This window comes from Streptomyces sp. NPDC001450, from assembly GCF_053597295.1.
Window position 1 is genome coordinate 1 of the sequence record NZ_JBSFHY010000030.1, and the last position, 57,671, is coordinate 57,671.

The 57,671-nt window shown below is 71.6% G+C and carries 47 protein-coding genes and 2 pseudogenes (1 of these 49 running past the window's edge); 28 read left to right on the forward strand and 21 right to left on the reverse strand.

The features are described 5' to 3' along the window. The first annotated feature begins 414 nt into the window (after window positions 1-414). From ACWC5O_RS28885 to ACWC5O_RS28910, 6 genes are all read left to right on the forward strand, one after another. A complete protein-coding gene (locus ACWC5O_RS28885) occupies window positions 415-2,997 on the forward strand; it encodes a Pls/PosA family non-ribosomal peptide synthetase (protein WP_450581410.1) in 2,583 nt (860 codons plus the stop codon). A 13-nt stretch (window positions 2,998-3,010) separates the two neighbouring features. Next, the gene (locus tag ACWC5O_RS28890; RefSeq protein ID WP_450581412.1) at window positions 3,011-6,265 is read left to right on the forward strand and encodes a non-ribosomal peptide synthetase; all 3,255 of its coding nucleotides are present in this window, start codon (window positions 3,011-3,013) and stop codon (window positions 6,263-6,265) included. Window positions 6,266-6,307: 42 nt separating this feature from the next. Then, on the forward strand, window positions 6,308-7,312 hold the full coding sequence (locus ACWC5O_RS28895; RefSeq protein ID WP_450581414.1) for a TauD/TfdA family dioxygenase: 1,005 nt from the start codon (window positions 6,308-6,310) through the stop codon (window positions 7,310-7,312). Then, entirely contained in the window at window positions 7,309-8,379 is a 1,071-nt protein-coding gene (gene sbnB / locus ACWC5O_RS28900; protein ID WP_450581416.1) for a 2,3-diaminopropionate biosynthesis protein SbnB, read from the forward strand. Before ACWC5O_RS28895 ends, sbnB begins: the two co-directional genes overlap by 4 nt. Window positions 8,380-8,415: 36 nt before the next feature. Beyond that, a complete protein-coding gene (gene sbnA, locus ACWC5O_RS28905) occupies window positions 8,416-9,441 on the forward strand; it encodes a 2,3-diaminopropionate biosynthesis protein SbnA (RefSeq protein ID WP_450581418.1) in 1,026 nt (341 codons plus the stop codon). Between the two features lie 147 nt (window positions 9,442-9,588). After that, entirely contained in the window at window positions 9,589-11,547 is a 1,959-nt protein-coding gene (locus ACWC5O_RS28910; protein ID WP_450581420.1) for a protein-arginine deiminase domain-containing protein, read from the forward strand. A gap of 274 nt (window positions 11,548-11,821) precedes the next feature. On the opposite strand, the gene ACWC5O_RS28915 is transcribed toward ACWC5O_RS28910, so the two are convergent. The 4 genes from ACWC5O_RS28915 to ACWC5O_RS28930 all read right to left on the reverse strand — a co-directional run bounded on the left by ACWC5O_RS28915 (window position 11,822) and on the right by ACWC5O_RS28930 (window position 18,541). Next, window positions 11,822-12,988: a substrate-binding domain-containing protein gene (locus tag ACWC5O_RS28915; protein WP_450581422.1), complete on the reverse strand. Its 1,167-nt coding sequence runs from the start codon at window positions 12,986-12,988 to the stop codon at window positions 11,822-11,824. Window positions 12,989-13,014: 26 nt separating this feature from the next. After that, complete coding sequence (locus ACWC5O_RS28920) at window positions 13,015-14,061, reverse strand: ABC transporter permease (RefSeq protein WP_450581424.1); 1,047 nt, start codon at window positions 14,059-14,061, stop codon at window positions 13,015-13,017. After that, window positions 14,058-15,572, reverse strand: coding sequence for a sugar ABC transporter ATP-binding protein (locus tag ACWC5O_RS28925; protein ID WP_450581426.1), 1,515 nt, complete (start codon window positions 15,570-15,572; stop codon window positions 14,058-14,060). Before ACWC5O_RS28925 ends, ACWC5O_RS28920 begins: the two co-directional genes overlap by 4 nt. Window positions 15,573-15,658: 86 nt before the next feature. Beyond that, complete coding sequence (locus ACWC5O_RS28930) at window positions 15,659-18,541, reverse strand: SpoIIE family protein phosphatase (protein WP_450581428.1); 2,883 nt, start codon at window positions 18,539-18,541, stop codon at window positions 15,659-15,661. A gap of 329 nt (window positions 18,542-18,870) precedes the next feature. Between ACWC5O_RS28930 and ligD the strand changes: the two genes are divergently transcribed. Further along, window positions 18,871-19,818: a non-homologous end-joining DNA ligase gene (gene ligD, locus ACWC5O_RS28935; RefSeq protein ID WP_450581429.1), complete on the forward strand. Its 948-nt coding sequence runs from the start codon at window positions 18,871-18,873 to the stop codon at window positions 19,816-19,818. Here the strand turns inward: ligD and ACWC5O_RS28940 are convergent. Further along, window positions 19,796-20,134, reverse strand: a complete 339-nt coding sequence (locus ACWC5O_RS28940) for a hypothetical protein (RefSeq protein ID WP_450581431.1) — start codon at window positions 20,132-20,134, stop codon at window positions 19,796-19,798. The genes ligD and ACWC5O_RS28940 overlap by 23 nt on opposite strands. Window positions 20,135-20,184: 50 nt before the next feature. On the opposite strand from ACWC5O_RS28940, the gene ACWC5O_RS28945 reads away from it, so the two are divergent. The 9 genes and pseudogenes from ACWC5O_RS28945 (at window position 20,185) to ACWC5O_RS28985 (ending at window position 26,740) form a co-directional block, all read left to right on the forward strand. Then, the gene (locus ACWC5O_RS28945; protein WP_450581432.1) at window positions 20,185-21,225 is read left to right on the forward strand and encodes an SDR family oxidoreductase; all 1,041 of its coding nucleotides are present in this window, start codon (window positions 20,185-20,187) and stop codon (window positions 21,223-21,225) included. 80 nt (window positions 21,226-21,305) lie between these two features. After that, window positions 21,306-21,563 carry a hypothetical protein gene (locus ACWC5O_RS28950; protein ID WP_450581434.1) on the forward strand — a complete coding sequence of 86 codons (258 nt, stop codon included), beginning with the start codon at window positions 21,306-21,308 and terminating at the stop codon, window positions 21,561-21,563. A gap of 104 nt (window positions 21,564-21,667) precedes the next feature. Then, window positions 21,668-22,555 (forward strand): annotated as a pseudogene (locus ACWC5O_RS28955) (DUF6424 family protein); the annotation flags it as partial. A 276-nt stretch (window positions 22,556-22,831) separates the two neighbouring features. Next, a complete protein-coding gene (locus ACWC5O_RS28960; RefSeq protein ID WP_450581436.1) occupies window positions 22,832-23,437 on the forward strand; it encodes a maleylpyruvate isomerase family mycothiol-dependent enzyme in 606 nt (201 codons plus the stop codon). 79 nt (window positions 23,438-23,516) lie between these two features. Then, window positions 23,517-23,894: a DoxX-like family protein gene (locus ACWC5O_RS28965; protein ID WP_450581438.1), complete on the forward strand. Its 378-nt coding sequence runs from the start codon at window positions 23,517-23,519 to the stop codon at window positions 23,892-23,894. Continuing rightward, window positions 23,891-24,814, forward strand: a complete 924-nt coding sequence (locus ACWC5O_RS28970) for a hypothetical protein (RefSeq protein ID WP_450581439.1) — start codon at window positions 23,891-23,893, stop codon at window positions 24,812-24,814. Before ACWC5O_RS28965 ends, ACWC5O_RS28970 begins: the two co-directional genes overlap by 4 nt. A gap of 23 nt (window positions 24,815-24,837) precedes the next feature. Further along, window positions 24,838-25,575 (forward strand): DUF2071 domain-containing protein, encoded by a 738-nt coding sequence (locus tag ACWC5O_RS28975; protein ID WP_450581440.1) that lies wholly within the window; start codon window positions 24,838-24,840, stop codon window positions 25,573-25,575. Next, window positions 25,572-26,318: a class I SAM-dependent methyltransferase gene (locus ACWC5O_RS28980; RefSeq protein ID WP_450581442.1), complete on the forward strand. Its 747-nt coding sequence runs from the start codon at window positions 25,572-25,574 to the stop codon at window positions 26,316-26,318. Before ACWC5O_RS28975 ends, ACWC5O_RS28980 begins: the two co-directional genes overlap by 4 nt. Then, entirely contained in the window at window positions 26,315-26,740 is a 426-nt protein-coding gene (locus ACWC5O_RS28985) for a hypothetical protein (RefSeq protein ID WP_450581444.1), read from the forward strand. Before ACWC5O_RS28980 ends, ACWC5O_RS28985 begins: the two co-directional genes overlap by 4 nt. 78 nt (window positions 26,741-26,818) lie before the next feature. On the opposite strand, the pseudogene ACWC5O_RS28990 reads toward ACWC5O_RS28985, so the two are convergent. Together ACWC5O_RS28990 and ACWC5O_RS28995 are read right to left on the reverse strand one after the other, a co-directional pair. Then, window positions 26,819-27,472: pseudogene (locus ACWC5O_RS28990) on the reverse strand (alpha/beta hydrolase); the annotation flags it as partial. Between the two features lie 197 nt (window positions 27,473-27,669). Then, window positions 27,670-28,455, reverse strand: a complete 786-nt coding sequence (locus ACWC5O_RS28995) for a TetR/AcrR family transcriptional regulator (protein ID WP_450581446.1) — start codon at window positions 28,453-28,455, stop codon at window positions 27,670-27,672. A gap of 229 nt (window positions 28,456-28,684) precedes the next feature. Here ACWC5O_RS28995 and ACWC5O_RS29000 point away from each other — a divergent pair, with 229 nt between their 5' ends. The 3 genes from ACWC5O_RS29000 to ACWC5O_RS29010 all read left to right on the forward strand — a co-directional run bounded on the left by ACWC5O_RS29000 (window position 28,685) and on the right by ACWC5O_RS29010 (window position 33,154). Then, on the forward strand, window positions 28,685-30,397 hold the full coding sequence (locus tag ACWC5O_RS29000; protein WP_450581447.1) for an MFS transporter: 1,713 nt from the start codon (window positions 28,685-28,687) through the stop codon (window positions 30,395-30,397). A gap of 183 nt (window positions 30,398-30,580) precedes the next feature. After that, window positions 30,581-31,912 (forward strand): cytochrome P450, encoded by a 1,332-nt coding sequence (locus ACWC5O_RS29005; RefSeq protein WP_450581449.1) that lies wholly within the window; start codon window positions 30,581-30,583, stop codon window positions 31,910-31,912. Window positions 31,913-32,041: 129 nt separating this feature from the next. Then, window positions 32,042-33,154: an aminotransferase class V-fold PLP-dependent enzyme gene (locus tag ACWC5O_RS29010; RefSeq protein WP_450581451.1), complete on the forward strand. Its 1,113-nt coding sequence runs from the start codon at window positions 32,042-32,044 to the stop codon at window positions 33,152-33,154. 214 nt (window positions 33,155-33,368) lie between these two features. Here ACWC5O_RS29010 and ACWC5O_RS29015 read toward each other — a convergent pair whose 3' ends face one another. The 4 genes from ACWC5O_RS29015 to ACWC5O_RS29030 form a co-directional block, all read right to left on the reverse strand. Continuing rightward, on the reverse strand, window positions 33,369-33,788 hold the full coding sequence (locus ACWC5O_RS29015; protein ID WP_390854233.1) for a roadblock/LC7 domain-containing protein: 420 nt from the start codon (window positions 33,786-33,788) through the stop codon (window positions 33,369-33,371). Next, a complete protein-coding gene (locus ACWC5O_RS29020; RefSeq protein ID WP_450581453.1) occupies window positions 33,785-35,752 on the reverse strand; it encodes a sensor histidine kinase in 1,968 nt (655 codons plus the stop codon). Before ACWC5O_RS29020 ends, ACWC5O_RS29015 begins: the two co-directional genes overlap by 4 nt. Window positions 35,753-36,089: 337 nt before the next feature. Next, a complete protein-coding gene (locus ACWC5O_RS29025) occupies window positions 36,090-36,809 on the reverse strand; it encodes an LmeA family phospholipid-binding protein (RefSeq protein WP_450581454.1) in 720 nt (239 codons plus the stop codon). 46 nt (window positions 36,810-36,855) lie between these two features. Further along, window positions 36,856-39,060, reverse strand: a complete 2,205-nt coding sequence (locus ACWC5O_RS29030) for an MMPL family transporter (protein WP_450581455.1) — start codon at window positions 39,058-39,060, stop codon at window positions 36,856-36,858. A gap of 157 nt (window positions 39,061-39,217) precedes the next feature. On the opposite strand from ACWC5O_RS29030, the gene ACWC5O_RS29035 reads away from it, so the two are divergent. Next, window positions 39,218-39,841, forward strand: coding sequence for a TetR/AcrR family transcriptional regulator (locus ACWC5O_RS29035; protein ID WP_450581457.1), 624 nt, complete (start codon window positions 39,218-39,220; stop codon window positions 39,839-39,841). A 182-nt stretch (window positions 39,842-40,023) separates the two neighbouring features. Here the strand turns inward: ACWC5O_RS29035 and ACWC5O_RS29040 are convergent, their stop codons facing one another. Beyond that, a complete protein-coding gene (locus ACWC5O_RS29040) occupies window positions 40,024-42,093 on the reverse strand; it encodes a SpoIIE family protein phosphatase (RefSeq protein ID WP_450581459.1) in 2,070 nt (689 codons plus the stop codon). Window positions 42,094-42,310: 217 nt separating this feature from the next. On the opposite strand from ACWC5O_RS29040, the gene ACWC5O_RS29045 reads away from it, so the two are divergent. The 7 genes from ACWC5O_RS29045 to ACWC5O_RS29075 all read left to right on the forward strand — a co-directional run bounded on the left by ACWC5O_RS29045 (window position 42,311) and on the right by ACWC5O_RS29075 (window position 46,550). Beyond that, a complete protein-coding gene (locus tag ACWC5O_RS29045) occupies window positions 42,311-42,652 on the forward strand; it encodes an ArsR/SmtB family transcription factor (RefSeq protein ID WP_450581460.1) in 342 nt (113 codons plus the stop codon). Next, complete coding sequence (locus tag ACWC5O_RS29050) at window positions 42,649-44,376, forward strand: SulP family inorganic anion transporter (RefSeq protein WP_450581461.1); 1,728 nt, start codon at window positions 42,649-42,651, stop codon at window positions 44,374-44,376. The genes ACWC5O_RS29045 and ACWC5O_RS29050 overlap by 4 nt, the downstream gene beginning before the upstream one ends. Further along, a complete protein-coding gene (locus ACWC5O_RS29055; protein WP_450581463.1) occupies window positions 44,373-44,768 on the forward strand; it encodes a pyridoxamine 5'-phosphate oxidase family protein in 396 nt (131 codons plus the stop codon). Before ACWC5O_RS29050 ends, ACWC5O_RS29055 begins: the two co-directional genes overlap by 4 nt. Beyond that, window positions 44,768-45,193, forward strand: a complete 426-nt coding sequence (locus tag ACWC5O_RS29060) for an ATP-binding protein (RefSeq protein WP_450581465.1) — start codon at window positions 44,768-44,770, stop codon at window positions 45,191-45,193. The genes ACWC5O_RS29055 and ACWC5O_RS29060 overlap by 1 nt, the downstream gene beginning before the upstream one ends. A gap of 49 nt (window positions 45,194-45,242) precedes the next feature. Continuing rightward, complete coding sequence (locus ACWC5O_RS29065) at window positions 45,243-45,638, forward strand: anti-sigma factor antagonist (RefSeq protein WP_450581467.1); 396 nt, start codon at window positions 45,243-45,245, stop codon at window positions 45,636-45,638. A gap of 49 nt (window positions 45,639-45,687) precedes the next feature. Continuing rightward, on the forward strand, window positions 45,688-46,038 hold the full coding sequence (locus tag ACWC5O_RS29070) for a zinc ribbon domain-containing protein YjdM (RefSeq protein WP_450581468.1): 351 nt from the start codon (window positions 45,688-45,690) through the stop codon (window positions 46,036-46,038). 164 nt (window positions 46,039-46,202) lie between these two features. After that, the gene (locus ACWC5O_RS29075) at window positions 46,203-46,550 is read left to right on the forward strand and encodes an ArsR/SmtB family transcription factor (protein ID WP_450581469.1); all 348 of its coding nucleotides are present in this window, start codon (window positions 46,203-46,205) and stop codon (window positions 46,548-46,550) included. 219 nt (window positions 46,551-46,769) lie between these two features. Here ACWC5O_RS29075 and ACWC5O_RS29080 read toward each other — a convergent pair whose 3' ends face one another. Continuing rightward, window positions 46,770-46,934: a hypothetical protein gene (locus ACWC5O_RS29080; protein WP_450581611.1), complete on the reverse strand. Its 165-nt coding sequence runs from the start codon at window positions 46,932-46,934 to the stop codon at window positions 46,770-46,772. 30 nt (window positions 46,935-46,964) lie between these two features. Beyond that, entirely contained in the window at window positions 46,965-48,410 is a 1,446-nt protein-coding gene (locus tag ACWC5O_RS29085) for a gluconokinase, GntK/IdnK-type (protein ID WP_450581470.1), read from the reverse strand. A gap of 277 nt (window positions 48,411-48,687) precedes the next feature. On the opposite strand from ACWC5O_RS29085, the gene ACWC5O_RS29090 reads away from it, so the two are divergent. Beyond that, window positions 48,688-48,885: a hypothetical protein gene (locus ACWC5O_RS29090; RefSeq protein WP_389177530.1), complete on the forward strand. Its 198-nt coding sequence runs from the start codon at window positions 48,688-48,690 to the stop codon at window positions 48,883-48,885. Window positions 48,886-48,934: 49 nt separating this feature from the next. Here ACWC5O_RS29090 and ACWC5O_RS29095 read toward each other — a convergent pair whose 3' ends face one another. The 7 genes from ACWC5O_RS29095 to ACWC5O_RS29125 form a co-directional block, all read right to left on the reverse strand. Continuing rightward, window positions 48,935-50,122 (reverse strand): vWA domain-containing protein, encoded by a 1,188-nt coding sequence (locus ACWC5O_RS29095; protein WP_450581472.1) that lies wholly within the window; start codon window positions 50,120-50,122, stop codon window positions 48,935-48,937. Window positions 50,123-50,133: 11 nt separating this feature from the next. Beyond that, on the reverse strand, window positions 50,134-51,345 hold the full coding sequence (locus tag ACWC5O_RS29100; protein ID WP_450581474.1) for an AAA family ATPase: 1,212 nt from the start codon (window positions 51,343-51,345) through the stop codon (window positions 50,134-50,136). Beyond that, window positions 51,342-53,144, reverse strand: a complete 1,803-nt coding sequence (locus ACWC5O_RS29105) for an ankyrin repeat domain-containing protein (RefSeq protein WP_450581476.1) — start codon at window positions 53,142-53,144, stop codon at window positions 51,342-51,344. The genes ACWC5O_RS29100 and ACWC5O_RS29105 overlap by 4 nt, the downstream gene beginning before the upstream one ends. Then, the gene (locus ACWC5O_RS29110; RefSeq protein WP_450581477.1) at window positions 53,141-54,274 is read right to left on the reverse strand and encodes a gala protein; all 1,134 of its coding nucleotides are present in this window, start codon (window positions 54,272-54,274) and stop codon (window positions 53,141-53,143) included. Before ACWC5O_RS29110 ends, ACWC5O_RS29105 begins: the two co-directional genes overlap by 4 nt. Before the next feature lie 275 nt (window positions 54,275-54,549). Then, on the reverse strand, window positions 54,550-55,800 hold the full coding sequence (mshA, locus tag ACWC5O_RS29115; protein WP_450581603.1) for a D-inositol-3-phosphate glycosyltransferase: 1,251 nt from the start codon (window positions 55,798-55,800) through the stop codon (window positions 54,550-54,552). Between the two features lie 29 nt (window positions 55,801-55,829). Beyond that, entirely contained in the window at window positions 55,830-56,711 is an 882-nt protein-coding gene (fdhD, locus tag ACWC5O_RS29120; RefSeq protein WP_450581479.1) for a formate dehydrogenase accessory sulfurtransferase FdhD, read from the reverse strand. A gap of 15 nt (window positions 56,712-56,726) precedes the next feature. Next, window positions 56,727-57,671, reverse strand: partial view of an L-serine ammonia-lyase gene (locus ACWC5O_RS29125; protein WP_450581481.1) — the 3' portion only. 438 nt of this gene lie beyond the right edge of the window; only the last 945 of its 1,383 coding nucleotides appear in the window; its start codon lies off the right edge, out of view — the gene reads right to left on this strand; the stop codon is at window positions 56,727-56,729.

The window sequence follows — 57,671 nt, forward strand, 5'->3', positions numbered from 1 at the left end:
CCGGCGTACGCGGCCGTCTAGTACGGCGGCCTTGCGGTCTGTCGTTACACGCCCGGGACGGCCCGTGGCTTGACGGGCACGCCCCGGGACGATGCCGGAAAGGGACGCCCGGCACCGTCCCTTTTCTACGTGCGGAAGCCGGCACCTTCCCCCGACCTGAGGTCAGCGCCTTTTGCCGTCCGGAAGTCGGCGCCGGCGGCCTGACCGGCCGATCGGTGACGGCCGCCATTCGGGTGATCCGCAACGCACCCCCGTACTGCGGGGAGCCAGAGAACACGGGGCCGTCGAGCGTTCCGCGTCGAACGGTGGCCGACTTCGAAGTGGCGACCTCACGGTGGCCGACCGAAACTGAACCCGGCGCTTCGTGATCAGCAAGGAGCACGCGCCCGATCCAGACGTCCTCCAGGAGATCGCATGGTGGAGCAGTCCTCCGAGGTCCATATATCCGGGCCGGACGAAGCAGTCGCCGCCAGGCAGAACAGTTCCGGCCCGTCGAAGGCAGACACCGAGAAAAGACTCGCGGAAGTACTGGCCGATGTCTCGAGCGTCGAACACGTTCCCGTCGACAGTCACTTCTTCACCGACCTCGGTGCCAACTCCTTGGTGATGGCCCAGTTCTGCGCGCGGGTCAGGAAAATTCCGGATCTGCCGTCGGCGTCCATGAAGGACATATACCGGCACCCCACGATCAGGAGCCTGGCAGCGGCTCTCGCGGAGGCAGCTCCCGCGCCCGCCGTTTCGTCGGCCCCGGCATCACCGCCGGCGCAGCCTACGGCGACGCGCAGGCCGAGCCACGTGCTCTGTGGAGCATTCCAGCTGCTGATTTTCCTGGGGTACTCCCTTGTCGCCGGATTCACCGCAGCCCGGGGTTACGAGTGGATCGCCGCCGGCTCGGGTCTGAGCCACATCTATCTGCGGTCGCTGCTCTTCGGAGGCATCGCGTTCGTGGCCATGTGCCTGTTCCCGGTGCTCGCCAAATGGATTCTCATCGGCCGCTGGAAACCGGTGGACATCCCTGTCTGGAGTCTGGCCTATCTGCGCTTCTGGTTCGTGAAGGTGCTGCTCCACGGCAATCCGATGATTCTCTTCGTCGGCAATCCGCTGTACGTGCTCTACCTTCGGGCACTCGGCGCGCACATCGGCAAGGGAGTCACGATCCTCTCCCACTCCGTCCCCGTCTGCACCGACCTGCTCACCATCGGCGAGGGTACGGTGATCCGCAAGGAGTCGTTCTTCCTCGGCTACCGGGCGCACGCGGGTCGTATCCAGACCGGCTCGGTCACGCTGGGCCGCGACGTGTTCATCGGGGAGAAGACCGTCCTCGACATCGACACGACGATGGGCGACGGAGCCCAGCTGGGTCACTCGTCCGCCCTGTACCGCGGCCAGGCGGTCCCGGACGGCGAGCACTGGCACGGCACCCCGGGACAGCCCACGGAGGTCGACCACGTCAGGGTCGCCCCGGCCAAGTGCGGTACTGCGCGCCGGACCTGGTTCGGCCTCGTCAGCCTGCTCCAGTTGTTCTTCCTGTACATCCCGCTGGCCGTCGGCGGGATGTACATGCTGTTCACCACGATTCCGGCGATCGGCAAGCGACTCGGCCCGGACACGACCTCACTCACCTGGTCGGAACTGATCTCCGACTCGCTGGCCCTGTCCCTCGTCCTGTTCTTCGGCTTCCTCGTCCTGGGCGTCGTCGCCTTGTTCTCCGTTCCGCGTCTGCTGAGTGTGGCCATCAAGCCCGACCGGATCTATCCGCTCTACGGATTCCACTACGCGCTGCACCGGGCGACGGCACGCATGACGAACATCAAGTTCTTCAAGTGGCTCTTCGGTGACAGCTCCTACATCGTGCACTACCTTCGCGCTCTCGGATACAACCTGTCCCACGTCGAGCAGACCGGGTCGAACTTCGGTACCGAGGTGCAGCACGAGACCCCGTATCTCGTCTCCGTCGGCAGCGGAACGATGGTGGCCGACGGGCTCTCCATCGTGAACGCGGAGTTCTCCAGCACGTCGTTCCGGGTGTCCCGGGTTTCGATCGGACCGCACAACTTCCTCGGGAACAACATCGCCTATCCCGCGGGCGGCAGGACGGGTGACAACTGCCTGCTCGCGACGAAGGTGATGATTCCCCTCGACGGTGAGGTCCGCGAAGGCGTAGGGCTTCTCGGCTCGCCCTGCTTCGAGATTCCGCGGTCGGTGGAGCGCGACTCACGGTTCGACGACCTCAGGACCGGAGACACGTTCCGTGGCCGTCTCGCCGCGAAGAACCGCTACAACCTCCGCTCGATGGTCCTCCATCTGTTCGTGAGATGGCTGCACACGTTCGTGCTCACGGCATTCGGGCTTGCTTCCGTCGACCTCTACGGGGTGCTCGGTCACGTGGTGATCGCCACCTATCTGGCACTCACACTGGCGTTCTCCACCCTCTACTACGTCCTGCTGGAGCGCTGCATCACCTCGTTCCGTGCGCTGCGCCCTCAGTTGTGCTCCATCTACGACCCCTACTTCTGGTGGCACGAGCGTCTGTGGAAGGTGCCGGACGAGTACCTCAACATCTTCAACGGAACCCCGTTCAAGAGCCTGGTCTGGCGGCTGCTGGGCGTACGCATCGGCAGCAGGGTGTTCGACGACGGCTGCTTCCTGACGGAGCGGACGCTCACCACCATCGGCGACGACTGCACCCTCAACGCCGGGAGCAAGATCCAGTGCCACTCGCAGGAGGACGGCACCTTCAAGTCCGACGGCACCACGCTCGGCGCCGGCTGCACGCTGGGCGTCGGCGCCCATGTGCACTACGGCGTGACGATGGGTGACGGTGCCGTGCTGGCGCCCGACTCCTTCCTCATGAAGGGCGAGGAGGTCCCCCCGCACGCACGGTGGGGCGGCAACCCCGCCGTGGACATGCCGGATGCAGCCGAACAACTCTGCGGCAGCCACCGGTCAACACCATCCCCTTCGGCCGCCGGCGCCCCTGCGGCGAGCCTGAGTTGAGGGAGGCCATTCGATGGGAGCGCGCGTGGAAGCGGACCGGGAGTTCTGGAGCCGTGTGCTGACCGCCGGCGGTACCACCGTGGTGCCACGGTGGGTTCGGGAGCCGGTTCCCGGAGCGGCCGAGCACGAGGTGTCGGTGCCGGACGACGTCGCCGACGCGGCTCGTGGGCTGGTGCGGCAGCTGGGAGTACCGGTCAGCGCGCTGCTGCTGGCCGCGCACGCCAAGGTGCTGGCCGCACTGTCCGGCGAGCAGGACGTGGTGACGGGTTACGCCGCCGGGGTGCGGGGCGAGCCGCTGCCGTGCCGCCTGTCGGTTCCCCCCGGGTCCTGGCGCGCACTGGTGTCGACCGCTCAGCACGCCGAGGCGGAGCTGCTGGCGCACCGGGAGTTCCCGGTGGACGAGCTGCGCCGGGAGCTGGGAGCTGCGGAGCCGTCGTACGAGGTGGTGTTCGGTCCCCGGGGCGGGGCCGAGAACACGGTGGCCGACGACGGTGTACTGCACGTGCACTGGTCCGACCGGGACGGGCGGCTGCGGCTGCGGCTCCGGTACCGCACCGACGTCCTGGACACCACGAGTGCGGCCCGGATCGGTGGCTACCACCTGACGGCGTTGCGGCTGATGACGGCCGACGTGGACGCCGAGCACGCGCGGCAGAGCCTGCTGTCGGACGACGAGGTGCAGGAGCAGCTGGAAGGGCTGGCCGGGCCGCGCCGGGAGCTGCCGGACGCGCGGGCACACGAACTGTTCGAGCAGCGGGTACGGGCGCATCCGGAAGCGGTGGCGGCCGTGTTCGGCGAGCAGGAGTGGACGTACGGGGAACTCAACGCGCGCGCGAACCGGTTGGCGCGGGCCCTGCTGAAGCGGGGGCTGGGCCGGGAAGACGTGGTGGCCGTGGTCACCGAACGCAACCTCGACTGGATGGCCGCGACCCTGGCGGTGTTCAAGGCAGGTGGCGCGTACCTGCCGATCGAGCCGGCCTTCCCGGCCGACCGCATCGCGGCAACGTTGTCACGCGCGGGGTGCCGGCTGGTCCTGACCGAGTCCGGCAGCACCCACACCCTCGACCAGGCCCTGGCCGCCCTGCCCGGGGTCGAGAAGCTGCTGATCGAGGGGGCGTACACGGAAGGGCACGCCGACGGTGACGTCGGAGTGCGGGTCGACGCCGATCAGCTGGCCTACATCTACTTCACGTCCGGCTCCACCGGCGAGCCGAAGGGGGCGATGTGCGAGCACGCGGGCATGCTCAACCATCTCCATGCCAAGATCGACGACTTGGGGATCGGCGAGGGCTGCGTGGTGGCGCAGACCGCACCGCAGTGCTTCGACATCTCGCTGTGGCAGCTGGTGTCCTCGCTGCTGGTGGGCGGGCGGACGCTGCTGGTCGGCCAGGACGTGATCGTGGACGTGGAGCGGTTCGTCGACACCCTGGCCGGCGGCCGGGCCGGTGTGGCGCAGGTCGTACCCTCCTATCTGGAGGTCGTGGTCTCGTACCTGGAGCAGCACCCCCGCGCGTTGCCGGACCTGCAGTGTGTGTCGGTGACCGGTGAGGCGCTCAAACGGGAGCTGGTCCAGCGCTGGTTCGCGATCCAGCCGGGGATCAGGCTGGTCAACGCCTATGGACTGACCGAGACTTCGGACGACACCAACCACGAGGTCATGGACGCCGTGCCCGAGCGCGTTCTGCTGGGGCGTGCGGTCAACAACGTGCACGTCCATGTTGTGGACGAGCACCTGTCGTTGGTGCCGCTGGGCGCCCCGGGGCTGATCGCCTTCTCCGGGGTCTGTGTGGGCCGGGGGTACGTCAACGATCCCGAGCGGACCCGTGAGGCCTACCGCGAGGACCCGTACCGGCCCGGTGAGCGGCTCTACCTCGGGGGCGACTGGGGGCGCTGGCACCCGGGCGGCAAGCTGGAGTTCCTCGGCCGCCGGGACAACCAGGTCAAGATCCGCGGCTTCCGTATCGAGATCGGCGAGATCGAGAACGCCCTGCTGCGGGTGGCCGGGGTGCGGGACGGTGCGGTGGTCGTCGCCGAGCGGGCCGGCCAGAGCAAGCGTCTGATCGCCTTCTACACGGGCTCGCACCTGGAGACGGACGTGCTGCGCGAGGCGCTGGGTGCGGTCCTGCCCGCCTATATGGTCCCCTCGGCCTTCCACTGGCAGGCCGGCCTGCCGCTGACCGCCAACGGCAAGATCGACAGGAAGGCGCTCACCGCCCTGGCCGCGCAGCCGGAACCTGCCGTGGCCGGCGAGGACGAGAGCGTCCCGCTCACCCCGACCGAGCGGAAACTGGCGGCGGTCTGGGCCGGTCTGCTGGGCGTCCCCGAGGACCGGATCGGCCGCGAGGACCACTTCTTCGACTCCGGGGGCACCTCCCTCACAGCGGTCAAACTCACCCTGGCGCTGGACCGCGCGGTGTCCCTCAAGGACATCACCCGGCACCCGGTGCTCGCCGACCTGGCGGCCCTCCTCGACGGCACGCCCCGGCGCCACCCGGAGCTGCTGCAGCCGCTGACGGCGGCGGGTGGTGCGAAGGAGTGCGCGCTGGTGTGCTTCCCCTACGCGGGCGGCAACGCGGTCAACTACCAGCCGATGGCCAGCGTGTTGGCGGGCCACGGCATGGCGGTCCTCGCGGTGGACCTGCCGGGTCACGACCTGGCCGCGCGCCCCGAGCCGTTCGCGTCGATCGCTCAGGTGGCGGAGCGGGTCGCCGCCGAGATCACCGCACGTGGCCTGACCCGGGTCCTGCTGTGGGGCCACTCGTCGGGCACCGCACCGGCGTTGGAGACGGCCCGGAGACTCCAGGAGCACGGCGTGGACGTGCTGCGCGTGTTCCTCGGCGCGCAACTGCTCGGCACCGCCACCGACCGGCACGCCGCCGTCGGCGAACTGACGAGCCGGAGCAACGCCGAGATCGCCGCACGGCTGGCCGCGGACAGCGGCTACACCGAACTCGCGGAACTGAACGCGCAGCACGCCGAACACATCGGTGCCGCCTACCGGCACGACTGCGTGTCCGCGCACCGCCACTTCTGCGCCGCGCTGGACGGGCCGCCGCCGGTGAAGCTGTCCGTGCCGGTCTCGGTGGTCGTCGCCGCCGACGATCCGCACACGGTCGGCCACGCCCACCGCTACCGGGACTGGCTGCTCCTGGCCGAGCACGTGGAACTGCACGAGCTGGCCGACGGCGGCCACTACTTCACGCGCACCCGTCCGGCCGAGGCAGCACAGGCCGTCCTGGGTGTCGTGGCTCCGCTGGCCTCCTCCTGAGCCACGCAGAGCCTCCAGACGGGCAACCGAAGGGAAACCGAGATGTCGTCCTCACCTCTGGCAGCACCCCTCGACGTGGAGCTGCGGCCGGACAGACCCGCGATCCTGCACGTCGAGTCCCCCGGTGACGTGGCGAGTTGGGCGGCCCAGCACCGCGAGTCGCTGCGTGCGCAGGTCACCGAGCACGGGGCGCTCCTCGTCCGCGGCCTGGGCCTGCGGGACGTGTCCCAGGTCGGTTCCGTCTTCGCCGGGCTCGCCGGCGCGCTGATGCCGGAGCAGGAGGCCTTCGCCCCCCGTGAGGCGTACGGCCCGGGGCTGTACTCCTCCACGACCTGGCCGGCCAACCAGCCGATGTGCATGCACCACGAACTGAGCTACCGGCTGGAGGTTCCCGGCCTGATGCTGTTCGCGTGTCCGACCGCGCCCAGCGAGGGCGGGGCGACCGCGGTGGCCGACGCGGAAGAGGTGCTCCAGGCGCTGCCCACCACGCTGACGGAACGGTTCGAGCGTGAGGGCTGGCTGCTGACCCGCGCCTACAACGACGAGATCGGCGCCACCCTGACGGAGTCGTTCGGCACCGACGACCACGCCGAGGTCGAGCGCTACTGCCGCGCCCACGCCATCGACTTCGCCTGGCAGCCCGACGGCTCCCTGCGCACCGAGCAGCGCCGCAGCGCGATCGTGCGACACCCGCTCACCGGCAGGCGCTGCTGGTTCAACCAGATCGCCTTCCTCAACGAGTGGACGCTGGCCCCGGAGGTGCGCGAGTACCTGGTGGACGTGTACGGCGCGGACGGACTGCCGTTCAACACCCGCTACGGAGACGGCACCCCGATCGGCGAGGACGTCGTCCAGCTGCTCAACACCACCTACGAACAGCACACCCGGCGCGAACCCTGGCAGGCCGGCGACCTGATGCTCGTCGACAACCTGCGCACCGCCCACAGCAGAGAGCCCTTCACCGGAGAGCGGCAGGTCCTGGTCGGCATGGCCGAGCCGCGCCGCCTGGCCGACTGCTGGCCGACCTCGGAGGCGAGCGAGCGATGACCCAACTGACGTCCACCGCCACCCGGCGGACCCCACCTGACGGGGTCTCGGTGCCGACGTTCGCGGTGATCTCCGGTACGCAGGTACAGCAGGCACTCACCGGGCGCGAGAAGCAGATCGTGGAGCTGGTCGAGGCCGCCTACCGGCTGCACGGCGCCGGGGACTCGGTCAACCCGCCCTCGTACTTCCTGCGCTTCCCCGACCGCCCCACCGCGCGGATCATCGCGCTGCCCGCCTCCATCGGCGGGCCGGTGCACGTGGACGGGGTGAAGTGGATCTCCAGTTTTCCGGACAACGTGAGTGCCGGGCTGCCCCGGGCCTCCGCGGTCCTCATCCTCAACGACCCCGAGACGGGCTACCCGTTCGCCTGTCTGGAGAGCTCCATCATCAGCGCGACCCGGACCGCGGCGTCCGCCGCGCTGGCCGCCGACTGGCTCAGCCGCGACCGGCCCCGCCCCACCCGGATCGGCTTCTTCGGCACCGGGCTGATCGCCCGCTACATCCACAGTTTCCTGACGGGCACCGACTGGACGTTCGACACGATCGGCGTGCACGACCTGTCCGCCGAGAGCACCGCCGGGTTCTGCGGCTACCTGCGGCAGACCGGGACCAGCGCCGAGATCGTCGTCCACGACAACGCCGAGGACCTCATCCGCTCCAGCGACCTCGTGGTCTTCGCCACCATCGCCGGTGAGCCTCACGTCACCTCCCCGGCCTGGTTCGAGCACAACCCGCTGGTGCTGCACATCTCCCTGCGCGACCTCTCCCCCGAGGTCCTGCTCGCCTCCGCGAACTTCGTGGACGACGTCGAGCACTGCCTGAAGGCCGACACGTCCCCCCACCTGGTCGAGCAGCGCACCGGCAACCGCGACTTCCTGAACGGCACCCTCAACGACGTGATGCTCGGACGGGCCGCCCCGCCGCACGACCGCCCGGTGATCTTCTCGCCCTTCGGACTCGGCGTGCTCGATCTCGCCGTCGGCAAGTACGTCTACGACGAAGCAGCCGGGGCGGGCGACCTCCGCCTCATCGATGACTTCTTCCACGACCTGCGCCGGCACGGCTGAGGCGTTGTCCTCAGCCCTGGCACCAGGAGGCCTACCGTGCCCGTAGTATCCGCCCCCCATGACTTCAACGAAGGCTGTCTCTTTGTCGACCTCGAGTCGATCTTCGGATGCCCCCTCTACCTGAAGTGCGAGGGCTTCAACTTCGCCGGCTCCATCAAGCTGAAGGCCGCGAACGAGATGGTGGAGAGCGCCGAGCGGGACGGAATCCTGACGCCGGATTCCATCCTCGTCGAGTCGTCCTCAGGAAACCTGGGCGTGGCGCTCAGCATGATCGCCGCGAGCAAGGGCTACCGGTTCCTGTGTGTCACCGACTCCCGCTGCAACCTGTCGACGCGGCTGCTGATGGAGGCGCTCGGCAGCCAGGTGCACGTCGTGGCCGACCTGGACGCGAACGGCGGCTTCCTCGGCACCCGGATCGAGTACGTCCGCGCGCTGTGCGCGTCCGACAACCGGTACGTGTGGCTCAGCCAGTACACCAACGCGGGCAACTGGCGGGCGCACTACCGCACGACCGCACCGGAGATCGCCACTCACTTCCCGCGCCTGGACGTGCTGTTCGTCGGGGCGGGCACCGCCGGGACCCTGATGGGCTGTGCCCGCTACTTCCGGCAGTGGCACCGGCCGGTGCGGATCGTCGCCGTCGACAGCGTGGGTTCGGTGGCCTTCGGCGGCAAACCGGGCCGCCGGATGATCCCCGGGCTGGGCATGAGCATGGTTCCCCCGCTGCTCGACGAGTCCTTCGTGGACGAGGTCATCCGGGTGGAGGAGGCGGACACCATCCGCACCTGTCACCGCATGGCCAGACGCGGCTTCCTGTTCGGCGGCTCCACGGGGACGGTGGTCAGCGGCGCGACGGACTGGCTGTCCCAGCAGGACGCACAGGGCCTCACCGCGGTGGCCATCGCGCCCGACCTCGGCGAGCGCTACCTCGACACCATCTACCAGACCAACTGGCTGCAGGACCTCTACGGCGACCACATCCTCGACGACGAACAGATGATCGCCCTGCCCCGCAAGGACAAGTCCACCTCCGAGGCACCGGACCGCCGCTCGGGACCGTAGCGGCACATCCGGACAAGCCGGCGGCCCGTCACGCACCGAACGCGTGGCGGGCCGCCGCTGTTCGGCCATGCAGGCGTCGCACAGTGAACGCACAGCCCGTATTCCTCCTCTTGCACAGCGAAACCCCCCAATGGAGAGGAACACGCTGTGCGTTCACGTGCACGCATACGCCTGCACCCCGCCGGACCCGTCATCCTCGCCCTCGCCGCGGCCGGAACCGTACTGGCCGCACCGAGTGCCACCGCCTCCGTGCCGCAGTCCCGCGCCGATCTGCGGGCGGACGTGAACCGTGACGGCCAGGTCGACATCACCGGCAGCACCGACGAGACGGGTGAGGACTCCTGGTCCGTCGGACGCGGAGCGGTCTATCTGCCCAACCTCGACGACGACACCAAGCGGTGCCCGGTCACCGGTCCCGGCGGCAGACAGTTGTCCGACGCCGCGCTGGCCGCGTGCAACGACGCCGCCGACAAGAAGGTCAACGGCACCGCGGACGCCGCCGACCTCGCCCGGGTCCGCTCCGTCCCCCTGCCGGACCTTCCGGCGGACGCCAAGGGCAGCCTGAAGATCACCACGGGAGCCAAGCACACCCACGTCTTCCTGAAGCGTTCCGGCGACTGGGTCCTGGTCACGCCCCGGACCCGGCTCACCGCGGCCGAGCTGCGCTCCGGCGTGGAGTTCGGCGTCGAGGCCACCGACGTGATCCGGGACAGCGCGAAGTGGGACGGCCGTGCGGTGATCCGCCTGACGGTGACGTCCGCCGGCGGGTCCACCTCCGACTCGGTCACCCTGCGGGTCGCACCGCTCCTGACGCAGCATCACCTCCAGGACGCCCAGCAGGTGATGGTCACCAGGGTCCGGGGCGGGGGCGAGTACGGGCGCCTGCAGCGGAAGTTCGTCAAGGACCTGGCGAAGGAGGTCACGAAGGCCGGCATCACCAGGCCGCTGGTCACCTTCGACAAGTACGGGGATCCGTGGGCCCAGGACTTCGTGGAGCCGGCCTACGTCGGCATGACCGGTCCGGACGGCCGACGGCAGGTGATGCGGGTGATGCTGCGCTCCGCCCAGCTGGACCGGGAGGCGGGCCGGGAGCTGTTCGAGAAGGTGCGCGGCCGGAACATCGGCGTCGTCCAGGTCACCGACCGGGCCCGCCCGGACGACTGGTCGCTCAACTCCATGGGCAACCTGGAGACCATCCCGCCCTACGCGCACGGCGGGCGCTCGTTCCCGGCGGGACGCATCATCATGGGTGAGCGCAAGGACAGCGGGGCGCGCCCGTCGAAGGCGATGCGCACGCTGCTCAGGTCGCAGGGCCTGCAGGACCCGCTGCTGCTGGACACCTCCTGGCTGAGCGTCGGCCACGTCGACGAGTTCGTGCAGTTCCTGCCGGCCGACACCCCGCGCGGCTGGCGGATCGGCGTCGCCGACCCGAAGGCCGGGCTGCGGCTGCTGCGCGACGCCCAGCGCGACGGCCACGGCAGGACGAAGATGTTCTCCGTCCCGGGCCTGAGCGGCGAACCGGCGCCGAAGGAGACCATCGACCAGGCGCTCGCCTCCCGGCACCTGGTGGCCGACAACGAGATGGCGGCGAAGCGCATCGCGGCCAACCTGGAGACCCTGAAGCGGGAGACCGGGATCACCGACGACGAGATCGTCCGGGTACCCGCCCTGTACACGCGCGACTCGGAGGCGTCGGCCGGCCGCGGGCGGGCCGTCCCCGTGCCCCATCTGACGCGCATGGGTGCCGGTTCCGCCCTCGCGGGCACGCTTGAGGAGCACGGCCGGCAGAAGGCGCTCGCCCGGAAGGGGTCCGGTTCTCGTACGGCGGCCCCCGCGACGGTGACGACCAGCGCGTACGTCCCCGGAGCGGTCAACGGCGTGCTACTCGGCCGCGACCGCTACCTGGCCCCGCGCCAGTGGGGACCCGTCATCGACGGCAAGGACATCTTCACGGAGGCGGTCAACGCCACGTACCGGCAGGCCGGCCTGAAGGTGTCGTACATCGACGACTACTACACGTACCACCTCGGCATGGGCGAGGTGCACTGCGGCACCAACACCCTGCGCGACGCGTCGGCCGCGTGGTGGCAGCTCCCGGCGCAGTGACCGGCGGCGGGTAGCCCGACCCGTCCAGGAGGTCGGACCAGCCGTCATGTACGGCTGGTCCGGCCCTCTCTCGGCGAGCTCCACGCAAGGACGATCTCCTCGAGGACGATCTCGGCGCCGAGCAGAGGTGAAGGCCCGCACCGGAGAGGTGTCTCCGGCGAGTGAGCCCAGGAAGGCGTCCGCGGGCACGCGCATCCCGATGCGCGCCACGGGGAGTACCGGACGGTGACGGAGTCGGAGTCGGAGTGACAGCCCGGTCGAGCAGGGGCATCGGTCACCGGCCCCAGATCCTTCGGTAGCCGGCCCGGTAGCCCGGTGGGTCCCAGGTCGTGGTGGCGTCGGTGTTGGCGGCGGTGGCCAGGTGCACGGGGGCGACGTAGCCGCTGGCGGGCCGGCCCGAGTAGGCGCGGTTGAACTCGTCGATGATCTGCCAGCCCTGCAGGGACAGCGGCTCGGGAACCGTGGCCGCCTGATACTGCCGGGTCTCGACGCGCTGGAAGGCGGACGGGTCGCCGTCGCCGGCGCCGATGTTGAAGGGCGGGCCGGAGCCCTTGCGGCCGGCGGCTCGGAAAGCCGGGGCGGCATCGGCGAAGTACAGGTCGTTGATGGCGACGGAGTGGGTCCACCTGTTCCGGAAGCGGGAGAGCAGGGACGAGATCTCCCGCGGGGTACGGCTGCTCGCGTCCGCGATGGGGATGTTCTCGTACGCGAGCAGCCGCACGCTCGGGCAGGTGGCGAGTTCCTTGCGGATCAGCTCGGACTTGTCCTTGGCGAACGGGATCGAGGCGTCGGTGATGAGCACGACCCCGGCGCGGCCGTCGGAGTCCGCGATGATCCACTGTGCGCTGATGGCCGCCACGTCCTCGACCCGGGTCGTGACATTGGTGAAGAGCGGGGGGCGGCTACTGGGGCCGGGGACGGCGAGCGCGTGCCAGCCGACCAGTGGAATGCCTCGGGCGTCGGCCTGGGCGACCTGCTGGGAGGACGAGTTGGGGTCGAAGCCCCCGACGACGATGCCCGAGGGCTTGAGGGTCACGGCCTGGCTCATGGCCGCCTGGATGCCGGCGGGGGTGCCTCCGCCGTCGATCACCCGGACCTTCCAGCCGATGACGCGCGCGGCTTCCCGTACGCCCTTCGCTGCGCCCGCGACTCCGGGATTGGTCATGGTCTGGGCGACGAAGACGATGTTCTTGCCGGACACCGCCCTGGGACCGTTCGTGGGGCCGCCCCAGGGCATGTCCGTCTTCTCCGCCTGTTCGGCCGCGGCCCGGGCCTTGGCGTGGACCGCGGGGCAGCCGACCGGGCCGGTGGTGGAGCCTTGCTGGACGTCCGAGGAGCCGCGGTCGCAGCCGGCGAGGGTGGTCGCCGCCGCTGCCAGCAGGGCTGCGGCGGTGTACCGGGCCTTGACGAGGCCGCGGTCGGCCTTGCGGGTGCCGTGCACGGGAACTCCTCGAAGAAGCGGCGCGATCACGGGGGTGGGGGTGGCGCGGAGGGCAGGTCGCCGGCGGCCGCGGCGCCGGTGCGCAGGCGGCGGCGAGCGGAGTAGCCCGCCAGGCCGACGGCGAGGAGCAGGGTGCCGCCGTAGAACAGCGGGGTCGTCCAGAAGTCGCCGCCCAGCTGGGCGATGCCGGCGAGGCCGACGGCCAGGACGGCGACGGCGACGAGCGTGCCCAGGGCGTTGGGGCGGCCGGGTTTGACGGCGGTGGAGCCGAGGAGGGCGCCGGCGAAGGCGGGCAGCAGGTAGTCCAGTCCGACGCTCGGGTTGCCGACCTGCAGCTGCGCCGCGAGCATGACCCCGGCGAAGCCGGTGATCAGCCCCGACGCGGTGAAGGCGTAGACGGTGTACTTGCGGGTCGGGATGCCGAGCAGGTCGGCGGCGCGCGGATTGGACCCGACGACGTACAGACCGCGGCCGAGCGGCAACCGCTCCAGGACCAGCCAGAGGACGGCTCCGAGGGCCAGCACGTAGAAGGCGGGAACGGGCAGGCCGAGGAACGTGGAGTCGTAGAGGTCGGTGAAGGCTGCGGGGAGTCCCTGGGGGCCGGGGACGATGCGGGCACCGCCGGTGACCCATCCGGTCACGGCGTACAGCATGCTGCCCGTTCCGAGCGTGGCGATGAAGGAGTCGATCTGCCCGAACTCGACGATGACGCCGTTGAGTACGCCCACGGCGCCCGCTCCCACGAGTACCGCGAGGCAGGCGATCGGCCACGGCCAGCGTTCGTCGACGATCAGCTGAAGCACCATGACGTGCGCGAGACCGAGGCCGTAGCCGATGGAGAGGTCGAACGCCCGGGTCACGATGGGGACCATGGCGGCGAGCGCGAGGATGGCCGGGATCGACTGGGTGGACAGGATCGAGTCGATGGTCTCCCGGGTGGGGAAGGTGCGGGGCAGGGCGAGGGAGAAGACCAGGAAGAGCAGGGCCGTCAGGACCAGGAGGCCGTAGGCGCCGACGAGGTGGCCGCCCGGTCGGTGCCGGGGCGGTCGGGGCGGGGACGGCGAGGCGGTCACGAGGTGGTCGTGGTTCCGGACTCGGGCAGGGCGCAGGCGGCTCGGGTGAGCCCGGAGACCGTCAGGCCCGCACCGCTCAGCTCGGCCGTCAGGGCTCCGCGGACGAAGACCAGGGCGCGTCCGCACACACGGGTGACCTCCTCGAAGTCGGTGGAGACGAGCAGGGCACCGAGGCCGGCGGCGAGGGCTTGGTCGAGCAGGCGGTAGATGGTGGTCCGGGCGCCGATGTCCACGCTCGCCGTCGGCTCCTCGAGGATCAGCAGACGCAGGTCCCCGCGCAGCCACCGGCCGACCATGACCTTCTGCTGGTTGCCGCCGGACAGGACGGCGATGGGGGCCTCGCTGTCGCGGGGACGCACCGAGAAGCGGTCGATGAGGGCGGTGGCGTGGGCACGTTCCTGGCCGGGGCCGATCCAGCGCAGCGCCGGCCGGCCCGCCGCACGGGGGTTGGCCAGCAGGTTCTCCCGTACCGTCAGTTCGGCGGCGCAGCCCTCCCGTTGCCGGTCGGCGGAGACGAGGCCGACGCCGAGGCGCACGGCGTCCGCGACGGTGCGGGGGTGGTAGGGCCGGCCACCGAGGAGTACCTGCCCGGCGAGGAGGGGCCGGGCTCCGGCGAGGGCCCGGCCCAGGTCCGTGTGTCCGGCTCCCGTCAGTCCGACCAGGCCCAGGACTTCGCCGACCGCGAGTTCCAGGCTGACCGGTCCCACTCCAGGGGCGCGGACGCGGTCGAGGGTGAGGACGGCGGGACCGCCGGCACGGACCCCGGTGGGGTGGAAGTCGGTCGGTTCCGCACCGACGATGTCGCGCACCAGGCGCGCGGGGCTGTGGCCGGCCACCGGGCCGTGGCTGACCAGGCGGCCGTCGCGCAGGACGGCGAAGGTGTCGGCAACTTCGTACACCTCGTCGAGGCGGTGGGTGACGTAGAGGATGCCGTGCCCTCGGTCGCGCAGGGCGTGCAGGACGCCGAAGAGCCGGGCGCAGTCCACCGCGGGGAGACGGGCGGTCGGTTCGTCGAGGACGATGAGCTTCGCCCGGGCGGCGAGGGCTCGGGCGATGGCGACCAACGAGCGTTCGGCGGGGGCCAGTCGGGCGACGGTCGTGTCCGGGTCGAGATGTGCCGCGACGATCCGCAGGGCTTCGGTGCACTGCTCCCTGGTGCGCCGCCAGGAGATCAGTCCGGCGCGGCGGGGGTATCCGGTGCTCAGTGCGATGTTCTCGGCGACCGTCATCCACTCCACCAGGCCGAGGTCCTGGTGAATGAAGGACATGCTGCGGGAGGCCTCCCGCGTGCCGAGCGGGTGTCCGGCCACGGTGATCTGCCCCGTGTCGGCGTGGTGGACGCCCGCGAGCACCTTGATGAGGGTGGACTTTCCGGCGCCGTTGGGGCCGAGGAGGGCGAGGACGCTGCCAGCCTGGACGTCGAGGTCGACCCCGGCCAGCGCGAGGGTTCCGCCGAAGCGCTTGCCGAGCCCGCGGACACGGACCAGGGGTGGAGCGTCGTGCACGGACATCTCCGGAGATTCGACCTGGCTGGTTCATCTCGTATACACAAAGGATACTAACGGGGCAAAACCGAGAATTTCGGGTCAGTCGACCGTCAGGCCGCGTCCAGCGCGCATTCGGCCCAGATGACCTTGCCCTGGGTGGTGTAGCGCGTGCCCCAGCTCTGCGACAGCTGCGCCACGAGGAACAGACCGCGGCCACCCTCGTCGGTGCTGGCCGCCCGGCGCAGGTGCGGGGCGGTGTTGCTGGTGTCGGAGACCTCGCAGATCAGGTGGTGGGCGTGCAGCAGCCGTACCCGGATGGGCCCGGCACCGTGGCGGACGGCGTTCGTGACCAGCTCGCTGAGGATCAGTTCCGCGGCGAACGCGGTCTCGTCGAGTCCCCAGTCGGCGAGCTGTCGTACGGCGTTCGCGCGGACCTCGCCGACGAGAGCCGGGTCGGCGGCCAGGTCCCAGGTGGCGATCCGGTTCCGGTCCACGGCGTGGGTACGGGCGACCAGCAACGCGATGTCGTCGTGCGGGTGGTCGGGCGCCACGAGATCCAGCACGGTCTGGCAGGCCTCGTCGGGTGTGTGCTCGGGGTGCGCCAGGGCGCCGCAGAGGTGGTCGAGCACCTCGTCGACGTCGCGGTCCCGGCCCTCGATCAGTCCGTCGGTGTACAGCACCAGCTGACTGTCCTCCGGCAGGTGGATCTCGGCCGTCTCGAAGGGCTGGCCGCCGAGGCCGAGCGGGGGCCCGGCGGGCAGGTCGGGGAACGAGACGGCGCCGTCGGGGCCGACGAGTGCGGGCGGGGGGTGGCCGGCGCGGGCCATGGCGCACTGTTGCGTGGTCGGGTCGTAGACGGCGTACAGACAGGTCGCTCCGATGATGCCGAAGCCCTCGGCGTCGGGATCCTCCCGGTCGAGGCGCCCCACGACGTTGTCGAGATGGGCGAGGACCTCGTCCGGGGGGAAGTCGAGTTCGGCGAAGCTGCGTGCGGCGGTGCGCAGTCGCCCCATGGTGGCGGCGGACAGCATGCCGTGGCCCACGACGTCACCGACGAGGAGGCCGACGCGCGTGCCGGAGAGGGGGATGACGTCGTACCAGTCCCCGCCCACGTCGGACTCGGCGGGCAGGTAGCGGTGGGCGACCTCGACGGCGTCCAGATCGGGCAGACCGTGCGGGAGCAGGCTGCGCTGCAGGGCCAGGACCATCGCGCGTTCGTGGGTGTACTGGCGGGCGTTGTCCATGGACAGGGCGGCGCGCGAGGCGAGCTCCTGGGCCAGCGAGCGGTCGTCGTCACCGAAGGGGGCGGGGTCCCTCGAGCGGTAGAAGCTGGCGACGCCCAGGACGACGCCGCGGGCGACCAGGGGGACGGTGATGAGGGAGTGGACGGCCGCCAGCAGCTGTTCGGTGAGCTCGGGATCCTGGGCGAGCCAGCCCGCGGCGACCTTCAGGTCCGGTTCCAGCACCGCCTGCCCGCTGACCAGGCACCGCAGCTGCGGAGTGGTCGGACCGAAGTCGATCCGCTTGCCGACCGGGCTGAAGGGAAGGTCGTCGCGGATGCCGCGGACCACCGTACGCCGCAGCTCGGCGAGGGGGTCGGTGGACTCCTCGCCGCGCAGCACGGACGCGGGCAGGTCGATCGTGACGAAGTCGGCGAGTCGTGGAATCGCCGTCTCGGCGAGTTCCTCGGCCGTGCGGCGCACGTCCAGGGTCGTGCCGATGCGGGCGCTGGCCTCGGAGAGCAGCTCCAGGCGGCGGCGCGCGGCCAGGGCGTACTCCCCCACGGACGGCTCCCCCACCAGCACGAGCCCGCTCGCCAGCGGCCGGGAGTCCGCGGGAAGGTCCGGCGCCACGGCGGGGGCTGCGGGGTAGGTCCGCTCCCGGCTCGCGCCGCCCTGGACCGGCGCGGCTCCGGCGCGGAGACCGGGCATCGGGCCGACGTGGAGACGGTCCGGCACGAGGAGGACAGAACGGTTTCGGGGCGGCCGGAGGAGGGGCAGGGCGGCGAGCTGCGCGTTGCCGGCAGCCTCGCTGGCTCGGCTCGGGACGGCGCCGGGCGGCCGGGGTGCGGGGCCGGTCAGGACGGCTTCGACGGCGATGCCCTCCACCCCGGAGGCGCTCGTCGTCGGCCGGCTCACGAGCGTGACCCGTCGGCCGTCGGACAGGCGCAGGTCCACGGCGCCCCGCTGTGCGCAGGAGATCAGCTCGGTGGCCTTGTCCAGGAGAACGGCCCGGTCACCGGGGTGCAGCTCGGGGGCCAGCTCGTCGACGCCGATGCGGTGGTGCGGGCCCGCGGCGGCATCGGCCCGGGCGGCCAGGTACGACCGCAGCAGCGCACGCTCACGCACGGAGCTCTGCCCGAGCAGCCGCCGTTCGACGGCCTCGGCCGCCTTGCGGATCACGCCGGCGAGCGCCGGATCCTCGGCGCCGCGCGGATAGCCGAAGCACAGGACGCCTTCGATGCGCCCGCTGAGCGGGTCGCGGACGGGCAGCGCACGGCAGGCGTTGCCCTGGGCGCGCTCGGCGAAGTGCTCGGCGCCGTAGACCCTGATGAGTTGACGCTCCGCCAGCGCGAGACCGATGCCGTTGGTTCCGGCGTACCGCTCGGCGAACACGAATCCCGGGACGCGCTGGATCGCGGGGAGGGTTCTGGCCATGGACGCGTCGCCGAAGCGGCGCAGGAGGACGATACCGCGCGCGTCGGCCACGGAAATGTTCATCTGGCTGCCGGCGAATCTGGACTGCAACCGGTCGAGCACCGGTACGGCCGCGTGGACGAGCCTGCTGTCCGGATCGAAATCCGTTCGGTAGGGAAGGTCGGCCTGGTCCGGCGAAAGGCCCAGGGACCGGGAGCGCTGCCAGGAACCCAGGATCGGCGACCGTACGCCTTCCTCCACCGCCTCCCCCTGCAGGAACCGCTCACGGGTACGTGCGGGCCCTGCCCCGTCGCTCGCACGCCGCCTGGGCGTCGGTTCGCCGCCGGACCGCACCACGCCTCGCCTCGCCTCGCCTCGCTCACACTCGCATCAGTGGCAATTTACCCAAACCCGGCATTGACGAGAATACGGTCTTATCCGGCATGAGTCATGGCGTGCCGAGTCGGTCACGCTCAGCGACCGGATGGGACGGTCCGTCCACGACCGCGCTCGTGCATCAGGGCCCCGGCCCGGGCCCGGTGACGACACCGCGCCGAGGCGGGAACCCGCACGGTACAGCCGTGCCGGCACGGGTACCCGTCATCGTGACCGGCGGTGTGCCGAGGTTACGAGCACGCCGCGTTGCTGTCCGGGCCTCCCGCGAGAAGGCGAGGAAGTGCTGGCTCATGAGTGCCCGAGCGAAGACGAAGGACGCGATCCGGGTCGGCGGCCGGCGCGTGCCGTTGTCCAACCCCGACAAGGAGCTGTTCCCGGACGATGGAATCACCAAGGCCGAGCTGATCGACTACTACCGGACCGTGGCGCGCCCGATGCTGACGCACCTGAGGAACCGTCCGCTGGTGATGGAACGCCATCCCGACGGGTACCGGGGAAGGTCCTTCTTCCACAAGGACGTTCCGGACTACTTCCCCGACTGGATCCGTACCGTTCGGGTGCCCAAGGAGGGCGGCAGCCTCACCATGGCGGTCTGCGACGACACGGCCGGCCTGGTCTACCTGGCCAACCAGGCGTGCGTCACGCCGCACCCGTGGCTGAGTCCCGCGAACTGCCTCGACTGTCCGGACCGCCTGGTGTTCGACCTCGACCCTCCCGACGGCGGCGGCGACGCGTTCGAGACCGTACGGTGGAGTGCCCGTCGGCTGGGTGACCTGCTCACCGAACTCGGTCTGCGCCCCGCGCCGATGACCACCGGATCCCGCGGCCTGCATCTGCTGGTCCTGCTCGACCGGCGCACCGACTTCGACACCGCGCGGCACTTCGCCCGGCGCGTCGCCGACACGCTCGCCGAACGCCACAACGACCGGCTGACCACCGAGCCGCGCAAGAACAGGCGCCAGGGCCGTCTGTACCTGGACACCCAGCGCAACGCCTACGCGCAGACCTCGGTCGCCCCCTACGCCGTACGCGCCCGCCCGCACGCTCCGGTCGCCACTCCGCTGGGCTGGGAGGAACTCGACGAGCCGGGGCTGGGTCCGCGGCGGTGGACGCTGCGCACCCTCCCCGAGCGCCTGGACACGTACGGCGACCCTTGGAAGGGGCTGAGTCGCTGCCGGCGCTCCCTGAAGAGGGCAGAACAGCGCCTGGCCGACCTCACGCGAGGCGACGGGAGGTGATCGCGGGCCTTACCCGACGCCTTTCGGTGTGGACGCGCGCTCGGGAGCGGAGCATGAGACTCTGCAACGCGGTCGGGTCAAGGCCCTCTTCCTCAACCACCACCCCGAGTCGCCGCTCCGCCTGCGGGCCGGCCCGGAACCCGGCCAACTGGCCCTCACAGAACAGGAACTGCGCTCCTACGGCCTCCAGGACGTCCGTGAGGAGCGTGCCGACGCGGTGCTCACCCGCGCCCTTGTCGGCACCCGGGCCGAGCTCGTCCTCGTGCCCGAGCAGCAGGTGAGGCTGAACGAGGGCGTGGGCGTACTGCTCCGCCACGCCGAACCGGCACCCGCTTCTGACCGCACGCCATCACGGAGGCAACGCTCATGTTCCGGACATCCCGTCGCGCACCGCACGACTCGCAGGTGGTCGTGGTCACCGGAGCGAGCGGAGGCATAGGCCGCGCCTGCGCCCGGGCGTTCGCGGCGCGCGGAGACCGTGTCGCGCTCGTGGCGCGCGGCCGGACCGGGCTCGACGCGGTGGCCGACGAGGTACGTGCGGCCGGCGGTACGGCGCTGCCCTTGGCCGTGGACGTGGCCGACTCCCGTGCGGTGGAGGCCGCGGCGGCACATGCCGAGCACGAGCTGGGCCCGATCGACATCTGGGTCAACGACGCCTTCACCACCGTGTTCGCGGAGTTCACCGACATCCGGCCCGAAGAGTTCCGCCGCGTCACCGAGGTCTGCTACCTCGGTTACGTCTACGGCACTCAGGCCGCGCTGCGCCGGATGCTACCGCGCGACCACGGCACCGTCGTGCAGGTCGGATCGGCGCTCGCCTATCGCGGCATCCCGCTGCAGTCCGCGTACTGCGGCGCCAAGCACGCTGTCCAGGGCTGGAACGAAGCGCTGCGCTGCGAACTGCTGCACCACGGCAGCAGGGTGTCGGTCACGATGGTCCAGCTGCCGGCCGTCAACACACCGCAGTTCGACTGGTCGCTGGCCCGGATGCGGTGGCAGCCGCAGCCCGTTCCACCGATCTACCAGCCTGAGGTGGCCGCCCGTGCCATCGTCTTCGCGGCCGATCATCCACGCCGTCGGGAGTACTGGGTCGGCGGGAGCACGGTGGCCACACTGATCGCCAACGCCGTGGCTCCTGGGCTGCTCGACCGCTACCTGGCGCGCACGGGCTACGCCTCGCAGCAGACGGACGAGCCGAAGCAGCCCGGCAGTCGCCACAACCTGTGGCAGCCACTGGACGGCTCTCATGGAAGGGACTTCGGCACCCATGGGCGGTTCGACGAGAGGGCCAGGGCACATGCGGTGCAGGCGTGGGCCTCGCGGCACCACGACGCGCTCGCCCTCACGTCACTCGCAGCGGCCGCCGGCGCCATGGCCGGCCGTGCCGCGCGGCGACGCCGCCTGTGACGGTTCTCGGGGTCACCGACCCCGATCGGCCGCGCCCGCTCCTGCCCGACCGCTCCTGACGCTCGGGCCCGAACTCACCGATGCTGTTCCTCTTCGGGCTGCTCCTTCTCGTGGGCAGCGGTGCCTTCACCGCCTTGGTCATCGCCGGCATCCTGTCCGGCGGCCCGGACTACGCCGTGTCGGTACTCGGTCATCACATCGCCACCCTGCCCGCGCGGGACGCCTGGCACCACCCCGGTCGGCCCGATGACGGGACCGGACACGCAGGCGGGTTTCTCGAAGCACCGGGTTTCTTGAAGAGAGAACAGCCGTCGCAAGCCGTCCTCGTCGAGATCTGACGATGCCTCCGCTCGACTCGCGGCCGACCCGTTCGAGGCGCACGATGGACTCAGGGGAACACCGCCCCGCGAGCCGGTGACCGGGCCGTGGGGCCGGCCGAGGAACAGCCATGACTCACACCGAACTTCAGCCGGGCGGCTTCGAATCCGAGAACCATCCCTGGAACATCCGCCTCGTCAAACATCCGAAGCGGTTTGAATCGTCGCACTTCGTCGCCGCCAAGAAGGCGGCCCACGCGATCCTGCGCGGCATGGACGACCTGGACCTGCCCTACGGGCCCAGGCCCGTCGATCCGGGGGCGGGACCGAACGGTTCCGAGCACTGGGAGATGCACCACGGCGGCAGCCTCTGGGTCAGGGGACGCGACCGCTGGCTGATGTACCGCGCCCGCGTAGGCATCGAGTGGAGCATGCAGTTCTGCGCCGACCCGGAGAAGGTCGACCGGCTGCGCCAGGAGGCCGCCGAGCTGGTCGACGCCTTCCCGCTGACCCTGCCCGCCCTGGCGGAACTGGGCTACGGGCGCGCCGAGAAGCTGCTGCGCACGCCGGTCAAGGACGCCGACGGGGTCGAGGCCTGGACCGACTCCCTGTTCAACTCCTGCGTACCGCTGAGTCACGCGAACCACCAGGGGATCCTGCCCAAGGTGCCCGGTGAACACCACTATCCCTGGCCCGTTAAGGGCGCGGACTTCGTCCGGTTCGACGACTTCCAGCTCTGGGTGACCCTGCCGGACGGCACCCACGGCGCCGTCGCCCCGGTGGACCGCCGGGGCTCCGGCGACGGACACGTCCGCCTGGCCTTCGTCTCCGAGGGCAGCGAAGCCGCCGCGACGATCGCGGAGGCTCAGGACCGCGGGCTCATGGCCGTCCTGCCGGCGAACAGCCCGGTGGCCATGCAGGCCTTCGCCCGGCAGATCACCCCGGGTCGGCACACCGCCTCCGGTCCTCTGTCCGCCGCCGCGGCACGGCGCGGCGGACCTACATCCGGCTAGCGGGGAGGGCGGCATGCCTCGCAGCGGGCTGCGGGCCAATCTCACCCGTCGGTGTCTGGGACACCGTGAGCCGGCTGCGCCGCCTCGTCGACGAGGTACTCATGGAGAAGCGGCTCTACGAGAGCGAGGCTCCGCGCCACGCAGCGCGGGTGAGGTTGGCCTCCTCGACGACGGCGAGAAAGTACAGCAGCTGACGGAATTCCATAAGCGGTGATGCTAGTTGCGATCACAACCATGTCTTGGACTTCTGGCAGGCGAGCCGAGACGCTGGTGATCATGGAAGCAGCACCGGTGGATGTCCGTGCCTCGATCGCGGCCGAGCGGCGCGAGTTGGCAGACGTACTGGACGGGCTGACCGGTGATCAATGGGATGCGCCCACCTTGTGCGACGGGTGGCGGGTGCGGGACGTCGCGGCGCACATGAGCGTGGGGTTCCGGTACTCCTTCGGCAGCACGGCACTGGAGTTCGCCCGGGCGGGCGGCAGCCTGCGCCGGATGACCGAACGTCTCGCACGTCGCGACGCCGCCGCCCTCACCCCGCACGAACTCGCCGCCGCGCTGCGGGACAACGCTCGTCACCCTTGGAAGCCACCGGTGGGCGGGCCGGCCGCGGCCCTCGGACACGACGTGATCCACGGGCTGGACATCACCGTCGCGCTCGGCCTCGCTCGGCGGGTCCCCCAGGAGCGCCTGTGGATCGTCCTGGACACCGTCGCGCCGCGAACGCTCCGCTTCTTCAAGGCGAACCTCGACGGTGTCGAGCTGCGGGCCACCGGCCTGGAGTGGTCGTACGGCACGGGCACTCAGGTGCTGCGCCCCGCTCAGGAGCTTCTTCTGCTCGCGTACGGGCACAAACTCCCGGCGGCGCGCACGGACGAGTGACTCTTACCTCCTGTCCCACCAGGGTCCTTCATGAGGGGGTGGAGGTGGCGCGCGGGAGGGCAGCAGGCATGATCACCGCGTGACCAAGACATGGCGGGGCTGGGCGGCGCGGTGGGCGATCGCCCTGGTGTGGTTCTACGAGGGGTTCTGGTGCAAGATCTGGCCAGGGCGGGCGGATCAGCGGGCGATCGTGGGCGATGTACCGTTCCTGCCGGAATGGGCGGTGACGGCGGCGCTCCTCGCGATCGGCCTGGCAGAGGTCGCGATCGGCGTGTGGGTGCTGAGCGGGCGGCGGGCGCGGGCGGCGGCGATCGTGCAGACCGTGCTGGTGGTGGCGTTCAACCTGGGCGGTCTGCTCTTCGGCGCCGACCAGATCGACGAGCCGGGGCGGCTCGTGACACAGGACCTGGCCTTCCTGGCGCTGATCTGGCTGGTGACGTGGACGGAGGCCGAGTGAGCGGGACACCGTGGGCGCGTGGTCGGCTGCTCGGCGGGTTCGGCGGTCCGCGCCTGCTCTTCGGGCGGATGTACGAGGACTGGGGTGTCGAGCTGGCGGTCCTCCCACCGTCGGGCGCACGGGTGCTGTGCATCGCCTCGGCGGGCGACACGGCGGCAGCCCTGGATGCGGCGGGGTACGACGTGACAGCCGTGGACGTCAATCCGGTGCAGCTCGCGTACGCGCGCGAGCGGCTGGCCGGCGGCGGGACCCGCGAGGGAACGGCCGAGGCGGTCATGCGCCTGGGCCGTGACACCGCGGCCCGGCTGCTGCCCGCCTGGCGACGGACGGAGCTGCTCGACTTCCTGGCACTCGACGATCCGCAGGAGCAAGCCCGCCGCTGGCGGGAGGAGTTGGACACCCCGGGTCTGCGCCGGCTGATGCGGGTCGCACTGCGGCCCGGCGGAGCCCTGGCGGTGGCCCTGCGCCCGTCCTTCGCCGGTGTCGTCCCGCCGCGTTTCGACGAGGTGTTGCGGCGGCGCCTCGAACGGACCGTGTGCAGGCACCCCAATGCGCGCAATCCGTGGCTGTGGCGGCTGTTGGCAGGGGCTGAGCCGCCGGGCACCCCACCGCCCTCGGCACCGGGTGTCCGGCTGGTCCGGGACGACGTGGTGCGCGCGCTGGAGCAGGCGCCGCGCGGTGCCTATGACGCGGTGACGCTCTCCAACGTGCTGGACGGGCCCGGACCCGACTTCGCCCGGGGGCTGCGGGCGGCCGTGCGCCACGCGGTGCGGCCCGGCGGAGTGGTGGTGCTGCGCAGCGCCCGTGAGCCGGGCCCGGACGGGCCGGGCTGGGCGGCGCGGGACCGCTCGGCGTTGTGGGGTGTGGTACGCGTGATGCGCCTCGGGGGCGAGGCCCCGGACCGGAGGATCGAGCCGTGAGGTATCTGCTGCAGCGTCATCCCGTGGCCATACGCACGCGCTTCGCGCACTCGCTGGTGCTGACGTACGCGCTGCCCGGCGAGGTGCTGCACCCGCTGGTGCCACCGGGCCTGGAACTGGACACCTACGGGGAGTACGGCTTCGTGGCGGCCGCGCTGGTCGACACCCGCGCCCTGCGACCGGCGGTCCTGCCCGCCCGTCTCGGGGCGGACTACCTGCTCACCGGCTACCGCGTCTTCACCCGCTTCCGCACCCCGGGCGGCCGCGTCATGCGCGGACTGCGCATCCTGCGCAGCGACACCGACAGCAGGGTGATGGTGCTCGGCGGCAACCTGATGACCCGCTACCACTACCGCCTGGCCCGGATCAGCACCCGTGTCGAGGCCGGCACGCTGGAGTTCCGGGTGGACAGCGCCGACGGTCGGGCAGATCTGCATGTGCGGGCCGATCTCGGCAGCGCGCCGGCGCCGCTGCCCGCCGGCAGCCCGTTCGCGGACGCGCGCGCCGCCCGGCGCTTCGCGGGCCCGCTCCCGTACACCTTCGAGTACGAGCCGCAGACCCGCTCGATGATCGTGATCAAGGCGTTCCGCACGCACTGGGACCCGCAGCCGGTCGCGGTGGACGTGCGTCGTCTGACGTTCTTCGACCACTCCCCGTTCGCGGGTACGCGGCCGATCCTCGCCAACGCCTTCCACGTCGCCGACCTGGACTACGGCTGGGAGCGAGGCCTGCGCCGGACCGAGACCGGTGGTGAGCGATGAGCCGCCGCTCCGGCGTCCGGGACGTGATCGCCTACAACTGGCCGCGGTACACGGCCGGTCTGGCCACCGCGGCGGCCTCGGCCGCACTCGCCCACCGGCTGCCACCGCCCCTGCGCACCATGGCCCGGGCCGGCTCCGCCGCCGCGTTCGGTCTGCTCGCCTCCGCCACGGTCGCGAGCTGGCTCGTCTACGACCGCTCCGAGCTGTACGACTTCGACTGGCTGGACACGCTGCTGCCGCAGGCGCCGTCCGCACACGTGGTGGTGGGCACCGGCCTCGACGAGGCGAGTGTCCCGCTGGCCGCCCGCTGGCCGGCCTCCCGGCAGACCACCGTCGACCTCTACGACCCGGCCGTGATGACCGAGGGGTCGGTGCGCCGCGCCCGGCGCAGGGTGCCCCCGCCGCCGCACGCCGTGCCCGGCCGGGTCGATGCGCTGCCCGTGGAGCCGGCCATGGCGGATGCCGTCTTCCTGATATTCGCCGCCCACGAGCTGCGGCGGGCGCGGGACAGAGAGCGGCTGTTCGCGCAGTGCGCTCGGGCGCTGCGCCCCGGCGGGCGCCTGGTCCTGGTGGAACATCTGCTAGACGGGGCGAACACGGCCGTCTTCGGGCCGGGCGCCTGGCACTTCTTCCCCCGCGGAGAGTGGCTGCGGCTGGCCGCGCACGCCGGGCTGCGTCCGGCGGGCGAGCGCCGCATCGCAGGCCTGGTCACGGCGTTCGTCTTCGCCGAGGGGTGCCGGTGAACCAACTGCTCACGCTGACCGTGCAGTTGCGCCTGGTCGGTCTGGCCCTCGTCGGCATGGGGCTGCTGCACGTCGTCCTGCCGCGCGTCCTGGGCTGGCCGGGCGACCTCGGCGGCAGCAGTCTGCTCACCCGTCAGGTCTCCTACGCGCACCTGTTCTTCATCGGCCTGATCTGCGTGCTGCTCGGCGCGCTGCCGCTGGCGTTCGCCCGTGAGCTGCTGAGCGGCGCGCCGCTGCCGACGGCCCTGCTGTGCGGACAGACCCTGTTCTGGGGACTGCGCTGGGTCATGGAGTTCGCCTACTTCTCACCGCGGCTGTGGCGGGGGCACCGGCTGCGGACGGCGGGCCACCTCACGCTCTCCGTGCTGTGGACGTGGGTGACCGCGGTGTTCGCCCTGGCGACGGTGCGAGCGATGGGCTGAAGGGTGCTGGATGCGCGGCCTCACGCGGGCCACGGTGGCGGCGCCCGACCGGCGGGCCGGACGCCGACACCGCTGACGTCAGGCCGGGGAGGCGGCCACTCGGCCGAGGTGCCGGGCGAAGAACCGGACCGCGCTGTCGGCCTCGAACCTGGGCGCCTCCTTGTGCCTTCCCGAGTTGGCGTGCAAGGTCTTCTCCTTCGAGGCGAAGGCGTCGAACAACGCGAGACCGGACTCGCGCGGGATGTGCTCGTCGTCCCACTGGAGCACGAACTCGACCGGGACGGTGATCCGTTTCGCCGTCCCGGCCAGGGCATCGGGCCAGTGGAGACCGAAGACCGCGGCGGTGATCCGGGGATCGGCCGCCGTCAGCGGCACCCCGATCGCGGTGCCCATGTTCAGGCCGAAGTAGCCGACCGGTCCTTCGGCGCCGATCTCCGGAAGTTCCTGGAGGGCGTCCAGGGTCGCCTGCCACTCGGGGACGGCGCGCTCCGCCAGGTGGGCGTTGCAGCGGACGACGATCGGGCCTTCCGGCTCGCCCGCCTCCCTCGCCTCGAACAGTGCGGCGATCTCCCGCTCGTCGTGCGCCGTGCGCGGCCGGTCGCCGTGACCGGGCGCGTCGATGAAGGCGACGTGGAAGCCGCAGCCGGTCACGAGGAGGTGCGCACGGCCCGTCATCGCCGGCCACTTCTTGTGCGTGCCACCGCCGTGGCCCATCAGCACCAGGGGTCGACGTCGTCTCCGCGGTGAACCGAACAGAATGCATGGGGTGTTGCCTTTCGGGAGTGCCTTGTTGTCGGGGCGCTCCCGGCGACACCTACGTCAGTCGCCCGACCGTGAAGACCAGGGGGAGCACCCATACGTGTACGGCGTTCACGGGTCTCACCTCCTCGGGCGGGGTCACGGTGAACCGCAAGCCAACAGCCCGATCATCAGCCCGACCAACCCTTTTCCCTGTCCGGCAGGTAGCTGGCCAGGCCGCGCAGGATGATCTCCACCCCGATGTCGAACCGTTCGTCGGAGGAGTCCGACACCATCAGCCCCGACAGGGCGCGCAGATGGGGAAAGTCCTCTTCGGGCAGGGACGCGAAGTAGTTCTGCATCTCCTCGGCCATCTCACGCCAGTCGGGGCGGGCGAGGGAGGAACCCTCACCACTGTGCCGGCCGGCCCGGTCCTGCCACATGCCCTCCTCCAGGACGAACCCGTCGATGTAGGTGGAGATGAGGTCGCCGGCCTCCGCCGCGATGCGGTCGGGCAGTCCGGCGGTACGGAAGACGGCGAGCAACGCCTCGACGTGCGGCAGCAGTTCGGCGGTGAAGGGGACGTGAGCCATGGAGATCCTGGCCATGTCCCGGTGGGACAGCAGGCGCCGCCGTCCGGAGCGGGCGTAGTCCCGCACCTGCTCCTGCCACCGCTCCGGGTCGGGTTCGGGCATTTTGAAGCCGTCGAAGAGCCGGGCGTACATCAGTTCCAGGAGGTCGTCCTTGGAGCTGACGTGGGCGTAGAGGGCGGAGACCGTGACCCCCAGCTCGGCCGCGACCTGACGCATCGACAGCCCGTCGAGCCCCTGGCGGTCCAGCACGGTGAAGGCTGCCTCGACGACCCGCTCGCGCGACAGCGGTGCGCGAGCGGGGGCGACGCGGGCACGGGCGGGGCGTTCTCGCTCCCAGGGGGACGGCGGAGGGGTTGCCGGGGTGCTCGAGGCCGGGTCGGTCATGAGAACAGTTTAGGCGTTGGGAGAACACCGTTCACCTTCACTGAGCGGCACCCTCGCGAGAACGCGATATATCTTGTCTCGGCGCCAAGGTTGCGCTATATCTTAATGAACGCCGTTCTCTCGGTGAGCACCGTTCTGTTATGGTGAACAGCGTTCGGCCGTCACATCCATCCGTCCCACCGCGCCCGCGGGTCCTCACCGCGGCGCGGCCCACGTGCGAGGAGTTCCGATGTCCACCACCGGTGTCGCGTCCGTCGAGACGCCCACCGACTCGCCAGCGCCGTACCGGTGGCGCTGGGCTGCGCTCTTCGTGATCCTCGCGGCCGAGGTGATGGATCTCCTCGACGCAGTCGTCACGAACATCGCCGGTCCCTCCATGCGGGCCGACCTCGGCGGCGGCGCCTCCACCCTGCAGTGGCTCGCCGCCGCGTACACACTCTCGATGGCCGTCGGCCTCGTCACCGGAGGGCGGCTCGGGGACATCCACGGGCGCCGCCGGATGTTCCTGGTGGGGGCCGCCGGCTTCACCCTGGGCTCGCTGCTGTGCGCGATGTCCGCGTCGCCCGAGATACTGATCGGCGCACGCGTCGTACAGGGCCTGTTCGGCGCGGTGATGCTGCCGCAGGGCCTCGGCATGATCAAGGAGATGTTCCCGCCGAAGGAGTCGCAGAAGGCCTTCGGTATGTTCGGCCCGGTCATGGGACTGTCCGCGGTGTGCGGACCGATCCTGGCGGGCTGGCTCGTGGACGCGGACTACTTCGGCACCGGCTGGCGGATGATCTTCCTGATCAACCTGCCGCTGGGCGCCGCGGCCTTCCTCGGTGCCCTGCGCTACCTGCCGAGGGGCCGGTCCGAGACCAAGCCGCGCCTCGACATCCCCGGCATGCTCCTGGTCTCGCTGGCCGCGCTGCTCATCATCTTCCCGCTCGTCCAGGGTCGTGAGTACGACTGGCCCGTGTGGACGTTCGCGATGATGGCCGCCGCGGTGGTCGTGTTCGTCGTCTTCGCCAAGTACGAGTCGCGGCGCAGCAAGGACGGCCGGGACCCGCTGGTCGTCCCCAGCCTTTTCCGCAAGCGCGGGTTCAGCGGTGGCATGACCCTCGGGCTGGTCTTCTTCTCGACCATGCAGGGCTTCATGCTGGTCTTCAACCTCTACACCCAGATCGGCCTGGGCTATTCGCCGCTCAAGGCCGGCCTGGTGATGGTGCCCTGGTCGGGCGGCATGATCGTCGGCTTCGGGATCGCCCAGGGTGTCGCCCGGTTCGGACGGGCCGTACTGCAGGCAGGCACACTGGTCATGGCGCTCGGTGTGTTCGGCGTGTGGCTGACCCTCGACAGGGTGGGGAGCGGCGTCGGCCCCTGGCAGCTCGTGCCGTCCCTGCTCGTCACCGGCATCGGCATGGGCCTGCTCATGGCGCCGTTCTTCGACATCGTGCTCGCCAGTGTCGAGCAGCACGAGACGGGTTCGGCGTCCGGCACGATGACCGCGATGCAGCAGCTCGGCGGCGCCTTCGGCGTGGCCGTCCTCGGCACCGTGTTCTTCGGTCTGCTCGGCGGCGGGATCGCCACCGCCGTGGACCACCACTCGGACGGTCTGCGGGACCAGTTGGCCGCCGCGCACGTCGCGCCCGCCGCTCGGGACCGCATCGTGACGGACCTGCGTGCCTGTGCCTCGGACCGCGCCGTCGCCAAGGATCCTGCCGCGACCCCGGCGTCCTGCACGCGCCTGGAGAAGGACACGCGGTCCGCCGTGACCTCGCCTCAGGCCGGAGCCCGGATACCCGCAGCGCTCAAGTCCACCGCGTCGTCGGCCTTCCGGAGCGGTTTCGGTTCCGTCATGAAGATGATGCTGTGGATCGTCGACGGCATGCTCGCCCTGACCTTCCTGCTCGCGTTCCTCCTGCCGCGCCATGCGCGCCCCGAGGGAGGCGCCGGGCACTGAGCCCCGGCCCCGCCGGCATCGCGAACGGACGGCCGTCGGCCCCCTCCTCAGGGGTGCCCAGCGGCCGTCCCGCTTCTGTGGTGGCCGCCCGGGGACGGCCTGTCACCGGATGCGCCCGCTCCCGTACAGTCCGTGGTGCCAGGCCATCGTGATCACAGACGTCGGTTGACCAGGAGAGGAACCATGGACACCGAAGCCAGTCTCGACTCCCTTCCCCACCTTCCCGGAACGGGGCGACCGGTTCCCGAAGCCGAGCCCGGGCTCGTGGAGCGGTGGCGTTCGGGGGGAGGCGAACTGGTCGACCTGCTGTCCCAGGTGCGCCAGCAGTTGGGCGGAATCGCCGCGTTCCGCCTCGGGCCGGCCCCCACCGTTGTCGTCACCGACCCGGAGGCGGTCCAGCACGTGCTCGCCCGGCACCCGGACCGGTACGTAAAGCGCTCCCACCGCGCCCGGCTGCTGATCGGCGACGGTGTCCTCGCCGCCACCGGCGCGGCGTGGAAGCAGCAACGCCGCTTGTTGCAGTCCCAGTTCACCGGCACCGGGATGCGCCGCTACGAACAGCGGATCGTCGAGGCCGCCCGGACCACCGCCGGGCGCTGGAGCGAGTACGCCCGTACCGGGCAGACCCTCGATGTCGCACGGGAGATGCGCCGCTTCGCCCTGGACGCCATCTGGCGCTCGCTCACCGGGCACCCTCTCGACGACGGAACCGAGCACGAACTGGCCGCCGTCGCGGCCGTCGCGACCGCCCTTCCGACTCTGCCCGCCGACGCCACCGACGCCCAGGGCGCCGTCGCCGGAGATCTCGCCAGGATCGACGCGGTCGCCCGGCACGCCATCGAGGCCGTCCGCAGCGGGACGGCCGGCCCCGACGGCCCGGGCCTGCTGCACGTGCTGGTCGAGGCCTCCGCCGAGCGCCCCGAGTACACCGACCGACTGATCCGCGACGAGCTGGTCACGCTGCTCGTGGCCGGGCACGAGACCACCGCCAGCACCCTGACGTGGCTCTACCTGCTCCTCGACCGGCACCCCGCCGCCCGCGAACAGGCTCTCGCCGCCGGCGTCGAAGGCTCGGCAGAACGCCGCCAGGCCATCCAGGCTCTGGTGCACGAGACGCTCCGGCTCTACCCCTCCGCCTGGATCCTGCCCCGCCACGCCACCGAGGACGACACCCTCGCCGGCTACGCCGTCGAGGCGGGCACCGACATCCTGACGTGCCCGTACCTCACGCACCGCGATCCCGAACTGTGGCCGGATCCCGAGCGCTTCGACCCCCGGCGCTTCATCACCCCGGACGGCCGGCCCACCCACCCGGGCGCCTACTTCCCCTTCGGCATCGGCGCCCGCGCCTGCCTCGGTCTGCAGTTCGCACTCCGCGAAACGACCATCCTGCTCGAACACCTGCTCCCGGCCCACACCCTGGCCTTCTCCTCCACCCCCACGAAGACGTCGTACGGCATCACCGTCCGCCCGGACGGCCCCACCCCGGCGACCCTGGAGGCTCCGGGCGCCTGATGTTCCGTGGCGACTGGAAGATTCAGGATCAGGTCGGCCCGCATGCACCCGGCGAACGCGGGCGACCTACGCTACGACGTTGCCGTGCCCCCACCGCCCGACCCGCACCGTCCCGAAAGGACGAGCCCCGTGCTCACGTCGTACGCAGCCCACTTCGACACGCCCGCCGGGTACCTCGACTTCGCACGGTTCGGTCCGCCGTCGCGGGACGCCGTGGCCGCCACCGCGCGAGCCATGGAGGAGTCGGCCGGCGCCGACCACACCACCGTGGACGCTCTGATGGGCGCGGAAGGGGCCGCGCGGGACACGGCCGCCCGGCTCGCGGGCACGGACGCCCAGCACACCGTGCTGCTTCCCAACGCGTCCACCGGCCTGTTCCACGCCGCTCTCGGCATCCGAGAGGGTGTGGTCCTCACGCCGCGCACCGACTTCCCCGCCAACCACTATCCGTGGCGCCGCACCGCGGACCTGGGCCGGGCCACGCCGCGCTGGCTCGACCCGGTGCCCGGCGGCGGGGTCACCCCAGGCCTGGTCCGTGCCGCGCTGACCGACGACGTCGTCGCCGTGTCCGTCAGCGCCGTGGACTTCCGCACCGGCTTCCGGGCCGACCTGGCGGCGCTGCGCGAGGCGATCGGACCGGACCGGCTGCTGATCGTGGACGCCATCCAGGCGTTCGGCGTGGCCGGGATGCCCTGGGACGCGGCCGACGTGGTGGTCGCGGGCGGTCAGAAATGGCTGCGCGCGGGTTGGGCCACCGGCTTCGCGACGCTGTCCGATCGCGCGCTGGAATCCCTGGAGCCGGTCCTCACCGGCTGGACGGGCGTGGAGGACGTGGGCCTGTTCGACGGAGCGGAGCACCCGCCCGCCCCGGACGCGCGACGGTGGTCGATCACCAATCTCAGCCCGGTGACGGCCGCCGCGTTCGCGGCCGCACTGGACCTCGTCGAGCGGCACACCGTCGCGGCGATCGAGGCCGCGATCGCCGTGCGGATCGCCGAACTCACCGAGGTCGTCCAGGAGTACGGCGGCCAGGTCCTCTCCCCCACCGACCCGGCGCGGCGCGCGGGCATCCTCTCCTTCACGATGCCGGACCACGATCCGTCCCTCGTCGCGAAGTCGCTGCACGCCGAGGGTGTCACTCCAACGGTGCGCAGCGACTCGCTCAGGCTCTCCCCGCACGCCTCGACCCCGCCGGAGGCGTCGGAACGGGTTGCCGCCGCGCTGTCGTCACTGCGGAACTGAACCCGCATGACGCGACCCCACCACGGGACGCCGGTCCACGACGACCCCTTCGCCCGCCCGGACACGCTCATCTGGAGCGTCGCGGGATCGATCCGTGGGAGGACGGGATTCCCGCCGAGTTCCAGGACGAACGTTGGCTCGCCTCAGGTCATCAGGACTGACGAAGCAACACCGTTCGAGGTCGCTTCCGCCCGGGCTGACGAGCGCGCCGCGCCTATCCCGCGGCCATCGGCGCGGAGTGGAGTTCGCGTACCAGTTGCGGGGTGAGCAGTTCGCCGGCGCGGTCGGCGAGGACGGCCATTTCGTAGCCGACCAGGCCGACGTCGCACCCCTCGGCCGCCAGGACGCCGAGGCAGCTTCCGTCGCGGATGCGGCCGACCATGAGGAATCCGCCGAGCATCTCGATCATGACGAGTTTCATGCCGTGGAAGCCGTGCGCCGTCGCCGCGTTCTGGGCGAGGCTGGTGATGCCGGAGACGACGGCGGCGAGGTGGTCGGCGCGGTCTCGGCCGAGGCTGTCCGAGGCGGCCATGAGCAGGCCGTCGGAGGAGACGGCGACGGCGTCGGTGACGCCGTCGGCGGTGCGGACGAACTCCGAGATGAGCCAGCCGAAACTCTGGACGGCGGTGGTCATGATGACGCTCCTTGAGTGGTGCGGGCCTCGGCACGGGCGACACCTGCTCTGAAGCCGTTGAGCAGGGAGGAGACGGCGGGCCGGGCGGGCGGGGACGATGCGGAGGGCTCCTGCGCGGGGGCGAGCAGCTGCCCGGGGAGGGCGAGGAGTGCGGACAGGCCGCCGCCGGTGGTGTCGAAGAGGTGGACCTGGGTGCCTTCACCGAGGCGGTGGGCGAGCCGGCCGACGACGAGGTGGCCGAGGAACCGGGTGGGCGCGGCGAGGAGAGCCTCCTCACCGGAGCCGGAGAAGCGGGCGTGGGCGCGTTCCTTGTCGGCTTCGGACATGCCGACGCCGTGGTCGACGACGGCGAAGCAGTACGTGTCGTCCGCGGTGTCGTACCAGCCGTGCACCTCGACGGGTTCGGTCGGCGGCGAGAACGTCAGCCCGTTCTCGATGAGTTCGGCGAGGAGATGGGCGACATCGGCGACGGCGTGCCCGCGCACCCGCACCGGTTCCACGGGCGCGATCAGCACCCGCCGGTACTGCTCCACCTCGGCGACGGCGGACTGGACGACTTCCAGGCCGTCGGCCGGTGCCGCCGTGGGCCGCGGCGGATTCTGCCCGGCGAGGACCAGCAGGTTCTCGGCGTTGCGCCGCATACGGGTGGCGAGGTGGTCGAGCTCGAAGAGCTCGGCGAGGGCGTCCGGGTCGAGTTCCTGCCGTTCCAGGCGGGTGATGAGAGCGAGCTGGCGACGCACGAGGTTCTGGTTGCGGCGCCCGAGATTGGCGAGTGACTCGGTGGTGTTGCGGCGCAGACCGGCCTGCTGGGCCGCCAGGTGGAGGGCGGTGCGCTCCACCTGGTGCAGGGAGGCCGCGACCTCGGCGATCTCCGTCGCGCCGCCCAGCAGCCGCGCATCGCGGTGGTCGGGGGCGTCCGCCGCCAGGAGGAGCTCCAGGTCATCCTGCGGGGCCTGTTGGATACGGGCGACGGTCGCGGGCAGTCGGTGACGTGCCACGTCGTGGGCGGTCTCGGTGAGCGCGCCGAGCGGGCGCGTGAGGGAGCGGGAGGCGAAGGCGGCGAGGCCCGCGAGCAGGGCGGCCACGAGCGTCCCCGCGACGAGGCAGGCGGCGAGGCCCGTCTCGGCGTCGTGGCTGAGCCGGTCGGCCCGGTCCCGTACGTCGTGACCGACCGACAGCTGGACGGCGTGCAGATCGTCGACGAGCACGGTCATCGCGTTCCACCAGGTGCCGGCGTCGGCGCGCAGTGCGGAGCCGTCGGCGGCGTCCTCGGCCCGATTCTCGTAGGCGATGGCGCGTCGGGCGTCCGCGGTTGCGAAGGCCCGTTCCAGGGCCGCGCGCTGGGGTGCGGTGGCGACGTGCCGGAAGCGGGCCAGGGCGGCGACGCGCGTGGCGCGCACCTCGGTGAAGGTGAGGTACTCGCGGTCGCGGAAGGCGCCTTCGGCGAACACGCCGTTGAGGAGTCCGCGTTCGAGAGCGACGGACTCCTTGGCTGCGGCCAGCTCCCGCAATGCCGCGAGCCCGTCGCCCAGTCGCCGGTCGGTACGCGTCGCGGTCTCGGCGACCGGGTCGACGGCGTCGAGGGCCTCGACGGCATCGGTGTAGAAGGTGAGGGTCGCCGCCCTGTCGGCGGTGCCCCTGTCGGCAGCGGCACGGATGTCGGCGAGACGCCCCAGGTTCCGTCGGACGACACCCTCGACGGCGCTGTCACGGCGCATTCCGTGCAGCGCCGTGTCCACGCGCCTGCGCGTGGCGTCCAGCGTGGGGCGGAACGCCTTCTCACCTCCCAACAGGCCGTTGGTCAGGCCGCGTTCGCGTTGCAGCTGATGCACCAGGGCCTGGACCCGCAGGCTGAGTCCGACCTCGGCACGGGTCGTCCGGGCGTCGTCGAGGTCCTGGACGCGCTCGTGCACGGCGAGACCCGCCACCGCCAGCAGCAGGCAGATCGGGACCGTGATGACCACCGCCACCCGGCCCCTGATGCTGCGCCAGCCAGGCATCGGCCGCCGGCCCGGAGCAGTTCGGCCGTCGTGGCGGCTCCCTGAACTGCTCTTGTCCAACCTGCCCTTGCGGATCGCGCCAAGCCTGCCGAGCAGTGGCCGTAACGGCTCCCACACCCTCATACGTCACGAAGTTAGTCCGACTGCCGCGCCCGGCGGTTTCCGACCCGTAAGGCCGCATGGGAAGTTCGGTTGCGCCACCCTCACACCGCGGGCGAGGAGACTGTGACGGCGGACGACACGGCACGGACGTCGATGGCTGCCGGGCTCTGCCCGTCCGGGCGTGCGGCCGCTCGGACCGTCAAGCGGCTCCCCCGCCCGCGCCCGGGGTCGGGCCCGCCGCGATCGAGAAGGCGAGCACGAGGCCGTTGCCGGTGGCGTGTGCCGAGGTCAGCGCGACGCCATGGGGCAGTCCGGTGACGGCCACGGTCCGGGGCTTCAGCTTGTCCCGGAGCCCGGAGGCGGCCGGCAGGGTATCGAGGTCGTCGACCGCCATACTGCGGCCGAGAACGGTCACCGTCGTGGGCGTGACGGTGAAGGCGTCCGGGGTCGTGGACACCTTGGCCCTCACGGTGACCGGCAGCCCCAGGCGGCCGACGCTCCCGCCGAGGATCAGATCGCCGTCCTGGCCACCGGCTGTCAGACCGTCGCCCAGCGCGCCCATGCGGCGGGTCACCTGGTCGTATCCGACGGTTGCGGTCCCGGTGCCGCCGGCGCTGTCGCCGTCCGTCGTGACGCCCTTCAGGCGGACGGTCACGTCCATCACCGCGTGCTGACGGCGCACGCCCTTGGCGCTCACCTCGACGTCGCCGATCTCCCCGCCGAGGGTGCGCAGCCCCGCGAGCGGCGTGGTGAGGTCGGCGTGCACCGGGCCTTTCGGCTTGAGCCGGCGCGACGCCTGAAGGTCGATCCGCTCCTCGGTCCTGTGCTCGACCAGGAGATCGGTCGTGCAGACCAGGGCGGCCAGTGCCGCGCTGATCGCGAGGAGGATGCGGGGCTTGTTCCGAAGGTTAGGGGCCACGTGCTCACTTGCTCCGAATCGATGGGTGGGCGGACGGATGAGGTGATCAGGCGTGCAGGCGCGGGAGGACCCGGCCGAGTCGGCGGGGCAGCCACCAGTTCGCCTTGCCCATGAGGAACATGGCGGACGGCACGAGGATCAGGCGGACCACCGTGGCGTCGACGATCACGCTGATCGCCAGCCCCAGGGCGAGCATCTTCACGACCACGGTGGGCGAGGCGGTGAAGGACAGGAACACCGCGGTCATGATGAAGGCCGCGGCGGAGATCACGCGGGCCGTCGCGGACAGCCCCTCTCCTACGGCGAGCCGGTTGTCACCGGTGCGGTGCCAGGCTTCGGCGATCCGGGACAGCAGGAAGATCTCGTAGTCCATGGACAGCCCGAAGACGATCGCGAACATCATCATCGGGACGTACGACTCGATGGGCACGGGCTCGGACAGTCCCAGTAGTGAGTCGCCCCAGCCCCATTGGAAGACGGCGACGAGCACGCCGTAGGACGCGGCCGTGGTGAAGAGATTGAGGACGACGGCCTTGAGAGGGATCACCATGCTGCGGAAGACGGTCATGAGCAGCAGGAAGGCGAGGACCAGGACGATGCCGATGACGATGGGCAGCCGCTCGCCGACCGTGTCACGGAAGTCGGCCTGGCCGGCCACGCTGCCGGTGAGACAGGCCACGGCGCCCGTGCCGTCGAGGGCCTTCGGCAGGGTTCGCCCGGAGAGCGTGTCGAGCAGGGTGTCGGTCGCGGCGTCCTGTGGGCCCGTGGTCGGGGTGATCGTGGTGACGAGGATCTTTCCGTCGGGGCTCGCCTTGACGGGGGTGAAGGACGCCACGCCGTGGGTGTCCTGCAGAGCCGCGGTCACGTCGTTCGAGATCCGGTCGACGGGCGTTCTCGCGTGGCGCACGTCGACCACGGCGAGGACCGGTCCGTTCGCCCCCGCTCCGAAGCCCGGTCCGCCGGCGTGTGCGATCAAGTCGTACGCGGTGCGGGTGCTGCTGCCGGGTCGGTCCGCACCGGCGTCGACGTGGCCGAGGCGCATGGAGAGCAGAGGTACGGAGCACACGCCGAGGACGGCGAGGCCGACGGCCAGGAAGGTCCAGGGGCGCCGGGAGACGAGTTCCGCATAGCGGTGCCAGCCGTCGCGGGCTCCCCTGCTCTCGGCGACGGGGCGGCGCAGGCGGAGCCGGTCGATGTGTCTGCCGACCAGGCCAAGGGCTGCCGGAACCAGGGTGAGGGCGGCACCGGCGGTCACGATCACGGCGAGGGTGGCCGCCAGCCCTATCTTGCCGATGAAACTCAGTCCGCACGCGTACAGGCTCAGCATGGCGACGGCCACGGTCAGGGCGGCGATGAGAACGGCACGTCCGCTGGTGTGCGCGGTGCGGGCCGCGGCCTCGACCGGATCGCGTCCGTCGATGAGGTCCTGGCGGAAGCGCGTCGTCAGGAACAGGGCGTAGTCGATGCCGACGCCCAGTCCGATCATGCCGGCGAGGGTCGTGGCGGAGGTCGCGAACGACAGCGTGCCGGCGACGATGCCCACGACGCCGAGGCCGACTCCGACGCTGATCAGGGCGGTGACCAGCGGCAGCAATGCGGCGAGGACGCTGCCGAAGGCCAGCAGCAGGATGACGAGGGCGGTGACGACGCCCACGCCCTCGCTCAGTTTGTCGTCGGCCGGTTCACGGACCACCTGTTCGAGGTCGCCGCCGTAGGCGACGCCCAGCCCTGCCGCCCGGGCGGGCTCCGTCGCCGTGTCGAGTCGCTCGGTGTAGTCGTGGCCGAGGTTCTTCAGCTGCTCGTCGAAGGAGACGGTGGTGTACGCGGTGCGTCCGTCGTCGCTGGTCACGGGGGCGGAAGCGGCGGTGACGTGGGGCAGGTCGCGCAGGTCGGCCAGGGTTCGGTCGAGGGCGGACCGCTGGTCCGCCACGGTGCCGGAGCCGGCGTGGAAGACGACTTTGCCGCTGGGCCGGCCCGCTTGGGGCATGGAGGTGGCGAGGAGGTCGGCGCCGGTGTGGGAGGCGGTGCCGGGCAGGCTGACCTGGTCACTGAAGGTGGGCGCGGCGAGGTGCCGCCCGACCAGGGCGGCGACGAGGACCAGCAGCCAGGCGGCGATGACCGTGGCCGGATGCCGGGCGCAGAAGCCGCCGAGGCGGCCGAGTCCGCCGTTCACCGGGGCGGGGTTCACCGGCGGACGCGCATCGGGGCGGGCGTCGGCCGGCGCCGGGGCGTGCTGTGAGGGTCGGGGCACCGTTGTCTCCCAAGGAAAGTGTCACGAGTGACACGAACTCTAGAGAAGAAGTGGCACGGATGACAATTGGCATCCATGTCACTTTGCGTCTGCGACACCTCTCGCGTGACACGCGTGCCAATTGACAGTCGCGACACCATGGCGGAGGCTTCGACCCATGCCGAGTGAGATCGCCCCTGCTGGACTGCGTGAACGCAAGAAGGGGGAGACGCGGCGCCTGCTCCTCGAAGGGGCCGCGCGCCTGTTCGATGAACGTGGCTTCGAGGCCACGACGGTTGCGGACATCGCCGCATACGCGAACGTCTCCGTGCGCACGTTCTTCCGCTACTTCGACAGCAAGGAAGCACTACTGCTGCCGGACGGCGTCGAGATCTTCGCCTACATCGAGAACGCCCTGTCGGAGCGTCCGGCGGACGAGGAGCCCCTGGACGCGGTGTGCAACGCCCTGCTGGAGGCGGCCGAGCCGTTCGCGGCCTCCACCCTGACCGCCCTCAGCCACCCGCTCGAGGACATCGAAGTCGTCGTCACGGCCCGTCTCGTGCAGGCCTTCTCCGACTTCGAGGAGCGGCTCACCGTCCTGGTTCGTCGCAGGCTCCCTCCGGACACTCCGGACGCCGACCTCAAGGCGGCCGTGATCGCCTGCGCCGCCCTCTCCGCGGCACGTGCCGTACTGCGGACCCGCCGGGCGCGCCGCGCGTCCGGCATCACGGACACGGGTCCGGCGCCCCTCCTGCGGGCCTTCGGGATACTGCGCGAGATCGGCTCTCCCGAACGTCCGTGAGACGGGCGGAACGCCGGGGCACCTGGTGGCCACCGGTGCTCAGGCGGCGGATGGACCGGTCGGACCAGGCGAGGCGCCACGCGCCCGGCCCGGGCTGTGCAGTGGTGTGGCGGCTGAAGCCTGTGCTGTCGATGGCCGGACTCGTCGTCGGCTCGGGCACTTGAGCCCCGCCTCGTGATCGCTCAGGGCTGGGCTCGGGCGATGAGCAGCGCGACGTCGTCCTCGCCACCGGGCGAGCGCAGAATCTCCAGGACGTGGTCGCAGGTGTCCTCCAGACTGTGGCCGCGTGTCGCGGTGAGTGCGTCGAGGAGGGTGTTCAGGCGGGCGTCGATGGGGTCGCTTCGGGTCTCGACCAGGCCGTCGGTGAAGAGGGCCAGTTCGTCGCCGGGGCGGAAGGCGATGGTGGTGGTCTCGAAGGGCACCCCGCCGACGCCCAGCGGTGCGCCGGTGGGAAGGTCGAGCAGCTGTGCCGCGTGGCCGAGACGCATCAGGGCCGGGGGCAGGTGGCCGGCGACGCAGATCTCGCACTGGCCCCGGTGAGGGTCGTAGACGCAGTAGATGCAGGTGGTGATGGTCTGCTCGACGCCTTCGGTCAGGTGGTCGAGGTGCCGCAGCGCCTCGGCGGGGGCGAGGGCGACCTCGGCGAAGGCGCGGGCGGCAGTGCGGAGTTGGCCCATGGTGGCGGCGGCGTTGATGCCGCTGCCCATGACGTCCCCGACGACCAGGGCGGTCTTGTCGCCCTGGCAGGGTATGGCGTCGTACCAGTCGCCGCCGATCTCGCTCGTGGCACCGGCGGGCTGGTAGCGGCAGGCGACCTCCAGGCCGGGCAGGTGCGACGGGGGCTCGGGAAGCATGCTGCGCTGGAGGGTGAGGGCCGCATGGCGCTGGGCCTGGTATCCGCGCGCGTTGTCGATGCAGACCGCGGCTCGAGCGGCCAACTCCCTGGCGAGGAAGGCGTCGTCGTCGTCGAACGGTGCGGGGTTCCGGGTGCGCTTGAGGTCGAGAGCGCCGAGGACTTCGCCGCGGGCCATGAGCGGTACGGCCAGGTAGGAGTGCACGCCGGCCGCCGCGAGGAGGGAGGCGGCCTCGCCGTCTCGGGCGATGCGCTCCAGATCCCGACGGGTGGTGTGGGGCACCAGAACCGGTTGACGGGTGCGCACGCAACGGGTGATCAGGCGGTCGCTGTCATAGGCGGCGAGTCCCCCCGGAGGGTCGGCAGCGGGGACCGCCTCGGTGGAGTGGGCCGCGCTGACGGCGAGGGCGCGGAAGAGGGCCGAGCCCTCGTGTGGCACGGTCCGGCCGTAAAGGGCGCTGTCGAGTATGTCCACGGCTGCCACATCGGCCAGGACCGGTACGACGACGTCGGCGAGCTCGCGCGCTGTCGTTTCCAGATCGAGGGTGGTGCCCACGGAGACGGAGGCCCGGGCGATCAGTGCCAGCCGTTGCCTGGCCTCTGCCGCTTCGGCAGCGGCTCGATAACGCTCGGTGACGTCGATCACGGAGTAGGCCAGGCCCAGCACCCGACCACCGGAATCCTCCAGCCGGTAGTACGAGACCGACCAGGCGTGCTCGTGGTCCGGGTCGGCGGGGGGACGGCAGACGATGTCCCGGCCCACGACCGACTCGCCCGTCTCCAGGACCCGGCGCAGACGTGCCTCGGGATCCGTGTCCAGGTAGGTCAGGACCTCGCCGGCCCGCCGGCCGAGACGCTCGGAGGCGGACTGACCGGTGATGCGTTCGAGAGCGGGATTGACGGCCAGGTACCGCAGGTCCGGGTCCAGAATGGCCAGCCCGACCGGGGACTGGGACACCAGACGCACGGCCAGTGCGGCATCCCGCTCGACCCGCTCGACCGTCGCCTGGTCCGCGGCGAGGCCCAGGGCGTAGACGTCACCGAGATCGTCCATCAGCCGCATGTTGCGGAACTCCACCAGGCGGGTGCTGCCGTCCTTGTGCCGGACCGGGAAGGCCCCGGCCCAGTCGGTGCCGGATTCCACGACCTCGGCGAACAGCTTGATCACCTCGTCCCGGTGCTCCTCGTGCACCGTCAGCAGGGCCGCGTTGCGACCCAGCGCCTCCGCTGCGGTGTAGCCGAACAGTTCCTCGGCCTTCGGGCTCCAGAAGACCACCTGGCCGTTCGCGTTCAGCACCACCGCGGCGACGCTGAGCAGATCGAGCAGGCCGCTGGGCGGCGCGGCAGGATCGGCCGCCGACCGGCCGTCGCCTGCTCGGGAAGAGTCCGTCGTGCCCATGCCTCGTTCCTTCCCGCTCGGTGCCCCGGCTCGTGCCGTACCGGCGGGTGTTCTGCCTTCATCCATGGTCGACCCAGACCGAGGCAGCGCACATCTGGACCGGCTGCCGGCCGACCGCGGTGAGCGCCACCACAAGCAGGATCGCGCAATTGCGAAATTTAGCAATTCGTTAGATGCTGTGTTCGCTGTGCTCCCAAGCGAAGGAAGTCGAGGGGTCGTGTCAGTACCGCTGTACCAGGCGAAGGCCGAGTTCTTCCGGATGCTCGGGCACCCCGTACGCATCCGGGTGCTGGAGCTGTTGCAGGACGGGCCGATGCCGGTGCGAGAGCTGCTGGCCGCCATCGAGGTGGAGCCCTCCGGCCTGTCCCAGCAGCTGGCGGTGCTGCGCCGCTCGGGGATCCTCACCGCCACCCGCGAGGGCTCGACCGTCGTCTACGAGCTGGCCGGCGGCGATGTCGCCGACCTGATGAAGGCCGCGCGCCGGATCCTCACCGAGATGCTCGCCGGGCGCAACGAGCTGCTGGCCGAGTTGCGGGAAGGCCAGGTCACCGCCCGATGAGCACGATCCTGGCCCGGTCGGTCCCGGCGCGGATCGCCTCGCTGCTGCCCTCCCGCTCCGATCTGGCTCAGATACGGCGTGATCCCCGCCGGGACCTGCTCGCCGGCCTGACGGTGGCGATCGTCGCGCTGCCCCTCGCGCTCGGCTTCGGCGTCTCCTCCGGGCTCGGCGCCGAGGCGGGCCTGGCCACCGCGGTGGTCGCCGGCACGCTCGCGGCCCTGTTCGGTGGGTCCGATCTGCAGGTGTCGGGGCCGACCGGAGCGATGACCGTCGTCCTCGTACCGATCGTCGGCCGGTACGGGCCCACCGGTGTGCTCACCGTCGGGCTGGTGGCGGGCGTCATGCTCGTCGCCCTGGCCGCGCTGCGGGCCGGGAAATACATGCAGTACGTGCCCGCGCCCGTGGTGGAAGGTTTCACCCTCGGCATCGCCTGCGTCATCGGGCTCCAGCAGATTCCGAACGCGCTCGGCGTGCCCAAGCCCGAGGGCGACCGGGTGCTCGTCGTCACCTGGCGGGCGGTCGAGGAGTTCGCGAAGGCGCCGAACTGGACTGCCATCGGCCTCGCGTCCGCCGTGGCCGCGGTCATGCTGGCCGGTGCCCGGTGGCGGCCTACGATCCCCTTCTCCATCCTCGCCGTGATCGTCGCCACCGTCGTCGCGCAGGTCGCCCACCTGGACGCGGCCAAGCCGATCGGCGACCTGCCGTCCGGGCTGTCCGCGCCCTCCCTCTCCTTCCTCGACCTCGGCTCACTCGGCTCCCTGCTCGCCCCCGCCGTGGCGGTCGCCGCGCTGGCCGCCCTGGAGTCCCTGCTGTCGGCGTCGGTCGCGGACGGCATGACGGTCGGGCAGAAGCACGACCCGGACCGCGAGCTGTTCGGGCAGGGCCTGGCCAACATCGCCGCCCCGCTGTTCGGCGGCGTCCCGGCCACCGGGGCGATCGCCCGTACGGCGGTCAACGTGCGGACCGGAGCGAGTTCCCGGCTGGCCGCGTTCACGCACGCCGCCGTCCTCGCGTTGATCGTCTTCGCGGCGGCACCCCTGGTGGCGAGGATCCCGCTGGCGGCGCTGGCGGGCGTCCTGCTGGCCACCGCGATCCGCATGGTCGAGGTCGGCTCGCTGAAGGCGATGGCCAGGGCCACGCGGTCCGACGCCGTGATACTCGTCCTGACCGCGGTCGCGACCCTCGCCCTCGACCTCGTCTACGCCGTCATCATCGGCCTGGTCGTCGCCGGCGCCCTCGCCCTGCGCGCCGTGGCCAAGCAGGCCCGCCTGGACCAGATGCCGCTCGACCGGGGCGACCACACCGCCGAGGAGCACGCCCTGCTCGCCGAGCACATCGTGGCGTACCGGATCGACGGGCCACTGTTCTTCGCCGCCGCCCACCGCTTCCTGCTGGAACTGACCGAGGTCGCGGACGTACGGGTCGTGATCCTGCGCATGTCCCGGGTGACCACGATGGACGCCACCGGCGCGCTCGTCCTGAAGGACGCCGTCGAGAAGCTGAAGAGGCGCGGCATCCTCGTCCTGGCCTCGGGCATACGCCCCGGCCAGCGCCAGGTCCTCGACTCCGTCGGCGCGCTGGAGCCGCTCCGGCACGAGAGCCGGGACTACGCCACCACACCCGAGGCCATCCAGGCCGCGCGGGACCACCTGGAGCGCGCCGGACTCCTGCCCGCACAGCCCGCCCCCACGTTCCGATCGTCCAGTGAGGAAGTCCCCCGATGAGCACACCCCCGACGCGCATGGCCGAGGTCTCCGGTGCGGAGGCCCTCTGGCTGCTCGAGGGCAGCACGCTGGGGCGGCTGGTGTACGCGCAGCGGGAGGGGACCGCCGTACGGCCGGCGCGGCACGTGTGGGAGCTCGGTCGTCTCGTCGTCCGTACGCCCGTCCCGGCCGGGGCGGTACCCGCCACGGCGACCTACCACGTGGACGAGATCCGTGCGGAGACCGGCTGGCTGGTCACCGTGTCCGGTCCCACCGAGGTGATCGACAACCCTGACGAGGCGGCCCACCACCGGCATACCCTCTCCGGCTGGGCGCACGGCCCGCACGACACCGTGCTGCGCCTGCACCCCAAGACGGTCACCGGCTTCCGGCTGGTCCGCCCGGAGGCGTGATGTCGACAGAGGCGGAAGTCCTGCCGCTGCGGCACGTGCTCACCGTGCCGGCCGTGCCGGCGGCGGTGCGCATGGCCCGAGAGACCGCGGAACAGGTCCTGACGGAATGGGGGGTCGGGCTGCGGCACCCCGCCGTGGGCCCGGCTCTGCTGATCCTGGGCGAGCTGGTGACCAACGGCGTCCGGCACGCCGCCGAGCTCTCCCCGCAGCTCACCGTTGTCTATGCGGCGAGCCGGGACTGCCTGGCCTTCGCCGTCCACGACCGTCACCCCTACCAGCCACGGCTGTACGGCGCGCTGGCCGACACCGGGGCCGGCGGGCTGGCCACCGTCATGGAGCTCACCCTCGGGCTCGGCGGCACCGCGGTCGTCCGCGCGCACGCCGACGGCCAAGGCAAGGGCATCTGGATCACCTTGCCCCTGTGACCCCGCACCGCAGCCCCTCCCCGCCTCCGCACAAGGAAGTTCCACCCGCATGACCATCGACTGGCGCTACACCATCGAGCAGGATCTCGGCATCCTCTCCGTCGCCGGCTATCTCGGCCCGGACGCGGTACGCCGTTTCAGCGGTGCGATCGGCTGGGTCGTCGCCCGTGGCACCGGGCCGGTCGTCCTCGACCTGACCGAGCTGCGCAGCTGGTCCGCCGAAGGCCAGCTCGCCATCACGGAGGCGGCACGCCGCCTCGCCGGCTCCGGCCGGAGCCTGGAGCTGGCCGCCATCCCCGCCGACGGCTCGCTGGTCCCGGCCGGCGACTGCCCGGACATCCCCGTCCACTGCGACCTGGCCGCCGCGCTCGCCGCCCATGGCCGAGTGCCGTCGGCTCCGGAGGAGGGGCAGCAGGAGTGGCGCACCGACGGCTGGCCCGCCTGACACCCGCATGACGTACGTATCGGCTCACTGAACGAAAGAGACTGTGCCCATGAGTGAAAACCTTCCCCCTTGCCCCGAATGCTCCAGCACGTACACGTACGAGATGGGCGCGCTTCTCGTCTGCCCGGAGTGCGGCCACGAATGGTCGCCCTCCGAGGCATCTGCCGACGCGGGCGGGGACCGGGGGATCAGGGACGCGGTCGGCAACGTGCTCGCCGACGGCGACACCGTGACCGTGGTGAAGACGCTCAAGGTCAAGGGCAGCCCGACCGGCATCAAGGCGGGCACCAAGGTGCGCAACATCCGGCTCGTCGACGGCGTGGACGGCCACGACATCGACTGCAAGGTCGACGGGTTCGGCGCCATGCAGCTGAAGTCCAGCGTGGTCAAGAAGGTCTGAACCGGCTGTCTCGGCACCCGTGCGGCTTGGCTCCTCGGGGCGGATTCGGTTCTGTCGGTGGCGCAGGCGAGGATGAGAAGCATGTTGTCGACGAGTGGGTGGATGCGATGCGCCGAGGCCCGGCCGGTGGGGTCGTACTGTTGTCTCGGGGAGGAGACGGCACGGTGAGTACGCCGCTGTACCAGCTGAAGGCCGAGTTCTTCAAGACGCTCGGTCACCCGGCTCGCATCCGCGTCCTGGAGCTGTTGAGCGAGCGCGAGCACGCGGTCGCGGAGATGCTGCCCGAGGTGGGGATCGAGCCCGCGCACCTGTCCCAGCAGCTGGCCGTGCTGCGGCGGGCGAACCTGGTACGGACCCGCAAGGAGGGGTCCAACGTGTACTACTCGCTGACCAGCCCAAAGGTGGCGGAGCTGCTGCGGGTGGCACGCACGATCCTGTCGGGCGTGCTGGCGGAGCAGGCGGAGCTGCTCGCCGACCTGCGGGCGGCCCAGCCGGAGGGGAAGCAGTCGTAGCGACGGCGGGGGCCGTCCGTGGCTCGGCCACGGACGGCCCCCTCGTACGAGAGGTGAGAAACCCGCTGATTCCGAAGCGGAGTCACCGGCCGCGCTGGGACGCCGAGCAGTCCCTGCTCGAAGCAGTAGGAGGTGCGGAAGACCTCCAGGGTGCGCTCGGAGTGCCGCATGTATTCCTGGATGCCGAAGTGTGGGTCACCGCCGAGCGCACGTAGTCGATCAGCCTCTCGCCAACGTGGTGTAGTCGTACACGGAGTTGAGGACCTCGCCGATCGCCGGCGGTGTCGTCGTGTGCTGCCGGACGCCGTCCTCGGTGGTGATGCGCAGGGTGACGAAGTTCCGTCCCGGGCTGGTGACGATCACCTCGGCGGGCGCGGCCGCCATGTGCGGTGCCGGCGCCTCGTGAAACCGGGGTCAGCGGCCCCGGGCGCGCCGCACCAGCTCGGTCTGGACCTCGGCGACGATGCGTTCGACCGGAAGGGTCGCGTCGACGGTCATCCCCGCCTCGTCGTCCTCGAGTGGTTCCAGGTCCTCGAACTGCGAGGACACCAGAGCGGCGGGCATGAAGTGCGACTTCCTGCTCTCCACACGGGAAGTCGCCGCGTCCCGGTCGATCGTCAGGTGCACGAAGAACGCATCGGGCCGGGCCACGCGCAGCACCTCCCGGTAGATGCGTTTGAGCGCGGAGCAGGTGATCACCAGCCCCTCCTCCGCACCCGCTACCCGCATACGGCCCGCGATGGCGGCCAGCCACGGACTACGGCTGCGGTCGTCGAGAGGGGTGCGGTTCTCCATTGACCGGACATTGCGCCCGGGATGGAAACCGTCCCCTTCCTCGAACGGCACCCGCAGCGACTCGGCCAGGTACCGGCCCACGGTGCTCTTGCCGCATCCGCTGACTCCCATGACGACGACGGGTGCGCGCCGGGCGTGGAACAAGCCGGCCATGGCGTCCTGGAAGCCGGCTCGATGAGCGGGCGGCAGGCCGTTGGTGTTGAACTGGTCCAGTCCCGCCCGCAGTCGGTCGCGCACGCCGGGATCGTGCAGTCGTCCGCTGCGGATCTCTGCGAGGAGCGCCTCAGCGAAGGCCTCCGCGGCCGTGGCCAGCCCCTGGTCGATGGCGTAGGCCAGCCCCATGTGCAGCCACATGGCGATCGGCTCCGGCCGGGTGGGATACCTCTGGACGGTGTCGGCGCCGACGACAGCCCGCGTCGGCGTGATCACCGCCTCCTGGTGAGCGCCGGCCCAGTCCCTGTCGATGCGGTGGTTCAGCGCCATGACGACCGGATAGGAGAGGCGCGCGAACAGCTCGTTGCGCGAGCCGGCGAGGAGGGTCCGGTGGAAGGCCGCGTCCACGTCCCTGAAGCGCTGCCGGATCGCCGCTCCCTCCCGTGGCTGCGCGAAGTCCGGGTCCTCGCTCAGGGCGAGCAGGGTGCGGGCGTGGCTGGTGAGGTCGTGGCAGATCTCCGCGGACCGGCTGAGGGCGGCCAGCCTGGCCGCGCGGGGCTCGATCACCTCGCGCAACTCGGTCAGTGACCGCATCTGGCTGTCGGGGGCCACCTCCAGACGCCACGCGATCACGTCCGGGTCCAGCAGGTCCCACCGTTCCAGCGCCTGGACGGTGGCTCCGATCCGCGGCTGCAGATTCACCAGGCCCTTCTGGTGCAGCGTCTGCAGGGCCTCGCGGGCCATGGGCCGGGTGACCTCGAACTCCTGGGTGACGGCATCCACGGTGAGGTGGTGGTCGCGGGGCTTGCCGCCTTCCACGATCTGGCAGCCCAGTCGCTCCACCACCCTCGCGGTGGAGCCCCGTGACGCGTCCTCGGATCCTTCGGGCAGGTCGACTTCGGGACCAGTCATGGCGGAGATGCTAAATCAGAGCGGCCTACTGGTCAGCCGTCCGAACGCCGCCTGAAGGAGCGCGGAATGCCCTTGGGGCGCACGCCGGAGCACCCCGCATGCCACTGCCACCCCCGTGCGACTCCGGGGCCGATTGATGAGGCATCAGAAGCCTTCTCTGACCTAGATCACATGAGTACCGTGGTCACCCATTCGAAAGGTTTCGGTATCGCCGACGCGCGGCAGCTGACGCAGGGCTGCCTCGTCCCCGTTCAAGACGCAGCCGCAGGAGAGCCGTATGCCCGAACCGACCTCGCCCACGCCTCCGCCGGAGCGGTTGTCACTGCGCTGGGCGCTCATCCTCTTGGCCGCGGTGGTGGCGGGACTGCTGGCAGGCCTGCTGACGTACGCCCAGTCCCGCAATTGGCCGGCCTCGATCCTGGCGGCGCTCGGCGCGAGCGGCGCGGCCCTGGTGAGTCTTCCCCTGCTGCTGTGACCCGGAGTGCGCCGCGGGGGCCGGCGGGCGGACGGCATGGCTCCCGGTGTCAGGCGGGAATGCGTACTGTCTCCACCCAGCTCGGCGGCTGTGGTGCGGCGGAGCCGATCAGGGCCGCGACGATGCGGCAGGGTGGGGTCTCGTCGGGCCAGGGCGTGAGTCCGTCGGTGAGGACGACGACGATGCTCGGCCGGTCCGGCGCCCCGAGCGCTGCCTCGATTCCGACGCGCATGTCCGTGCCGCCACCGCCGCCCAGAGTGATCTGCTCGGTGGCCGTCACCCGGGACACGGCCTGCACGTCGGCGTCGCACGCGAGCACCGTCACGCGATTGCCCCGGACACCCACTTCACGCAGGACGCCCGTCACCTCAGCCAGGGCGGCGGCCAGTTCGGCGTCGCCCATCGAACCGGAGGTGTCGATGACGACGGCCACCCGCGGCAGCGGGCGGCGCAGGCTCGGCAGGACGACGCCGCGCAGCGCCGGGGTACGGCGCGAGGGGCGGCGGTAGGTGTAGTCGACGGCTCCGCCGGCCCATGCGGCGGCCTCCCGGACCGCGCCGGACAACGCCCGCCGCCAGTCCACCGTGGGCTCCAGGACCTCCTCGGCCCAGCGCTGCCAGCCCGCGGGCAGGGTGCCACGGGTGCGCTGATGGGCACGCATCGCCTCGGCGGTCTGCCGCCGCAGGGCCTGTGCCTCGACGTCGCCGAGCCGTGCGGGGCCGGCGGACTCGGGGAGTTCCCAGGGCGAGGGCCGGCCGTGGGCGCCCGATCCGCAGTCCGGCGCCTTCACATGCGGCGGCAGCTGATCGACGTACATCTCGAACAACTGGCCCTCGGGGAGGCCGAAGAGGCGGGGTTCCATGCGCCCCTCGGGCAGGCGCAGGCCGTCGGCGAGCAGGTCGTCGTTGATCTCGCAGTCCTGCGCGACGTTGACGCGGTGCCAGTCGCGCTGGGCGGCGGCGGGCAGCCGGTCCGCCCGGCCGTGGTGGTCGCGCAGCAGGTGCGCCGCCTCGTGCACCCAGACGCCCGCGAGTTCGGGTACCGGCGTCGCGTCGACGAAGGCGGGCGACACATAGCAGCGCCAGTGCCGGTCCACCCCCATCGTCCGCACCTCCGTGCTCGGAACGACGGTCAGGGCGTACAACGCCGACGCCAGATACGGCCGGTCGCTCGCCGCCCGGTAACGGGCAGCGAGCAGTTTGGTCATGTCCAGGTCGCGGCGGGAGTCCTCCGTCATCCCGGCACGCCTCACCGGCCGGCGCCGGGCAGCGCCCCGGACATCTGCAGCAGGTCCAGGAACCCGTCGATGCCGGGCGGTACGGGCCAGTCGAGGTGCCGCATCGCCGCGAGGTCGGTGGCGGCCCGGGCGGCCACGTCGGGTACGCCCGCGTCCACGGCCTTCGCCAGCACCGCCCAGCCGGCCTCCCACCGGGGCCGGGTGAGGTCGCTCTGGATGGCGGCGACCACGGCGATCAGGAACGCCAGCTGCCGGTCGCCGCGGTCGGGCAGAGCGAAGGCGTCCGGGTCGGCGAGGACACGGTCGGGGTCGGGCAGATCGAGGTGTTCGAGGTAGGACAGCAGCTCGATGCCCGCGCCGTCCCCGACAGCGCCGGTGAGCGCGGCGGCCAGGGCCTCGCGGCCGACGCCGGCCGCGTACCCGGCGGCGAGCAGCTTGAGTGCCATCTCCCAGGTGCGAGGAGACGGCCAGGACCGGCCGCGGCCCTCGGCGTCGCCGGGGATGTGGTGGACCAGGCCGGGCCGGGCCGTGAGGAAGCCGGAGATCGCGCCACGGGCCCGTGCGACCGCACCGGGCACCCTGGCGGCACCGACGACGGGCACGGTCACCTCCGGCCAGGTGCCGGCCATGCCGCGGGCGACCGTCCGGGGGTCGTGGGTCCATTCGAGGTGGACGAAGCGGTTGGCGAGCGGCGGGCTGAGATGCCAGCCGTCCGCCGCGCTGGACGGCGGGTTGGCGGCGGCGACGATACGCACCGCCTCCGGCAGGACCAGGCTGCCGACCCGTCGTTCGAGCACCACCCGCAGCAGCGCCGCCTGCACGGCCGGCGGCGCGGAGGACAGTTCGTCGAAGAAGAGCAGGCCCTGTCCGGCCCGGGCGAGGCGGACCGCCCAGTCCGGCGGGGCCATCGGCACGCCGGTCACGGCCGGGTCGTCACCGACGATGGGCAGTCCGGCGAAGTCGGAGGGCTCGTGCACGCTGGCGATGACCGTCTCCAGCGGCAGGCCGAGCCCGGCGGCGAGCTGCTCCAGGGCGGCGGACTTGCCGATTCCCGGCTCCCCCCACAGCAGCACGGGCTGATTGGCCGTCACGGCGAGGGCGAGCGCCTCCAGCTGCGGGTTCGCGGCGGGCTCGGTCCGTCGCGCGCGCAGCCTGCGGTTGAGGTCGTCCGCGGCCGCCAGCGGGCCGGACGGCGCGGTGGGGGCGGTACGGTCGGTGCTCAAAAGGCCGGCTCTTCCTCGTCGTCGGGTTCGTCGGCTTCGTTCGAGTAGTACTCGTCCTGATCGTCCATCCATTCGTCCCACCACTCGGCGCCGACGCCTGGGTGCTCCTCCTGTACGCGTTCCCGGAGGAAGGCCAGGTCGGGCCGCTTGTACCGGCGGACGAGCTGGGCGAGCGACAGCTCGGACTGGTCGATCACGTCGAGCCGCGCCCCGGCGGCGACGAGGGCCTCCACCAGCGCCTTCGACCCGAGGTCGTTGACCGCCACGAACAGCGGCGTGCGCTCCCGCCGGTCGCGGGCCTCGAGGTCCAGTCCCTCCGCCAGCAGCCGCGGCAGCAGCGTCTCGTGGTCGAGGAGGTTCAGTACGTGCAGCAAAGTGCGCCCGGAAGCGTCCCGCACGCGGGGATCGACGCCCGCGTCCAGGAGCTCCAGCACGCCAGGGGTGTCACCGTGCTGGGCGCGCAGGAACAGTTCGTGGCGTTGTGCCCGCAGCGCCTTCGGCAGGCGGCCTTCTCCAGAGGTCCACGTCTGCTCCACGGCGAAGCATCCGGCGACGGCACCGCCGAAGGCGCGCATGGCACGCTCGCGCTGCTGTTCCTCGTCGCTGTGCGGCATGCGCAGCAGGCCGCCGGGCCGGAAGGCCACCTCGTGCCATTCCCCGCGGCACCTGACCCGCACGGGTGCGGGTGCCGGCGACCGCGGCGGGCCGACCGGGCCTTGCGGGACCTGGAGAGCGGGGAACAGCGCCTCGCGGACGAGGGGATGCAGTTGCTCCGCCGCGACGCCCCCGACGCTCATCAGGTCGAGGTCGGGGAGCCTGCGCCACAGGGCCTCGGCGAGGATCGGCTCGCCCTTCACGTCGTCCCGGTCGACGGCTCGCGCCAGCAGCCCGCCGGCGTCGGTGGGCTCCAGCAGGATGTAGGTCCGCCAGTGCGCGGCGATGAGGAAGCGGTCGCCGACGCCCTCGGCCGTGAGCCGACGGATCTCCGGCTCCAGTCGCGTGTGGTTGAGCGCGAGCCCGCCCAGGAGCCGCTCCGGATCCGCCTGGTACCAGCCGGACTTCTGCGGGGGTGTCAGGTCCAGCTCGATGCCGGCGGCGGCGAAGGCGGCCTGTGTCCCGCCCTTCTGGTGCAGCAGCGTGGCCCACTCGGCCCGCGCCGCCGGGTCGCGGTCGGCTGGATCGGCCGTAGGCAGTTCGTCCGTGCCGCGCGGGGTGGCGTCTGCGTGGAAGAACGGCGGTCTGTCCGTGCCGCCGCCGCACCGTTCACGCAGCTCGGCGGCGTGCCGTGCGTCCCACAGGTGCCGCGCGTACCGCCAGTCCTGCGTGGTCCGTCCGAAGGCGCCTGCGGCCTGCTCGTCCGTGACCGTACCGAACCGCAGGGCGATCCGCTGCGGTCCGTCGATCATCGCAGGAGTGGTGATGTGCAGGTACGGCGTGGTCCGCCGGCCCTCGTCCGTTGCCTTCGGGCGGTAGCGCGCGAGAACGACCGTCGTGTCCGTGGCGAGCGTGGTGCGCCCGCCGAGCACGCGCGGCAGGTGCCAGCGCAGCAGGTCGGGGGCGAAGTGGCGGAGGTCGTCCTCGAGGGCCGCGGCTGCGTCGTCGCCGCAGTGGTCGGCGACGTCGGACAGGTCGAAGGTGACGTCGACGTTCGCCGCCGCGCAGGCACCCCGCCAGTCACCGGCCAGCCGGTGTTCGGTCGCGCGCTCGATCATCCAGCGGGGCACCGCGTACCGGCGGATCCTGCGCCGGCTCGCCGCCTCGTCCGGGGGGAAACAACGGAGTTCGCCACGAGAGCTCAACGGTAGACACTCCCTATCGCGCGCAGGTCGGGATGCGCCCTGGCGACGGGCCGCAGACGCCGGGTGAAGGACCGCTTCACCTTGCGGGGCAGGCCGGGCCCCAGACCGACGTACTCCAAGGGCGAGTTGTCGGGCACCGCCGCCAGCAGCGTCTTCGCGCCCCGGCCGGTCAGGCCGGTGTGGCACAGCTCCAGCCGGCGCAGCGGGCTGCCCGGCAGGGCGGCGGCCAGCGCGTGGGCGCCTTCGTCACCGGTGGTGTTGGCGGGGGCGCCGAGGCTGCGTTCCGACGGTGGCCGGCCCAGGTCGAGTGCCTCGATCCCTTCGAGGGAGTCGGCGAGGGCGCGGGCACCGACGGGGCCGATCCCGTTGCCGCCCAGGCCGAGGCGCACCGGACGTGCGGGGTCGGCCGCGGCGGCGAGCATCGCGGCGCCTTCGTCTCCGAGGTGGTTGGCGGGGAGGTACAGCTCGCGCACACCCGCCTCACGGATCAGCGCCGCGAGCAGCGGGGCCGCGTCGGCGGTCAGGCCGTTGCCGCCGAGGAAGAGGCGTTCCACGGGGCTGGGCCGGTTGGTGAGCGCGTCGAACAGGGCCCGCAGACCGTTGGTGGTCAGACCGGTGTTGACCAGGTCGAGGGTGCGCAGCGTGGTGTTGCGGCGGAGCATCGCGGCGAGCACGCGGGCGCCTTCGTCGCCCACCGGGTTGCGCTTGAGCCACAGGGCGCGGACGGTGCCGTCCGTCGTCAGCGCCTCGGCGAGCGCGGTGACGCCCTCGGGGCCGATGCGGTTGCAGCCGAGGTAGAGCGTGTGCAGGCCGTGGCCGTCGACCAGCGCGTCGGCGACCGTGCGGGCTCCCTCGTTCCCGATGGCGTTGGTGCCGAGCAGGACATGCCCGGCGTGCGGGGAGGCGGCAGCCACGGGCATCAGCCGGGCGGCGCCGACCGCTCCGAGGCCCTGCTTGCACAGGTCGATACGCCCGTCCGCGCGCACCGTGCCGAGCGGGAAGGTCTCGTCGGCCTCGACCGGCTGCGCAGACCGCAGTCGGGCGAGCAACGGATCCAGCGCGGCGGGATCACTGATCGGGATGTCGGGGTGCTCGATCGCGGGGCAGCGTACGGGTGTCGGCTGCGTCATCACCACTCCACCGGTCCATCGCCGGTGCCCGGCTCGCCGAGGGCGGCATCGCCCTCCGCCCGCCCAGGACGAACCGACGCCAATCGACTTTCCTCCACGACAAGGGCGGCAAGGCTGGTCGGATTCGAACCGACGTCCTCCAGCTTGATGCTTGGGCGCGACGACCTCTGCGCTACAGCCTTGCCGCGGAGATCATAGCGGCTATCGCCTTTGCGTTCGAACCCAGTTGGTCTCGGCGCCACAACCAGCCTGCGCCTGGCGGCTACTGCGGGCGCTCACCTCGGCAGGCGGCGCTCGTGCACCGCCTCCGCATACACCTGCGCCGTCGCCGCGGCAGCCGTGTCCCAGCCGAAGGACCGGGCGTGCCGGGCCGCGGCGGCGCCCATGCGGGCGGAGAGCGCCGGGTCGTCGGCGAAGCGGTACAACGCCCGTGCGTAGTCCGCCGGTTCGTGCCCCGGTACGAGAACGCCGCTCACACCGTTTCGCACCGCCACCGGCAGACCGCCGACCTCGGCGGCGATCACCGGTGTGCCGCAGGCCTGTGCCTCGACGGCGACCAGCCCGAAGGACTCGCTGTGGGACGGCATGACGAGAACGGACGCCGCGCGATACCAGTCGGCCAGCTGCTCCTGACCGACCGGCGGCCGGAACAGCACGACGTCGCAGATGCCGAGCCGGGCCGCCAGCTTCTGCAGCCCTTCCGGCTCGGACAGACCGCTGCCGCTCGGCCCGCCCACGATCGGTACCAGGATCCGTTCACGCAGCCACGGCCGCTCCTCCAGGAGCCGGGCCACCGAGCGCAGCAGGACGTCCGGCGCCTTCAGCGGCTGTATACGGCCGGCGAAGAGCGGAATGAGAGCGTTCCGCGGCAGACCGAGGCGGGTGCGGGCCGCGGCCCGGCCGGCCGCGACACCGCAGGTGTCGGGCCTGAACCGCTCCAGGTTGACTCCGGGGTGGACGACGGCGACCCGGCCGGTGTCGGCGTCGTAGTGGCACACGAGGTCCTCCGCCTCCGTCTCGGTGTTGGCTATCAACCGGTCGGCGGCCCGTACGACCTGTGTCTCGCCGATCACACGGCTCGCGGGCTCCGGGGTGTCGCCCTCGGCGAGGGAGGCGTTCTTCACCTTGGCCATGGTGTGCATGGCGTGCACCAGTGGGACGCCCCAGCGCTCGGCGACCTGACGGCCGACGTGGCCGGAGAGCCAGTAGTGCGAGTGGAGCAGGTCGTAGTGACCGGGGCGGTGGCCGACCCAGGTCTGCGTCACACCGCGGGCGAAGGCGCGCAGCTGGGCCCGGAGGTCCTCCTTGGCCAGGCCCTCGTAGGGGCCCGCGTGCACATGTCGTACCAGGACTCCGGGCGCGAGTTCGACGCTCGGCGGGAGCGCGGCGGAGGTGGCCCGCGTGAAGATCTCCACCTCGATGCCGAGGGCGGCAAGGCGTACGGCGAGTTCGACGATGTAGACGTTCATCCCGCCGGCGTCGCCGGTGCCCGGCTGGTGCAGCGGTGAGGTGTGCACACTGAGCATGGCGACGCGGCGGGGGCGGCTGTGCCGGCTCACTTCGCGAACGCTCCTTCCGGCTGCGGCGCCCTGGCCGCGGCCCCGGCCGGCAGGGCGAGACGCTGCTCGCCGGCGTAGACGTTCATGGAGCCGCCGCGCAGGAAGCCGATGAGGGTGAGTCCGGTTTCCGCCGCGAGATCCACCGCCAGGGAGGACGGTGCCGAGACCGCCGCCAGCATCGGGATGCCCGCCATGACCGCCTTCTGCGCCAGCTCGAAGGACGCCCGCCCGGACACCAGCAGGATCCTTCGGGACAGGGGCAGTTCGCCGGACCGGAGTGCGCGGCCGATGAGCTTGTCGACGGCGTTGTGCCGGCCGACGTCCTCCCGGAGATCCAGCAGTTCGCCCTCGGGCGAGAAGAGCCCGGCCGCGTGCAGGCCGCCGGTCCGGTCGAACACCCGTTGCGCGGACCGTAGTCGGTCGGGCAGTGCGGCCAGCGATGCGGGGGCGACTCTGAGCGGTGGCCGGTCTCGGATCGGCCACGCGGCGGTGGTCCGCACCGCCTCCAGACTCGCCTTCCCGCACAGCCCGCAGGAGGAGGTGGTGTAGACGTTCCGCTCGAGCGTGATGTCGGGCAGGGGCACACCGGGAGCGAGCCGGACGTCGACGATGTTGTACGTGTTCGAACCTCCCTCACCCGTCGCACCCGCGCAGTAGACGATGTTCGCCACGTCCTCGGCCCGGCGGACGACGCCCTCGCTCACCAGGAACCCGGCGGCCAGCGCGAAGTCGTCACCGGGCGTGCGCATGGTGATCGCCAGTGGCCTGCCGCCCAGCCGGATCTCCAGCGGCTCCTCGGCCACCAGTGTGTCCGGCCGCGCGCTCACCGCTCCGTCCCGGATGCGCAGCACGCGCCGTCGCTCGGTGACCCGTCCCATGGCCTCACTCCCGCCTCAGCACTCGATGACGTTGACGGCGAGGCCGCCACGCGCGGTCTCCTTGTACTTGATCTTCATGTCGGCGCCGGTCTCCTTCATGGTCTTGATGACCTTGTCGAGGGAGACGTGGTGCCGGCCGTCGCCGCGCAGGGCCATCCGAGCGGCGGTCACGGCCTTGACCGCGGCCATGCCGTTGCGCTCGATGCAGGGAATCTGTACCAGGCCGCCGACCGGGTCGCAGGTCAGGCCGAGGTTGTGTTCCATGCCGATCTCGGCGGCGTTCTCCACCTGTGCCGGGCTGCCGCCCAGCACCTCGGCCAGACCGCCCGCCGCCATGGAGCAGGCCGAGCCGACCTCGCCCTGGCAGCCGACCTCGGCGCCGGAGATGGAGGCGTTCTCCTTGAAGAGCATGCCGATGGCGCCCGCCGCGAGCAGGAATCGGACGACGCCCTCCTCGTCGGCGCCGGGAACGAATTCGAGGCAGTAGTGCAGGACGGCGGGGATGATGCCCGCTGCGCCGTTCGTCGGCGCGGTCACGACCCGGCCGCCCGCGGCGTTCTCCTCGTTCACCGCCATCGCGTAGAGGGTCACCCACTCCATCGCCCGGCTCGCCGGGTCGCCCTCGCTGCGCAGCGCGCGGGCCGCCGCCGCGGCCCGGCGGCGGACCTTCAGGCCACCGGGGAGGATGCCCTCGCGGGACAGGCCACGGGCGACGCAGGCCCGCATGACCCGCCAGATCTCCAGCAGTCCCGCGCGGATCTCCTCCTCCGTGCGCCAGGCCTTCTCGTTCTCCAGCATCAGCGACGAGATCGACAGGCCCGTCTCCTTCGTCAGGCGGAGCAACTCGTCGCCGGTGCGGAAGGGGTGGGGCAGCACCGTGTCGTCGAGCTTGATCCGGTCCGCGCCGACGGCGTCGTCGTCGACCACGAAGCCGCCGCCGACCGAGTAGTACGTCTTCTC

Coding starts and splice junctions, on each gene's coding strand:
- ACWC5O_RS28885 (WP_450581410.1), top strand. CDS start 415: ATGGTGGAGCAGTCCTCCGAGGTCCATATATCCGGGCCGGACGAAGCA.
- ACWC5O_RS28980 (WP_450581442.1), top strand. CDS start 25,572: ATGAGCCGCCGCTCCGGCGTCCGGGACGTGATCGCCTACAACTGGCCG.
- sbnB (WP_450581416.1), top strand. CDS start 7,309: ATGACCCAACTGACGTCCACCGCCACCCGGCGGACCCCACCTGACGGG.
- ACWC5O_RS28995 (WP_450581446.1), bottom strand. CDS start 28,455: ATGACCGACCCGGCCTCGAGCACCCCGGCAACCCCTCCGCCGTCCCCC.
- ACWC5O_RS28925 (WP_450581426.1), bottom strand. CDS start 15,572: ATGTCCGTGCACGACGCTCCACCCCTGGTCCGTGTCCGCGGGCTCGGC.
- ACWC5O_RS29050 (WP_450581461.1), top strand. CDS start 42,649: ATGAGCACGATCCTGGCCCGGTCGGTCCCGGCGCGGATCGCCTCGCTG.
- ACWC5O_RS29110 (WP_450581477.1), bottom strand. CDS start 54,274: ATGACGCAGCCGACACCCGTACGCTGCCCCGCGATCGAGCACCCCGAC.
- ACWC5O_RS29080 (WP_450581611.1), bottom strand. CDS start 46,934: ATGGCGGCCGCGCCCGCCGAGGTGATCGTCACCAGCCCGGGACGGAAC.
- fdhD (WP_450581479.1), bottom strand. CDS start 56,711: ATGGGACGGGTCACCGAGCGACGGCGCGTGCTGCGCATCCGGGACGGA.
- ligD (WP_450581429.1), top strand. CDS start 18,871: ATGAGTGCCCGAGCGAAGACGAAGGACGCGATCCGGGTCGGCGGCCGG.
- ACWC5O_RS28895 (WP_450581414.1), top strand. CDS start 6,308: ATGTCGTCCTCACCTCTGGCAGCACCCCTCGACGTGGAGCTGCGGCCG.
- ACWC5O_RS29055 (WP_450581463.1), top strand. CDS start 44,373: ATGAGCACACCCCCGACGCGCATGGCCGAGGTCTCCGGTGCGGAGGCC.
- ACWC5O_RS28960 (WP_450581436.1), top strand. CDS start 22,832: ATGGAAGCAGCACCGGTGGATGTCCGTGCCTCGATCGCGGCCGAGCGG.
- ACWC5O_RS28890 (WP_450581412.1), top strand. CDS start 3,011: ATGGGAGCGCGCGTGGAAGCGGACCGGGAGTTCTGGAGCCGTGTGCTG.
- ACWC5O_RS29005 (WP_450581449.1), top strand. CDS start 30,581: ATGGACACCGAAGCCAGTCTCGACTCCCTTCCCCACCTTCCCGGAACG.
- ACWC5O_RS29060 (WP_450581465.1), top strand. CDS start 44,768: ATGTCGACAGAGGCGGAAGTCCTGCCGCTGCGGCACGTGCTCACCGTG.
- ACWC5O_RS29035 (WP_450581457.1), top strand. CDS start 39,218: ATGCCGAGTGAGATCGCCCCTGCTGGACTGCGTGAACGCAAGAAGGGG.
- ACWC5O_RS29040 (WP_450581459.1), bottom strand. CDS start 42,093: ATGGGCACGACGGACTCTTCCCGAGCAGGCGACGGCCGGTCGGCGGCC.
- ACWC5O_RS29000 (WP_450581447.1), top strand. CDS start 28,685: ATGTCCACCACCGGTGTCGCGTCCGTCGAGACGCCCACCGACTCGCCA.
- mshA (WP_450581603.1), bottom strand. CDS start 55,800: ATGCTCAGTGTGCACACCTCACCGCTGCACCAGCCGGGCACCGGCGAC.
- ACWC5O_RS29085 (WP_450581470.1), bottom strand. CDS start 48,410: ATGACTGGTCCCGAAGTCGACCTGCCCGAAGGATCCGAGGACGCGTCA.
- ACWC5O_RS29090 (WP_389177530.1), top strand. CDS start 48,688: ATGCCCGAACCGACCTCGCCCACGCCTCCGCCGGAGCGGTTGTCACTG.
- ACWC5O_RS29015 (WP_390854233.1), bottom strand. CDS start 33,788: ATGACCACCGCCGTCCAGAGTTTCGGCTGGCTCATCTCGGAGTTCGTC.
- ACWC5O_RS29065 (WP_450581467.1), top strand. CDS start 45,243: ATGACCATCGACTGGCGCTACACCATCGAGCAGGATCTCGGCATCCTC.
- ACWC5O_RS29095 (WP_450581472.1), bottom strand. CDS start 50,122: ATGACGGAGGACTCCCGCCGCGACCTGGACATGACCAAACTGCTCGCT.
- ACWC5O_RS29070 (WP_450581468.1), top strand. CDS start 45,688: ATGAGTGAAAACCTTCCCCCTTGCCCCGAATGCTCCAGCACGTACACG.
- ACWC5O_RS28945 (WP_450581432.1), top strand. CDS start 20,185: ATGTTCCGGACATCCCGTCGCGCACCGCACGACTCGCAGGTGGTCGTG.
- ACWC5O_RS28950 (WP_450581434.1), top strand. CDS start 21,306: ATGCTGTTCCTCTTCGGGCTGCTCCTTCTCGTGGGCAGCGGTGCCTTC.